Below are 56,709 nucleotides of genomic sequence, written 5' to 3'. Positions count from 1 at the left end.
CAACGGCCCCATCGGCGCCGCGCGCGTGGGCTACATCAACGGCGAATACGTGCTCAACCCGGGCCGTGCCCAGTTGGCCGACAGCAAGCTCGACCTGATCGTGGCCGGCACCGAAGCCGCCGTGCTGATGGTGGAATCCGAGGCCGACCAGCTGTCTGAAGAAATCATGCTGGGTGGCGTGGTCTTCGGCCACGACATGGGCAAGATCGCCATCAGCGCGATCAACGCGCTGGTGCGCGACGCCGGCAAGCCCGAGTGGCAATGGACGGCCCCGGCCAAGGACGAAGCCTTCATCGCCAAGGTCACCGAGCTGGCCGAGCCCAAGCTGCGCGCCGCCTACCAGATCCGCAGCAAGCAGGCCCGCACCCAGGCCTGCCGCGAAGCCACCAGCGAGACCCTGGCCGCCCTCAAGGCCGATGGCCAGGCCTTTGACAGCGTGGCCGTCGAAGGCCTGCTGTTCGAGATCGAGGCGCGCATCGTGCGCGGCCAGATCCTGGCCGGCGAGCCGCGCATCGACGGCCGCGACACGCGCACCGTGCGCCCGATCGAGATCCGCAACAGCGTGCTGCCGCGCACCCACGGCTCGGCGCTGTTCACCCGAGGCGAGACCCAGGCCCTGGTGATCGCCACGCTGGGCACCGAGCAGGACGCGCAGAAGATCGACGCGCTGGCCGGTGAGTACCAGGACCGCTTCCTGTTCCACTACAACATGCCCCCGTTCGCCACCGGCGAAACCGGCCGCGTGGGCAGCCCCAAGCGCCGCGAGATCGGCCACGGCCGTCTGGCCAAGCGCGCCCTGGTGCCGCTGCTGCCGCCCAAGGACGAGTTCCCGTACACGGTGCGCGTGGTCTCCGAGATCACCGAGTCCAACGGTTCTTCCAGCATGGCCTCGGTGTGCGGTGGCTGTCTGGCGCTGATGGACGCCGGCGTGCCGATGAAGGCCCACGTGGCCGGCATCGCCATGGGCCTGATCAAGGAAGGCAACCGCTTCGCGGTGCTGACCGACATCCTGGGCGATGAGGATCACCTCGGCGACATGGACTTCAAGGTGGCTGGCACCACCGCCGGCGTGACCGCCCTGCAGATGGACATCAAGATCCAGGGCATCACCAAGGAGATCATGCAGGTGGCGCTGGCCCAGGCCAAGGAAGCGCGCATGCACATCCTGGGCAAGATGCAGGAAGCCATGGGCGAGGCCAAGGCCGACGTGAGCCAGTTCGCGCCGCGCCTGTACACGATGAAGATCAACCCCGAGAAGATCCGTGACGTGATCGGCAAGGGCGGCGCCACCATCCGTGCGCTGACCGAAGAGACCGGCACCCAGATCGACATCGGCGAAGACGGCACCATCACCATCGCCAGCACCGACGCCGACAAGGCCGCGATCGCCAAGAAGCGCATCGAGGACATCACGGCCGAGGCCGAGGTGGGCGCCATCTACGAAGGCCCGGTCACCAAGATCCTGGACTTCGGCGCGCTGATCAACATCCTGCCCGGCAAGGACGGCCTGCTGCACATCAGCCAGATCGCCCACCAGCGCGTCGAGCGCGTGGAAGACTTCCTCAAGGAAGGCCAGGTCGTGAAGGTCAAGGTGCTCGAGACCGACGAGAAGGGCCGCATCAAGCTGAGCCTGAAGGCCCTGCTCGAGAAGCCCGAGGGCTACGAGGAAGAGCGCTTCGAGCGCCCGCGCCGCGAGTTCGGTGACCGCAACGACCGTGGCCCGCGTGGCGACCGTGGCGACCGTGGCCCGCGCCGCGAGCGCAGCGACCGTGGTGACCGCCCCGAGCGTGCCGAGCAGGCACCGCGCGAGGCCGGCGACAACGCCGCCGGCGGCGAAGGCGCACCGGCCGACGGCCAGGGCCGCGACCCGCACTCGCAGCAGCCCTGAGCCCGCTGCGCCGCCACCCGACTTGCTGACCCCTTGACGCAGGAGCCCAGACCATGCGCGCGATCGAGATCCGGGGCTTTGGTGCGCCCGACGTGCTGGTCGAGACCACCCGGCCCGATCCGGTGCCGGCGGCGGGTGAGCTGCTGGTGCAGGTCACGGCCTCGGGCATCAACCGGCCCGACGTGCTGCAGCGCAAGGGCGCCTATGCGCCCCCGCCCGGCGCGTCGGATCTGCCGGGTCTGGAGATCGCCGGCACCATCGTCGGGGGTGATGCGGCCGAGCTGGCGGCTGCCGGCTGGCGCCTGGGCGACCGCATCTGTGCCCTGGTGGCTGGCGGCGGTTATGCCCAGCGCTGCACCGCCCCGATCGCCCAGTGCCTGCCGGTGCCGGCCGGCCTGAGCGACATCGAGGCGGCGGCGCTGCCGGAGACCTTCTTCACCGTCTGGTCCAACGTGTTCGACCGTGGCGGCCTGCAGGCCGGCGAGACGCTGCTGGTGCAGGGCGGTTCGTCGGGCATCGGCGTCACGGCGATCGCGCTGGCCAAGGCCTTCGGCGCGAAGGTGCTGGTCACCGCCGGCAGTGACGACAAGGTGGCGGCCTGCGTGGCCCTGGGTGCCGATGTCGGCATCAACTACAAGACCCAGGACTTCGTGGCCGAGGTCAAGGCCGCCACCGCTGGCCGGGGTGCCGACGTGGTGCTCGACATGGTGGCCGGCGACTACGTGGCGCGTGAGGTGGCCTGTCTGGCCGACGACGGCCGCATCGTGATCATTGCGGTGCAGGGCGGCGTCCAGAGCGGCTTCAATGCCGGCGACCTGCTGCGCCGGCGGCTGACCATCACCGGCAGCACGCTGCGGCCGCGTCCGGTGGCGTTCAAGGGCGCCATCGCGGCGGCCCTGCGCGCCAGGGTGTGGCCGCTGATCGAGTCCGGCCAGGTCAGGCCGGTGATCCACACCGTGTTCCCGGCGGCCCAGGCAGCGGCCGCCCATGCATTGATGGAGTCCAGCAGGCACGTCGGCAAGATCGTGCTCGACTGGACCGTCTGAAGGAGTACATGACCATGCGACGCAAACTCGTGGCCGGCAACTGGAAGATGCACGGCAGCCATTCGGCCAATGCCGAGCTGCTGGCCGGCATTTCCGCGGCGCGGCCTTTCGGCTGCGATCTGGCGGTGTGCGTGCCGTTCCCGTACCTGTCGGAAACCGCCGTGGCGCTGGCCGGCAGCGATGTGCGCTGGGGCGCGCAAGACTGCTCCGCGCACGAGCAGGGCGCCTACACCGGCGAGGTGTCGGCGGCCATGCTGGCCGAGTTCGGCTGCCGCTATGCCATCGTGGGCCACAGCGAGCGCCGCCAGTACCACGCCGAGACCGATCAGCTGGTGGCCGACAAGGCCAAGGCCGCGCTGGGCCGCGGCATCACGCCCATCGTCTGCGTGGGCGAGACCCTGGCGCAGCGCGAGGCCGGCGAGACCGAGCTGGTGGTCAAGCGCCAGCTCTCGGCCGTGATCCACACGCTGGCGCACTGCGTTGGCGAGATGGTGGTGGCCTACGAGCCGGTGTGGGCCATCGGCACCGGCAAGGTGGCCACGCCCGAGCAGGCGCAGGCCGTGCACGCGCTGCTGCGCGCGCAACTGCGTGCCGCCACGCCGCAGGCCGACGCCATGAAGATCCTCTACGGCGGCAGCATGAAGCCCGACAACGCCGCCACGCTGATGGCCCAGCCCGACATCGACGGTGGCCTGATCGGTGGTGCCAGCCTCAAGTCGGCGGATTTCGTGGCCATCTGCCGCGCCGCCGGCTGACGCGCTCAAGCGCTTGTGGCCCGAGGCGCCAGGACGCCCGGGCGAGACCTTTGGAGAACCAAGAACATGACTATCTGGATCAACCTGGTGCAGGTGCTGCAACTCGTGGCGGCACTGGCCATGATCGGCCTGGTGCTGGTGCAGCACGGCAAGGGCGCCGACATGGGCGCCTCGTTCGGCAGCGGCGCCTCGGGCAGCCTGTTCGGTGCCACCGGCAGTGCCAACTTCCTGTCGCGCAGCACGGCGGTGTGCGCGACGGTGTTTTTCATCTGCACGCTGCTGCTGGCCCTTCTGTCCAACAGCGTCTCGGCCGGCCGTGTGAGCAGCGGCACCAGCGTGCTCGACCGTGCGGCGCCGGCCGCCAGTGCGGCGGCCGCAGCCTCGGCCGTGCCGGCCGCTGCGGCCTCGGCCGTGGGTGGCATTCCGGCCAAGTGATGGGCCAGGCAGGGCCGGCGCCGCAGGTGCCCGGGCTATGCCTTGCGACTGTTTGTCATCAAGCATTCGCGCAAACCCCAAGAAGCCAGCAATCTTCGATATAGAATCTGCGGCTGTTCAGCGAGCAATTCCTCACGCAAGCTGAACGGTCAAGCGGGGCAACGGGCCCCACGATGCCGTCGTGGTGAAATTGGTAGACACGCTATCTTGAGGGGGTAGTGGCGAAAGCTGTGCGAGTTCGAGTCTCGCCGACGGCACCATCGGATTTCTAGGCAGGCCAGGGCTTCATCCGGCCCCTGGTTTGCACGCACCGGCCGCTGTTGCCGGGTGCAGGCGCGGCGCGCTGTCGCGGGCGGTTCACCACTGCGGGCAGGCGCGCCTTTTTTGTGGCCGGATGATCTCTGTCGACCACTGCCGCCGCACACCATGGACCTGCAACAGTACCTCCCTGTCATCCTGTTCATCCTGGTCGGCACGCTTGTCGGCATTGCGCCGCAGGTGCTGGGTTTCCTGCTCGGCCCGCAGCGGCCCGATCCGCAGAAGAACTCGCCCTACGAGTGCGGCTTCGAGGCCTTTGAAGACGCGCGCATGAAGTTCGACGTGCGCTACTACCTCGTGGCCATCCTGTTCATCCTGTTCGACCTGGAAATCGCCTTTCTGTTTCCGTGGGCGGTTTCGCTGCGCGACATCGGTGCGTCAGGCTTCTGGGCGATGATGATCTTCCTGACCATCCTGGTGGTGGGCTTCGTCTACGAATGGAAGAAGGGCGCTCTCGACTGGGAGTGACCGGCCCCGGCCGCACACGCGCAACGTTGGGTACAAGACCAAAAGGACAATACGCATGGGCATCGAAGGCGTTCTGAAGGAAGGCTTCGTCACCACCTCGGTCGACAAGCTGATCAACTGGTCGAAGACCGGTTCGCTGTGGCCGATGACCTTTGGCCTGGCCTGCTGCGCGGTGGAGATGATCCACGCCGGCGCGGCGCGCTACGACATCGACCGCTTCGGCATGCTGTTTCGCCCCAGTCCGCGCCAGAGCGACCTGATGATCGTGGCCGGCACGCTGTGCAACAAGATGGGCCCGGCGCTGCGCAAGGTGTACGACCAGATGGCCGAGCCGCGCTGGGTGCTGAGCATGGGCTCGTGCGCCAATGGCGGCGGTTACTACCACTACAGCTACTCGGTGGTGCGCGGCTGCGACCGCATCGTGCCGGTGGATGTCTACGTGCCGGGCTGCCCGCCCACGGCCGAGGCGCTGCTCTACGGCATCCTGCAACTGCAGGCCAAGATCCGCCGCGAAAACACCATCGCGCGCGCCTGACGCATCCGGGTTCACGCATCCATGACGCAACGTCTCGACAAGCTGCAAGCCGCGCTGCAAGCCGCGCTCGGCGACAAGATCCAGGCCTTCAAGCGCGACCGTGGCGAGATCACGATCACCGTGGCGGCCGCCAACTACCTCAGCGTGTCGCGCCGCCTGCACGACGATCCGTCGCTCAAGTTCGAGCAGCTGATCGACCTGTGCGCGCTCGACTTCAGCAGCTGGAAAGACCAGCCCTGGGAAGGCCCGCGCTACTGCGTGGTGTCGCACCTGATGAGCGTGAGCCTGAACTGGCGCGTGCGCCTGAAGGTGTTTGCGCCCGATGACGAACTGCCGGTGGTGGCCTCGGTCACCGATGTCTGGAGCGGCGCCAACTGGTTCGAGCGCGAAGCCTTCGACATGGTGGGCGTGATTTTTGAAGGCCACATCGACCTGCGCCGCATCCTCACCGACTACGGCTTCATCGGCCACCCGCTGCGCAAGGATTTCCCGGTCTCGGGCCATGTCGAGATGCGCTACGACGCCGAGCAAAAGCGCGTGATCTACCAGCCGGTCACCATCGAGCCCCGCGAGATCACGCCGCGCATCATCCGCGAAGACAACTACGGCGGACTCCACTGACATGGCTGAGATCAAGAACTACACGCTGAACTTCGGCCCCCAGCACCCGGCTGCGCACGGCGTGCTGCGCCTGGTGCTCGAGCTCGATGGCGAAGTCATTCAGCGCGCCGACCCGCACATCGGCCTGCTGCACCGCGCCACCGAGAAGCTGGCCGAGAGCAAGACCTTCATCCAGTCGCTGCCCTACATGGACCGGCTGGACTACGTCTCGATGATGTGCAACGAGCACGCCTACTGCCTGGCCATCGAGAAGCTGATGGGCATCGACGTGCCGATCCGCGCGCAGTACATCCGCGTGATGTTCAGCGAGATCACGCGCCTGCTGAACCATCTGCTGTGGCTGGGCTGCCACGGGCTGGACTGCGGTGCGATGAACATCTGCATCTACTGCTTCCGCGAGCGGGAAGACCTGTTCGACATGTACGAGGCGGTGTCGGGTGCGCGCATGCACGCGGCCTACTTCCGCCCGGGTGGCGTGTACCGCGATCTGCCTGACAGCATGCCGCAGTACCAGGTCAGCAAGATCAAGAACGAGCGCGCGATCAAGGCCCTGAACGCCAACCGCTCGGGCTCGCTGCTGGACTTCATCGACGACTTCACGCAGCGCTTTCCGGCCTTGGTGGACGAGTACGAGACCCTGCTCACCGACAACCGCATCTGGAAGCAGCGCACCGTGGGCATCGGTGTGGTCACGCCCGAGCGTGCGCTGAACCTGGGCTTCACCGGCGCCATGCTGCGTGGATCGGGCATCGAGTGGGATCTGCGCAAGACGCAACCCTACGACGTCTATGACCGCATGGACTTCGACGTGCCGGTGGGCGTCAACGGCGACACCTACGACCGCTATCTGGTGCGCGTGGAAGAGATGCGCCAGTCCAACCGCATCATCAAGCAGTGCGTCGAATGGCTGCGTGCCAACCCGGGCCCGGTGATCACCGCCAACCACAAGGTGGCGCCGCCGTCGCGGGTCGACATGAAGAGCAACATGGAGGAGCTGATCCACCATTTCAAGCTCTTCACCGAAGGTTTCCGCGTGCCCGAAGGCGAGGCCTACGCCGCGGTGGAACACCCCAAGGGCGAGTTCGGCATCTACGTTGTCAGCGACGGTGCCAACAAACCTTACCGCCTGAAGATCCGTGCCCCGGGCTTTGCCCATCTGGCCGCGCTCGACGAGATGAGCCGCGGCCACATGATTGCCGACGCGGTGGCAATCATCGGCACCATGGACATCGTGTTCGGCGAGATCGATCGATGAGCAATCAAGCAGCCACCCCGGCCCAGGCCGTGACATACACGCTGTCGGACGCCACCCGTGCGCGCTTCGACAAGGAAGTCGCCAAGTACCCGGCCGCGCAGCGCCAGTCGGCCGTGATGGCCTGCCTGGCCATCGTGCAGCAGGAAGAAGGCTGGGTCAGCGGTGCGGCCGAGACGGCCATTGCCGTGTACCTGGGCATGGCGCCGATCGCCGTGCGCGAGGTCACCACCTTCTACAACATGTACAACCAGCGCCCGGTGGGGCGCTACAAGCTCAACGTCTGCACCAATCTGCCGTGCCAGCTGCGCGACGGCCAGCAGGCGCTCGAGCATGTGCTGAAGAAGCTGGGCATTGAAGACGGCGGCACAACGCCCGACGGCCTGTTCACCGTGGCCAAGTGCGAATGCCTGGGCGCCTGTGCCGACGCGCCGGTGGCCCTGGTCAATGACCGCCAGATGGTCAGCTTCATGAGCAATGACCGGCTCGACGCGCTGGTCGATCACCTGAAGGCCCAGGCCAAGTGAGCGCGCCCACCATGCTCGATCTCTCGATGTTCCAGGCCCAGGGCGTGGAGACCTGCTTCCACGACCGGCACATCAACCCGCAGATCTATGCCGGCCTGAACGGCGGCAACTGGCATCTGAAGGACTACGAGGCGCGTGGCGGCTACCAGGCGCTGCGCAAGATCCTGGCCGCTGAAGGCGGCATGACGCCCGACCAGGTGGTGGCCGAGGTCAAGGGTTCGGGCCTGCGCGGCCGTGGCGGTGCAGGCTTTCCCACCGGCCTGAAGTGGAGCTTCATGCCTCGCGCATTGCCGGTGCAGAAGTACCTGGTGTGCAACTCCGACGAGGGCGAGCCGGGCACCTGCAAAGACCGCGACATCCTGGTCTACAACCCGCACATCGTCATCGAGGGCATGATCATCGCGGCCTACGCGATGGGCATCTCGGTGGGCTACAACTACATCCACGGCGAGATCTTCGAGGTCTACGATCGCTTCGAGGCGGCTCTTGAAGAGGCGCGTGCCGCGGGCTACCTGGGTGACAACATCCTGGGCAGCCGGCACAGCTTCCAGCTGCACGCGCACCACGGCTTCGGCGCCTACATCTGCGGTGAAGAGACCGCGCTGCTCGAAAGCCTGGAAGGCAAGAAGGGCCAGCCGCGCTTCAAGCCGCCGTTCCCGGCCAGCTTCGGCCTGTACGGCAAGCCCACCACGATCAACAACACCGAAACCTTCGCGGCGGTGCCCTGGATCATCCGCAACGGCGGCCAGGCCTATCTCGAATGCGGCAAGCCGAACAACGGCGGCACCAAGATCTTCTCGATGGTGGGCGACGTGCAGCGCCCCGGCAATTACGAGATCCCGATGGGCACGCCCTTCGCCAAGCTGCTCGAGCTGGCCGGTGGCGTGAAGGGCGGCAAGAAGCTCAAGGCGGTGATTCCCGGTGGCTCGTCGTCGCCGGTGTTGCCCGCCAGCGTGATGATGGACTGCACGATGGACTATGACTCCATCAGCAAGGCCGGCTCGATGCTGGGCTCGGGTGCGGTGATCGTGATGGACGAGACGCGCTGCATGGTCAAGAGCCTGCTGCGCCTGAGCTACTTCTACATGCACGAGTCCTGCGGCCAGTGCACGCCTTGCCGCGAAGGCACCGGCTGGCTGTGGCGCCTGGTGAACCGCATCGAGCACGGCGAAGGCCGCGCCGACGATCTGGCCTTGCTGGACAACGTGGCCGAGAACATCATGGGCCGCACCATCTGTGCGCTGGGCGATGCCGCGGCCATGCCGGTGCGCGGCATGCTCAAGCACTTCCGCGACGAGTTCGTGCACCACCTCGAACACAAGAGCTGCACCGTCCCCGCTTATGTCTGAGGCCCCCACGCTCGGAGTCCCTCGCCGCCCCCTGAAGGGGCTGGCCTTTCTTGAGGTGGGCCGGCGGAAGGCCGTCTGAGCAGAGCAGAGCAACCAATGATCGAAATCGAACTCGACGGCCAGAAGGTCTCGGTGCCCGAAGGCAGCATGGTGATGCATGCCGCCGATGCGGCCGGCACCACCATTCCGCACTTCTGCTACCACCGCAAGCTGTCCATTGCGGCCAACTGCCGCATGTGCCTGGTGGATGTGGAAAAGGCGCCCAAGCCGATGCCGGCCTGCGCCACCCCGGTGACGCAGGGCATGATCGTGCGCACCAAGTCCGACAAGGCGCTCAAGGCCCAGCAGTCGGTGATGGAGTTCCTGCTCATCAACCACCCGCTGGACTGCCCCATCTGCGACCAGGGCGGCGAGTGCCAGCTGCAGGATCTGGCCGTGGGCTACGGCAAGAGCGCCTCGCGCTACCAGGAAGAAAAGCGGGTCGTGTTCCACAAGAACGTGGGCCCGTTGATCTCGATGGAAGAGATGAGCCGCTGCATCCACTGCACCCGCTGCGTGCGCTTCGGGCAGGAGATCTCGGGCGTGATGGAGCTCGGCATGGTGCACCGTGGCGAGCACTCCGAGATCACCACCATGACCGGTGGCACGGTCGACAGCGAGCTGTCGGGCAACATGATCGACATTTGCCCGGTCGGTGCGCTCACCAGCAAGCCCTTCCGCTACAGCGCCCGCACCTGGGAGCTGTCGCGCCGCAAGAGCGTGAGCCCGCATGACAGCACCGGCGCCAACCTGATCGTGCAGGTCAAGAACGGTCAGGTGCTGCGCGTGGTGCCGCTGGAGAACGAGGCCGTCAACGAATGTTGGATCGCCGACCGCGACCGCTTCAGCTACGAGGCCGTCAACAGCGCGCAACGCCTCACCCAGCCGCAGATCAAGCAAGGCGGCCAGTGGCAGACCGTCGACTGGACCACCGCGCTGAACTACGTGGCCGATGGCCTGAAGCGCGTGAAGGCTGAACATGGCGTGGGCGGCATCGGCGCGCTGGCCACGGCCCACCGCACCGTCGAAGAGCTGCACCTGCTGGCCAAGCTGATGCGCGGCTTTGGCAGCGAGAGCATCGACTTCCGCACCCGCCACGCCGATTTCAGCAACCAGGCACCGGCCGGTCAGGCCCAGTGGCTGGGCAGCCCGATCGCCGCGCTGTCCACGCTGGATTGCGCCTTCGTGATTGGCTCGTTCCTGCGCAAGGACCATCCGCTGTTCGCCCAGCGCATCCGCCAGGCCGCGCGCAAGGGCGCTGCGGTGCTGAGCCTGAACGCAGTGCACGACGACTGGGCCATGCCGGTGGCGGCCCAGCTCACCGCGGCGCCGAGCGCCTGGGCCCAGGCCCTGGCCGATGTGGCGGGCTACATTGCCAGCGCCAAGTCGGTGGCGGCCCCGGCGGTCGCGATGGTCAATGCCCAGGCCGAGGCCATCGCCCAGGCGCTGCTGAGCGGTGAACGCAAGGCTGTGCTGCTGGGCAATGCGGCGGCCCAGCATCCCCAGGCCGCCACGCTGCTGGCCCTGGCCCAGTGGATTGCCGAGCACACCGGTGCCAGCGTGGGCTACCTGGGTGCGGCGGCCAACAGCGTGGGCGCGCAGCTGGTCAAGGCGCTGCCCGGCGCCGGCGGCCTGAACGCCGGCCAGATGCTGAGCCAGCCGATGAAGGCACTGCTGCTGCTGGATGTGGAGCCGGTGCTCGACGCCGCCGACGCCGCCGCCGCCCGTGCCGCCATGGCCGGTGCCGGCCTGGTGGTGGCGCTTACCTCGTTCAAGGACGCGGCGGTCGACAACGCCGATGTGCTGCTGCCGATCGCGCCCTTCACCGAGACCGGTGGCGCCTTTGTCAATGCCGAGGGGCGGCTGCAGTCGTTCCACGGTGTCACCAAGCCGCTGGGCGATGCCCGCCCGGCCTGGAAGGTGCTGCGCGTGCTGGGCAACCTGCTCGGCCTCGAGGGCTTCAACCACGAAACCGTGGAAGAGGTTCGCGCCGAGGCCGTGGGGGATGTGGCCGCCATCGCGCAACGCCTGAACAACAGCGCGCCGGGCGCCATCGGCCTGAGCCCGCCGACCACCGGCCTTGAGCGCATTGCCGACGTGCCGATCTATGCCGCCGACGCACTGGTGCGCCGTGCCCCGGCCCTGCAGCACACCGCCGATGCGCAGGCGCCGGTGGTGGGCGTGCCAACCGCGCTGTGGGCCCAGCTGGGTCTGGGTGAGGGCAGCGCGCGGGTCAAGCTGAGCCAGGGCGCTGCCAGCGCGGTGCTGCCGGCGCGGGCGGACGCCACGCTGGCCGCCAATGTGCTGCGCGTGCCCGCCGGCCATGCACTGACGGCCACCCTCGGTGCCATGTTCGGCGCCATCGCGGTGGAGAAAGCCTGAACATGATCGACCAACTCAACCAGGCCGGGGCCTCGCTGATCGGCGCTACGCCGTGGCTCGTGGTCTGGAGCCTGATCAAGATCGTGGCGGTGCTGCTGCCGCTGCTGATCTCGGTGGCCTACCTCACGCTGTGGGAGCGCAAGGGCATCGGCTTCACCCAGCTGCGTCCGGGCCCCAATCGGGTTGGCCCGTTCGGCCTGCTGACCCCGATCGCCGATGCGGTGAAGCTGATCTTCAAGGAGATCATCCGCCCCACCGCCGCCAACAAGGGCCTGTTCTTCCTGGGCCCGGTGATGACCATCATGCCGGCGCTGGCGGCCTGGGCGGTGGTGCCCTTCGGCCCCGAGGTGGCACTGGCCAATGTCAACGCCGGCCTGCTGTTCCTGATGGCCATCACCTCGCTCGAGGTCTACGGCGTGATCATTGCCGGCTGGGCCTCGAACTCGAAGTACGCCTTCCTGGGCGCGCTGCGCGCATCGGCCCAGATGGTGAGCTACGAGATCGCGATGGGCTTCGCGCTGGTGGTGGTGCTGATGGTCACCGGCTCGATGAACATGAGCGAGATCGTCAGCAGCCAGGGGCAGGGCACGATGGCCTCGGCCGGCCTGGGCTTCCTCAGCTGGAACTGGCTGCCGCTGCTGCCGGTGTTCGTCGTGTACTTCATCTCCGGCCTGGCCGAGACCAACCGGCACCCGTTCGACGTGGTGGAAGGCGAGTCGGAGATCGTGGCCGGCCACATGATCGAGTACTCGGGCATGTCGTTCGCGATGTTCTTCCTGGCCGAATACGCCAACATGATCCTGGTCTCGACGCTGTGCGTGATCATGTTCCTGGGTGGCTGGCTGGCACCGGTTGCGTTCCTTGACTTCATCCCCGGCTGGATCTGGCTGGCGGCCAAGGTCTTCGTGGTGGTCACCATGTTCCTGTGGGTGCGGGCCTCGTTCCCGCGCTACCGCTACGACCAGATCATGCGTCTGGGCTGGAAGATCTTCATCCCGGTCACGCTGGTGTGGCTGGTGGTGGTGGGCCTGTGGATGCAGACCCCGTTCAACATCTGGAAGTAAGAGCACCATGGCTTCCCAGACGTCATTGAAAGACTTCGTCTCCAGCTTCATGCTGCTGGAGTTGTTCAAGGGCCTGAAGATCACCGGCAAGTACTTCTGGGCCAAGAAGATCACGGTGCAGTTCCCGGAAGAGAAGACGCCGCTGAGTCCGCGTTTTCGCGGCCTGCATGCGCTGCGCCGCTACGAGAACGGCGAAGAGCGCTGCATTGCCTGCAAGCTGTGCGAGGCGGTGTGCCCGGCGATGGCCATCACCATCGAGGCCGGCGTGCGCGAGGACGGCACGCGCCGCACCACGCGCTACGACATCGACCTGACCAAGTGCATCTTCTGCGGCTTCTGCGAAGAAAGCTGTCCGGTCGACTCGATCGTCGAGACGCACATCTTCGAATACCACGGTGAGAAGCGGGGCGACCTGTACTTCACCAAGGACATGCTGCTCGCAGTGGGCGACCGCTACGAGAAGGACATTGCCGCCAACAAGGAGGCCGACGCCAAGTACCGCTGAGCGCCGCGCTCCAGGCTGCTGCGCCGGCCGATCCTGCATTGGCGATGCGCGCCGTACGGATGTACGGCGTGGCGTCCCGACCCAGGCTCGATCGGCTGGCAAGGCCTGCTGCACGCTGCTCGGTCGCGAAATGAAGCGCACAAGACCATGACAACCACTGGCGCACTGTTCTACTTCTTCTCGGCCGTGCTGCTGTTCGCCTCGTTCCGTGTCATCACGGCGCGGAGCACGGTGCACGCAGCCCTGTTTCTGGTGCTGGCGTTCGCCAACGCCTCCGTCATCTGGATGCTGCTGAAAGCCGAGTTCCTGGCCATCACGCTGGTGCTGGTGTATGTGGGCGCGGTGATGGTGCTGTTCCTGTTCGTGGTGATGATGCTCGATCTGAACTCGGATGACTTCCGGGAGGGCTTCTGGAAGCACATGCCGCTGGCCGGCCTGATCGGCGCGGTGATCGCGCTCGAGATGGCCATGGTGCTGATGGGCGGCTTCCGGCTCACCGAGGCGCCGGCGCTCGACCCCGCGTTGGCCAAGCTGGGCAACACCCGCCTGCTGGGCATCGAGATCTACACCAAGTACCTGTACCCGGTGCAGCTGGCCGCGGTGCTGCTGCTGGTGGCCATCGTGGCCGCGGTGGCGCTCACGCTGCGCCGCCGCAAGGACAGCCGCTACCTGGACCCGGCCGAGCAGGTCAAGGCCCGCAAGGCCGACCGCGTGCGCATCGTCAAGATGCCGGCCGTGGTCGACGCACCGGCCGCCGCCGCAGCCGCCGCTGGCGAGGAGAAGAAGGCATGAGTCTCGGTTCCATCACGCTGGGCCACTACCTGTCGCTGGGTGGCCTGCTGTTCGCGCTGTCGGTGATCGGCATCTACATGAACCGGCGCAACCTGATCGTGCTGCTGATGGCCATCGAGCTGATGCTGCTGGCGGTCAACATGAACTTCGTGGCCTTCTCGCACTATCTGGGCGACATGGGCGGCCAGGTGTTCGTGTTCTTCATCCTCACGGTGGCGGCGGCCGAATCGGCCATCGGCCTGGCGATCCTGGTGGTGTTGTTCCGCAACCGCGCCACGATCAACGTCGCCGAACTCGACACGCTCAAGGGCTGAGGCGGGGCACGGTAGAACAACATGGCTGCACAACTGAACCCCACGCTGCTGCTGGCAGTGCCGCTGGCACCGCTGGTCGGCGCCACGCTCGCCGGCTTCTTCGGCAAGGCCATCGGCCGCGCCGGAGCGCACACCGTCACCATCCTGGGCGTGCTGGTCGCCCTGGTGATCTCGGTGATGACGCTCAACGATGTCATCCACGGCGCCCGCTACTCGGGCACCGTGTACGAATGGATGGTGCTTGGCGACTTCAAGATGGAAGTCGGCTTCCTGGTCGATGGTCTCACCGCGATGATGATGTGCGTGGTGACCTTCGTGTCGCTGATGGTGCACGTCTACACCATCGGCTACATGCACGAGGATCCGGGCTACCAGCGCTTCTTCGCCTACATCTCGCTGTTCACCTTCTCGATGCTCATGCTGGTGATGAGCAACAACTTCCTGCAGCTGTTCTTCGGCTGGGAAGCCGTGGGCCTGGTGTCGTACCTGCTGATCGGCTTCTGGTACACCAAGCCGACGGCCATCTTCGCCAACATGAAGGCCTTCCTGGTCAACCGGGTGGGCGACTTCGGCTTCATCCTGGGCATCGGCCTGCTGGCCGCCTACGCCGGCACGCTGAACTACGGCGAGACCTTCGCCAAGGCCAACGATCTGGCCAGGCTGCTGTTCCCGGGCACCGACTGGATGCTGATCACGGTGGCCTGCATCTGCCTGTTCATCGGCGCCATGGGCAAGAGCGCGCAGTTCCCGCTGCATGTGTGGCTGCCCGATTCGATGGAAGGTCCGACCCCGATCTCGGCGCTGATCCACGCCGCCACCATGGTGACGGCCGGCATCTTCATGGTGGCGCGCATGTCGCCGCTGTTCGAACTGAGCGACACGGCGCTGAACTTCGTGCTGGTGATCGGCGCGATCACCGCCTTGTTCATGGGCTTCCTGGGCATCATCCAGAACGACATCAAGCGCGTGGTGGCCTACTCCACGCTGTCGCAGCTGGGCTACATGACCGTGGCGCTGGGCGTCTCGGCCTACTCGGTGGCGGTGTTCCACCTGATGACCCACGCGTTCTTCAAGGCGCTGCTGTTCCTGGGCGCCGGCTCGGTGATCATGGGCATGCACCACGATCAGGACATCCGCAACATGGGTGGCCTGTGGAAGCACATGAAGATCACCTGGATCACCTCGCTGCTGGGCAGCCTGGCGCTGATCGGCACGCCGTTCTTCGCCGGCTTCTATTCGAAGGATTCGATCATCGAGGCGGTGCATGCCAGCCGTCTGCCGGCTGCGCACTGGGCCTACTACGCGGTGGTGGCCGGGGTGTTCGTCACCGCCTTCTACTCGTTCCGGATGTACTTCCTGGTCTTCCACGGCAAGGAGCACTTCCACCACAAGCCGTTCCCGCCGGAAGACGCGCACGACGATCACCACGACGACCACGGCCATGGCCACGACCACACGCCGCACGAGTCGCCCTGGGTGGTGACACTGCCACTGGTGCTGCTGGCCATCCCTTCGGTGGTGATCGGCTACCTGGCCATCCAGCCGATGCTGTACGGCGACTTCTTCAAGGACTCGATCTTTGTCGACCTGTCGCGCCATCCGGCCATGGCCGAGCTGGCCCAGCACTTCCATGGCGCTGCCGCCATGGCGGTGCACGGCGTGCAGACGCTGCCGTTCTGGTTGGCGCTGGGCGGGGTGGTCACGGCCTATGTGTTCTACATGGTCGCGCCGGCCATCCCGGCGATGTTTGCCCGCGTGCTGCGGCCGCTGATCGTGGTGCTCGAGAACAAGTACTTCTTCGACTGGTTCAACGAGCATGTGCTGTCGGCCGGGGCGCGCCTGCTGGGTCGCGGCCTGTGGAAGGGCGGCGACCAGGCGGTGATCGACGGCCTGCTGATCAACGGCTCGGCGCGCCTGGTGGGCGTGGTGGCCGGCCTCACCCGGCTGGTGCAGACCGGTCACCTCTATTGGTATGCCCTGGTGATGCTGCTGGGCGTGTTCGGCCTGCTGACCTGGCAATTGTGGCCGGCGCTGTCCGGCATGGCCGGCCACTGATCGGGCAGGGCGGAGAACAAGAATGGGCTTTGGTCTTCTGAGTGTTTCAATCTGGCTGCCGATCGCGTTCGGCATCCTGCTGCTGGCCATCGGCCGCGACGACAACGCGGTCACGGTGCGCCGGGTGGCGCTGCTGGGCGCGCTGATCAGCTTTCTGGTCACGCTGCCGCTGATCACGGGCTTCCAGCTCGACACCGCGGCGCTGCAGTTCCAGGAGAACCTGCCGTGGATCGAGCGCTTCAATGTGCGCTACCACCTGGGCGTGGACGGCATCTCGGTGTGGTTCGTGCTGCTCACCGCGTTCATCACGGTGATCGTGGTCATCGCCGCGTGGGAGGTCATCACCGACCGCGTGCACCAGTACATGGGCGCGTTCCTGATCCTGTCGGGCCTGATGGTGGGCGTGTTCAGCGCGGCCGACGGCCTGCTGTTCTACGTGTTCTTCGAGGCCACGCTGCTGCCGATGTACATCATCATCGGCATCTGGGGTGGCCCGCGCCGGGTGTATGCGGCGTTCAAGTTCTTCCTGTACACGCTGGCCGGCTCGCTGCTGATGCTGGTGGCGCTGATCTACCTGTACTACAAGTCGGGTGGCAGCTTCGACATCGCCACCTGGCACAAGCTGCCGCTGCCGCTGAACGTGCAGGCGCTGCTGTTCTTCGCCTTCTTCGCGGCCTTCTCGGTCAAGGTGCCGATGTGGCCGGTGCACACCTGGCTGCCCGATGCCCACGTCGAGGCGCCCACCGGCGGCTCGGTGGTGCTGGCGGCCATCATGCTGAAGCTGGGCGCCTACGGCTTTCTGCGCTTTTCGATGCCCATCGCGCCCGATGCCTCGCGTGAGTACGACTGGTTCATCATCGCCCTGAGCCTGATCGCGGTGATCTACATCGGCTTGGTGGCGTTGGTGCAGCAGGACATGAAGAAGCTGGTGGCCTATTCGTCCATCGCGCACATGGGCTTCGTGACACTGGGCTTCTTCGTCTTCAACGAGCTCGGCGTCTCGGGCGCCATCGTGCAGATGATCAGCCACGGCTTCGTCTCGGGTGCCATGTTCCTGGCCATCGGCGTGCTCTATGACCGGGTGCACAGCCGCGACATCGCCACCTACGGCGGGGTGGTCAACACCATGCCCAAGTTCGCGGCCTTCGCCCTGTTCTTCGCCATGGCCAACTGCGGCCTGCCGGCCACCGGCGGCTTTGTCGGCGAGTGGATGGTGATCCTGGGCACGGTGAAGGTGAACTTCTGGCTGGGTGCGCTGGCTGCCACCGCGCTGGTGTTCGGTGCCGCCTACACGCTGTGGATGTACAAGCGCGTGTACTTCGGCCCGATCACCAACGACGAGGTGCGCCAGCTCACCGACCTGAACGCCCGCGAGTTTTTGCTGATGGCGGTGCTGGCGATCGCCACGCTGTGGATGGGTGTGTATCCCAAGCCCTTCACCGACGTGATGCACACCTCGGTGACCGAGCTGCTCAAGCACGTGGCCGCCTCCAAGCTGCAATGAGTTCGGCCCAGCTTCAGCACCAGGACCCAAGAACATGAATGCAATGAACTGGCTCGTCGTCTACCCCGAGGCGCTGCTGCTGCTGGTGGCCTGCGCCGTGGCGATGCTCGACCTGTTCGTCACCGACGAGCAGCGCCGCCCCACCTTCTGGCTGGCCCAGCTGGGCCTGGCCGCCGTGGCCGCCATGCACCTGGCGTACTACAACGACGGCGCCACCGTGTACGGCATGCAGCGCATGATGGTCAGCGACCCGATGGGGCACCTGCTGGCCTTCTTCGCGGTGGTGGCCACGATGGTGTCGATCGCCTACGCGCAGCCCTACATCGCCGCACGCGACATGCTCAAGGGCGAGTTCTTCTCGCTGTCGCTGTTTGCGTTGCTGGGCATCGCGGTGATGGTCTCGGCCAACAACTTCCTGGTGGTCTACATCGGCCTCGAGCTGATGAGCCTGTCGCTGTATGCGCTGGTGGCGCTGCGCCGTGACCATGGCGTGTCCACCGAGGCGGCCATGAAGTACTTCGTGCTGGGCGCGCTGGCCTCGGGCTTCCTGCTCTACGGCCTGTCGATGATGTACGGCGCCACCCGGTCTCTCGAGATCAACGAGGTCTTCGCTGCCATCGGCACCGGCCGCATTAACGCCACGGTGCTGACCTTCGGCGTGGTCTTCGTGGTGGCCGGCCTGGCCTTCAAGCTGGGCGTGGTGCCGTTCCACATGTGGGTGCCTGATGTCTACCAGGGCGCGCCCACGGCGGTCACGCTGATGATCGGCGGCGCGCCCAAGCTGGCGGCTTTTGCCATCACCATCCGCCTGCTGGTGGAGGGCATGCTGGGCCTGGCGGTCGACTGGCAGCAGATGATGGTGGTGCTGGCGGTGTGCTCGCTGGTGGTGGGCAACCTGGCGGCCATTGCGCAGACCAATCTGAAGCGCATGCTGGCCTACTCCACCATCTCGCAGATGGGCTTCATGCTGCTGGGCATGACCGCCGGCGTGGTCAACAACAACACGCTGTCGGCCGGCAACGCCTACTCGTCGGCGATGTTCTATGCCGTGACCTACGTGATCACCACGCTGGGCACCTTCGGCCTGATCATGTTCCTCAGCCGCCAGGGTTTCGAGGCCGAGGAGATCTCCGATCTGTCCGGCCTCAACAAGCGCTCGCCGTGGCTGGCCGGCATGATGTCGATCTTCATGTTCTCGCTGGCCGGCCTGCCGCCGATGGTGGGCTTCTACGCCAAGTTGGCCATCCTGCAGGCGCTGATCACCACCAACCTGCCGTTCTACATCGGCCTGGCCGTGGCGGCGGTGCTGCTGAGCCTGATCGGCGCCTTCTACTACCTGCGGGTGGTGAAGGTGATGTACTTCGATGCCCCCACCGATGCCTCGCGCCCGGTGCGCGGCAGCGGCATCAGCGCGCTGCTGGCACTCAATGGTGCGGCCGTGCTGGGCTTCGGCCTGCTGCCGGGTGGTCTGATGGGCATGTGCCGCGACGCCATCCTGCGCGCGCTGGCGACTTGATCCCCGCCCGCCACGCCTTCGGCGCCACACCTGCAGCGGGCCGGCGCCGGCGCGCCGCCCGGGCCGGTATCGCGGCGGCTGTCCGGCGGGTGTTGGCGCTTGCAGGGGCTCGGCCATGAACAGCACCCTGGCCGTCTGGCTGCTGCTGTTGCTGGGCTTTGTCACCGCCAACCTGCCGTTCTTCAGCGAGCGTGTGCTGCTGCTGGGCCCGCTGCGGCCGAAGAAGGCGCTGGGCTGGCGCCTGCTCGAGCTGCTGCTGCTCACCGGCCTGACCGTTGGCGTGGGCATGCTGATCGAGGCCCGCATCGGCCAGCGCAGCCCGCAAGGCTGGCCGTTCTACGCCGTGGCGCTGTGCCTGATGCTGACCTTCGCCTTTCCCGGCTTCACCTGGCGCTATCTGCGCCGTGGCCGCGATGACTGAGCGCGGCGCGCCGCCGCCGCAGCCAGGCTGCGAGCCGCACCTGGTGGAGCATTTCAGCCAGGGCGAGCGCGTGTTTGACGGCCGCCTGCTGCAGGTGCGCCGCGACACGATCACGCTGTCCACCGGCGAGCCCGCCACGCGCGAGTACATCGTGCACCCTGGCGCGGTGATGGTGGTGCCGCTGCTCGACGATGGCCGCCTGGTGATGGAGCGGCAGTTTCGCTACCCGCTCGGCCGGGTGCTGATCGAGTTTCCGGCCGGCAAGCTCGACCCCGGTGAAAGCGTCTTGGCCTGCGCCCAGCGCGAGCTGGCCGAAGAAACCGGCTACCGCGCCGCCGAATGGGCGCGGGCCGGGCTGATCCACAACGCCTGCGCCTACTCCACCGAAGGCATCGAGCTGTGGTTTGCGCGCGGCCTCAGCCTGGGCGAGCGCCAGCTCGACCACGGCGAGCACATCGACCTGCTGCTGCTCGGCGTGGCCGAGCTCGACGCGCTGGCCGCCCGCGGCGAGATCACCGACGCCAAGACCCTGATCGGCCTGCAATGGCTGCAGCGCTGGCAGGCCGGCGCCTGGCAACTCGCCTGGCAAGCCACGGCCTGAAACGGCCGGGCCGATAATGGCACCACGATGAAGGTGCTTGACCTCTGCTGTGCCCATGGCCATGGCTTCGAAGGCTGGTTCGCCTCGGAAGACGACTTCCAGGCCCAGCTGTCGGGCGGCCTGCTCGAATGCCCGCTGTGCGCCGACCGGCTGATCTCGCGCCGCCCGAGCGCGCCGCGGCTGAATCTTTCGGGTGCACGCGAACCGGCCGCGGCCGGCACCACGGCTGCCGCGCCACCCGCGCCGGCTGCCGGTGCGGCCGCCGCAGCGGCCGGCCACCAGCCCCCCGCCGCGCTGCAGGCGCTGTGGCTGCAGGCCGTGAAGCATGTGCTCGACAGCACGGTGGACGTGGGCGAACGGTTCCCTGAAGAAGTTCGGCGCATCCACTACGGCGAAACCGAGCACCGCGGCATCCGCGGCCAGGCCACGCCCGAGCAGCGCGCCGAGCTGGCCGACGAGGGCATCGAGGTGATGGCCCTGCCCATGCCCGCCGGGCTGAAGGGGCCGGTGCAGTGACCCGCCGGTGCGCGCAGCGCCGGCAGCCGCTGGGCCCGCGCGGCGCCGGCTGAGCCGCACCGCCCGCCGGCGCCCACCCACCCGCCCACCCACCCACCATGCCCCAGCCGATGGCCTTGCTGATCGAGGCCGGCCTGCGCGGTGGCTTTGTGGCCTGATGGGTCTGCTGGCTTGGCGGCTGGCCCATGTGCCGGGCCAGACCGCCACCCGCCTGGGCCTGGCCATGTGCATCGGCGCGGCAGCCTATGCGCTGCAGGCACCGCAGGCCGCGCTGGCCGCGCAGGGCCAGCTGCTGCCCTGGCAATGGCCGCTGCAGGCCTTGATGAACGGCAACCCGGTGGTGATGTGGCTGCTGGCCTGCGCGCTGTTCGACGACGCCTTTCGCCTGCGCCCCTGGCATGGCCTGCTGTGGCTGGCCTGGGTGCTGATGAGCGTGGGCAACTGCGTGTTCTGGCGGCAGCCGGCGCTGGGCTGGCTGGCCGCGTCGGGCCCGATCGTGTTCTCGCTGGCGGCCCTGTGGCCGATGCTGCGCAGCTGGCGCGGCGATCTGGTGGAGCAGCGCATGCACTGGCGGCTGCGCATCCTGGTGGTGACGCTGGGCTACAGCGTGCTGGCCGCGCTGGCCGGCATACCGGCCAGCACCGTGCCGCTGTCGGCCGGGGTGGGGCTGCTGGATGCGGCTGCGTTGTTGGGCGTGGGTGGGGTGGTTGCGGCGGCCGTGCTGGATCTGCGCGCCGGCTTCTGGATCGTGCCCGAGGTGTCGACGGCCCGGGCCGGCATGCCGCAATCGCCAGGGTCCGGCATGCCGCAACCGCCAGGGGGCGGAGGGGCCGCTGCGCCGGTGGCGACGGCCATGACCCGCGGCGTGGTGATGCCCGGCGCATCCGATGCCGTGGTGGGTCTGGCCGCGCCGGCGCCGGCGCAGTCCTTGGCGCCTGACGCCACTGCCGCCGTGGTGGCCACTGCCGTGGGCGCCACCACTGCCGTGGGCGCCGCCACCGCCACCGCCACCGCCGCCGCCGCCATCGCGTCCATGGCCAACCCGGCCGACAGGGCCGTGCCCGGTGCCGATGGATCGGCCCTTGCACCCGCCACCGTGGCCGACCCCGGCGCCCTGGCGCGGCTGTTGCGCGCCATGCAGCAGGAGCAGATCTACCGCCGCGAGGGCCTCACCATCGGCGGGCTGGCTGCGCACCTGGGCCTGCCCGAGTACCGGTTGCGCCGGGTGATCAACGGCCAGCTTGGCCACCGCAACTTCAACGCCTACCTGAACGGCCACCGCATTGCCTGGGCCCGCGCGGCCTTGGCCGATCCGGCCCGCGCGGCCACGCCGGTGCTCACGCTGGCGCTGGAGGCCGGGTTTCAGTCGCTCGGCCCGTTCAATCGCGCGTTCAAGGCCGACACCGGACTCACGCCCACCGAGTTTCGGGCCCAGGCGCTGGCTGGCGAGGGTGGCGCGTGTGAGCCTGGGTGAGGGCGTGCGCGTGCGCGTGCGCGTAGGCGCGGGCCCGGGAGCGGCGGGCGAGGGCGAGGGCGAGGGCGAGGGCGAGGGCGAGGGCGAGGGCGAGGGCGCGCGGGGCTGAGCGGTGCTGCAACCCGCCCGGCGGTGGCCAGCGGCAGCGATCCGCGGCGCGTGCTGGCGCCGCCGCTGAGCTGCCACTCGCCGATGCCAACAAGGCTGGCTGATTTTGACAATCGGCGCGTCGCACGCCAGGCATCGGCCAGCGGGAGCCGCCCGGTGCGGGCAGGCTGCGGCCCATCGTCACCAACCCATTGCGCCGGGCCATGAACCATGCCCTGAACCGAGCCGAGACCCTTGCCCAACACCTTGCCGGCTGCGGGAGGGCCGCCCGACCACCGCGCGGCCGCCGGCGCACGCTGTCGGCCCTGCGGTCCATGCCGTCCATGCCGGCCCTGCTGGGGCTGCTGGCACTGCTGAGCCTGGCGGGCTGCGCCGGCTCTGGCCCGTACCAGGCCTTGCAGGTGGCCTCGGGGCTCAGCAGCCAGCTGGTCTGCATCGACACGCTGCAAAGCGGCCTGCCGCTGGCCCGCTCGCTGCAACAGCGCGTGCTGTCGCCGGGCGCCATGCACCTGGTGGGGCCGGTGCTCGATGTGCAGGTGGATGTGGCGCAGCGCCGTGTGCGCAGCAGCTTGGCCGGCCTGCTGGTGAGCCAGGCCACGCTGCGCGACGGCATGGGCTGCCTGCTGCAGTGGCCCGGCGATCCGGCGCCGCACACGCCCGGCCTGCCACCGCTGGCCGACGGGCAGCTGCCCGATCTGCCGTCGATTGCCGGGCCGGCCGTGGTGGCACCGGCCACGCCGGCGCTGCGCCAGGCGTTGGCCAGGGGCTTTGACGAGGGCGGTGCCCGGCCACCGGCCTTGAACACGCTGGCGGTGGTGGTGCTGCAGCATGGCCGCGTGCTGGGCGAGCAGTACGCACCGGGTGTGGGGCCGGCCACGCCCTTGCTGGGCTTCTCGATGTCGAAGTCGCTCACCCATGCGCTGGCCGGCATGCTGGTGCAGCAAGGGCGGCTGCAGCCCGATGCCGCGCTGCCGTTCAAGGCCTGGCAGACGCCGGGCGATGCGCGCGCATCGATCACGCTGGCCCAGCTGATGCGCCAGACCTCGGGCCTGGCGCTGCGGCAGGACAACAGCGGCACCGATCCCAACAGCCGCATGCTGTTCATCGAACACGACAAGGCCGGCTGGGCCCTGCAGCAACCGCTGCACAAGCCGCCGGGCCAGGCCTGGGCCTACACCGATGGCCACTTCGTGCTGGCCGGTCGGCTGCTGCGTGATGCCGCAGGCGACAGCCCCCAGGCCTTGCGCGACCTGGCCCAGCGTGCGCTGCTGGGCCCGCTGGGCATGCAGGGCACCACGCTGACCCTGGACGCGACCGGCACGCCGCAGGCGGCCTCGATGTTCGTGGCCCCGGCCCGCGACTGGGCGCGCCTGGGCCAGCTCTACCTCAACGACGGCCTGGCCGGCGGCCGGCGCCTGCTGCCCGCCGGCTGGGCGCACCGCGCGGCCACGCCCACGCTGGACACCGGCTATGGCGAGGGCTGGTGGACCAATGCCCGCGGCGGCGAGCGCATGGCCGCCTGGGACCTGCCATGGGGCCTGGCCAGTGCGCCGCGCGATGCCTTTTTTGCCCGCGGCTTCATGGGCCAGTACACCGTGGTGGTGCCCTCGCGCGGCGTGGTCATCGTGCGCATGGGCATCTCCAGCCTGCGCGGCGACGCCATCGAGGCGGTCAACCAGCTGGTGGGCGAGGTTTTGGCGGCGCTGCCGGAGTAGTTAGAGCACCCGGCCCCGCGGGTACGCGGTGCCACCCGCCGGCCCCGCTGTGGCGTCAAACCACCCGGCCGGGGTTCAGCAGGCCTTGGGGATCGAGGGCCTGCTTGATGGCCCGCATCATGCTCAGCGCCACCGGCGACTTTCGCTGTGCCAGTTCGTCGCGCTTGAGTGCGCCGATGCCGTGCTCGGCCGAGAAGCTGCCGCCGTACTGCGATACGGCGTCAAACACCAGGGTGTTGATCGCGTGCTCGTGGCGGGCCAGAAACTCGCCGGCCGAGGCGCCCTCGGGGCCTTGCACGTTGTAGTGCAGATTGCCGTCGCCCAGGTGGCCGAAGTTGACCAGCCGGATGCCCGGAAAGGCCGCCGCCAGCGCCGCATCGGTGCGCGCGCAGAACTCGGCGATGGCCGAGACGGGCAGGGCGATGTCGTGCTTGACGTTGAGGCCTTCTTCGCTTTGCGCCAGCGGGATCGATTCGCGCAGGTGCCACAGCGCGGCCGATTGCGCCAGGCTCTCGGCCACCGCGGCATCGTCGATCAGGCCCTGCTCGAGCGCATCGCCCAGCAGGCTTTCGAAGCGCTGGCGCGCGCTGGCCTCGCCGTCGGCATCGGCGTACTCGAGCAGCACCGTCCAGTCGGCCGCGGGCAGGGGCTGCTGCAGCTGCGCGAAGTGGCGGGCCACCAGGGCCAGCGAGAAGCGGTTCATGACCTCGAAGCCGGTCAGGCCGGCGCCCAGCCGGCGCTGCGCCAGGCCCAACAGCGCCTGGCATTGCGCCAGCGTGCCGGTGCTGGCCAGCGCGGTGAGGCTGGCCGCCGGCTTGGGAAACAGCTTCAGCGTGGCCGCGGTGATGATGCCCAGCGTGCCCTCGCTGCCCACGAACAGGTCGCGCAGGTCGTAGCCGGTGTTGTCCTTGCGCAAGCCGGTGAGCCCGCTCCAGACCTCGCCGCGTGCGTTCACCACCTCCAGGCCCAGGCACAGCTCGCGCGCATTGCCATAGCGCAGCACCTGGGTGCCGCCGGCATTGGTGGCCAGGTTGCCGCCGATGGTGGCGCTGCCCTCGGCCGCCAGGCTCAGCGGAAAGAGCAGGCCCGCCTCATCGGCCGCGGCCTGCACGCTCTGCAGCACGCAGCCGGCCTCGACCGTGATGGTGAGGTTGGCGGTGTCGATGGCGCGCAGCTTGTTCAGGCGCTGGGTCGACAGCAGCAGCTGGGTGCCGCTGGCGTCGGGCACGCCGCCGCCCACCAGGCCGGTGTTGCCGCCCTGCGGCACCACGCTCACACCATGCGCGGCGGCCAGCTGCAGCGCGGCCGCCACCTCGTCGGTGCTGCCCGGGCGCAGCACGGCCAGGGCCTTGCCGCGCCAGCGCTTGCGCCAGTCGAGCTCCCAGGCTGAAAGATCGCCATCGGTGAGCACCTGGGCCGCGCCCAGGCGTGCGCGCAGTGCGCTGATCAGGGACTCATGCATGGTGTGGGGCGCAAAGGACGAGAGAGGTGGAACGTGACGCGCGGCGCGGGCCGTTGCGCCGCCGCTGCCGCTCAGCCGGGTGCTGACGGGGCGGGTGCGGCCGAGGCGGTGGTGGCCGCCTTGCCGGCCTTCAGGCGCAGCCGCACATAGACCACGCAGCAGACGAACAGCAGCGCGCACAGCGCCACCTGGCCCCAGGCCAGGCCCGTGGACCAGCCGCTGTCCAGGCCGTTGGCGCGCACCAGGCCTTCGGTGACGTACAGCCACAGCATCAGGCTCAGCCAGCGGTAGGTGTAGAGCCGGTGGCGCAGCAGGCCGGCCAGCGGCAGCAGCAGCGGCAGCACCTTGATCACCAGGGTCTTGTTGCCGGTGGGCGCCAGCCACAGCTCCCAGGCCAGGCCCAGTGCCATCAGGGCCAGCAGCAGCAGCACCGAGACGGCACGCAGCGCCTGCACGGGGCCTGCGGCCAGCGCGGGCGCCAGAGGCTCGGGGGCGGGCCCGGGCGGGGTTTGCGCCGGGGGCACGGGGGAAAAATCGGTCACGGCTGGCATCATAGTCGGATGACCTCCATCCCACGCCCGGCCGCGGCCGGACGTCAGCGCCTGGCGCAGCTGGCGCATGCGCTGCGCCACTGGCCCTGGTTCGACACCCTGCGCACGCTGCGCCTGCGCTTTCGCGACGACCGCCTGGGCCTCACCGCCGGCAGCCTGACCTTCACCACGCTGATCGGCCTGGTGCCGCTGATGACCGTGATGCTGGCGGTGTTCTCGGCATTCCCGATGTTCGGCCGCTTCCAGACCGCGCTGCAGCAGTACTTTCTGCAAAGCCTGGTGCCCGATGGCATTGCGCGGCCGGTGCTGCAGGCGCTGACCCAGTTTGCCGCCAAGGCCAGCAAGGTGGGCTCGCTGGGCCTGCTGCTGTTCGGGCTGACGGCGCTGCTGCTGGTGTTCACCATCGACCGCACGCTCAATGCCATCTGGCGGGTGCGCAAGCCGCGGCCGCTGGCGCAGCGCGTGCTGGTGTACTGGGCGGTGCTGACGCTCGGCCCCTTGGTGCTGGGCGCCAGCCTGTCGCTCACCTCGTATGCCATTTCGGCCTCGCGCGGGGTGGTTAATGCGCTGCCCGGCGGGCTCGAGCTGCTGCTCGACGCCTTGCAGTTCACGCTGCTGGCCGCCGGCATGTGCGGGCTGTTCCGCTTTGTGCCCAATGTGTCGGTGCGCTGGGGCCATGCGCTGGCCGGCGGCCTGTTCGTGGCGGTGGGCATCGAGCTGGCCAAGGCGGTGCTGGCCTGGTATGTGACCCGCGTGGCCACCTTCTCGGCGGTGTACGGGGCCTTTGCCACGGTGCCCATCCTGCTGCTGTGGATCTACCTGGGCTGGGTGATCGTGCTGCTGGGCGCGGTGATCGCGGCCTACGCGCCCACGCTCACCATCCATGCGCCGCGCCGGCCCGAGCGGCCGGGCGAGCCCTTTGCGCTGGCGATTGCACTGCTGCGGCGCCTGGCCCTGGCCCAGCGCGAAGGCGCTGCGGGCTTGCGCGGGCTGGCGCTGGCGGCCCAGGTGCGCACCGATCCGCTGCAGGTCAACCAGGTGCTCGAAACCCTGCGCAGCCTGGATTGGTGCGGCCTGCTCGAAGAGGAGGGCGATCCGCGCTGGGTGCTGCTGGTGACGCCCGAGCGCACGCCGGCCCTGCCGCTGGTGGATGCGCTGCTGCTGGGCGAGGCCGACGACAGCCTGGCCTTCCGCCAGCAGGCCGGGCTGGCGCAGCTGCGGCTGGGCGAGCTGCTGCGCTGATCCAGGGGGTGGGCCGCGCCGGTCGGGACCGAGGTCCAGCGCTAGGCCCCTGGGGCGATGTGGGCGTGGGCCAGGTCTCCGGCGAGCGGGACAGCTGCCTTAGCGCCGGGCCGCAGTGCAGCCCACAGTGCAGGACGCCGCACCACCCGGTGCGTCGCCAACCGGCCCGCCGCCTGCGCGGCGGCCGCCCGTCGGCCTGACCGGCACGCGCCGGCAGCTCGCCCGGAGTCCGCGGGTAACCCGCCGGCAACTGGCCGGTAACTCGCCGGGCGGGCACCGGCGCCGGCGGCTCGGCGCCCGGGCGCCCGGCACGGCGATAATCCGCGCCCTGTGACTTCGCCCGCCGACACCCCTCCGGCGGCGCGGCCCCCGCGGCCGCCACGTCGCCCCGAATCTGCCGGCCCTGGTGCCGAACGTCGGGGCCCGCGGCCGGTGCGCGAGGCCACGCCGGTTCCACCGATCACCTACCCTGAAGCGCTGCCGGTCTCGGCCCGGCGCGACGAGATCGCGCGCGCGCTGCGCGAGCACCAGGTGGTGATCGTCTGTGGCGAGACCGGCTCGGGCAAGACCACCCAGCTGCCCAAGATCGCGCTCGAGCTGGGCCGCGGCTGGGGTGCCGGCGGCAAGGGCATGATCGGCCACACCCAGCCGCGGCGCATTGCCGCCAGCAGCGTGGCCAAGCGCATTGCCGAGGAGCTGAACTCGCCGCTGGGCGAGGTGGTGGGCTTCAAGGTGCGCTTCAACGACCGGCTGCAGCCCGGCGCCAGCGTCAAGCTGATGACCGACGGCATCCTGCTGGCCGAGACCCAGGGCGACCCCGACCTGCGCGCCTACGACACGCTGATCATCGACGAGGCGCACGAGCGCAGCCTCAACATCGACTTCCTGCTCGGCTACCTGCGCCAGCTGCTGCCACGCCGGCCCGACCTGAAGGTGGTGGTGACCTCGGCCACCATCGACGCCGAGCGCTTTGCCAACCACTTTGCGTCGCGCCACGGGCCTGCACCGGTCATTCAAGTGTCGGGACGGTTGTTTCCGGTCGAGCAACGTTGGCGCCCGTTCGAGGACAGCCGCGAATACGGCATGGACGAGGCCATCGCCGACGCGGTGGACGAGCTGTGGCGCGACGGCCCCGGCGACATCCTGGTGTTCCTGCCCGGCGAGCGCGAGATCCGCGACGCCACCGACCACCTGCACAAGCATCTGGCGCGGCAGCACAAGGGGGGGCCCGCGCCCGAGATCCTGCCGCTGTTTGCGCGGCTGAGCCAGGCCGAGCAGGACCGCGTGTTCAACCCCGGCAACGGCCGGCGCATCGTGCTGGCCACCAACGTGGCCGAGACCTCGCTCACCGTGCCGGGCATCCGCTACGTGATCGACAGCGGCCAGGCGCGGGTCAAGCGCTACAGCTTTCGCAACAAGGTCGAGCAGCTGCAGGTCGAGGCCATCAGCCAGGCCGCGGCCAACCAGCGCGCCGGCCGCTGCGGCCGGGTGAGCAATGGCGTGTGCATCCGCCTGTACGACGAGAAGGGCTTTGCCGAGCGCCCGCGCTTCACCGACCCCGAGATCCTGCGCAGCAGCCTGGCCGGCGTGATCCTGCGCATGAAGAGCCTGCGCCTGGGCGTGGTGGACGAGTTTCCGTTCATCGAGCCGCCCAGGCCCAAGGCCATTGCCGACGGCTATGCGCTGCTGGGCGAGCTGGGCGCGGTGGACGACGACAACGAGCTCACCGCCATCGGCCACAGCCTGAGCCGCCTGCCGCTCGACCCGCGCGTGGGCCGCATGATCCTCGAGGCCAAGGAGCGCGAGGCGCTGCACGAGGTGCTGATCATCGCCAGTGCCCTGAGCGTGCAGGACGCGCGCGACCGCCCGCTCGACAAGCAGCAGGCTGCCGACGAGAAGCACAAGCTGTTCGACGACGAGAAGAGCGAGTTCGTCGGCACGCTGCGGCTGTGGGACTGGATCGAGCAGGGCCGCGGCGTGCACGGCCATCCCGGCAGCGCCCAGCAAAAGACCGACAGCCACAAGCTCAGCAACCGACAGCAGGAGCAGCGCCTGCGCGAGCAGTTCATCAACCCGCGCCGCGTGCGCGAGTGGCGCGACACCTACGCCCAGCTGCACACCGTGGTGGCCGAGCAGGGCTGGCGCTTCAACGGCAGCCCGGCCACCTACGAGCAGATCCACCTGTCGATGCTGGCCGGCCTGCTGGGCAACGTGGGCTGCAAGTCGGACGACGACGAGTGGTACCTGGGGGCGCGCGGCATCAAGTTCTGGCGCCATCCGGGCGCCAACCTGAGCAAGAAGCCGGGCCGCTGGCTGATCGTGGCCGAGCTGGTGGAAACCACGCGGCTGTACGGCCGTGGCCTGGCCGCCATCGAGCCGCAGTGGATTGCGGCCATTGCCGGCCACCTGCTCAAGCGCCAGCTGCTCGATCCGCACTGGGAGAAGAAGGCCGCCGAGGTGGTGGCCTACGAGCGTGCCACGCTGTACGGCATCGTCGTCTACAGCGGCAAGCGGGTGAACTACGGACGTATCGATCTGCCTGCGGCGCGCGAGATCTTCATTCGCAGCGCGCTGCTCGAGGGCGACTGGGACTCGAACCTGCCCTTCATCGCCCACAACAAGCGCCTGCTGGCCCAGGTGGAAGAGCTCGAGCACAAGAGCCGCCGGCAGGATGTGCTGGTGGACGACGAGCTGATCTACGCCTTCTATGACCAGCAGCTGCCGGCCGACGTGTGCTCGGGCCACAGCCTCGAGCGCTGGTGGCGCGAGGCCAGCAAGACCCGGCCGAAGCTGCTGCAGCTGACGCGCGACGAGCTGATGCGCCACGAGGCCGCCGGCATCACCGGCAACGCCTTTCCCAAGACCCTGCGCCTGGGCGGGGTGGACTGCACCGCCGCCTACCTGCACGAGCCGGGCGACGCCAAGGACGGCGTCACCGTCACCGTGCCGATCTACGCGCTCAACCAGGTCAGCGACGAGCGCTGCGACTGGCTGGTGCCCGGCATGCTGGCGGCCAAGCTGACCGCGCTGTGCAAGAGCCTGCACCAGCGCCCGCGCACCCGCCTGCAGCCGCTGGCCGAGTTCATCGACGAGTTCGTCGCGCTGCATGCCTTCGGTCAGGGCAACCTGGTCGATCAGCTGCTGGCCGCCGTGAAAGAGCGTGCCCAGGTGGCCGTGCAGCGCAACGACTTCAAGCTCGAGCAGCTGGCGCCGCACCTGTTCATGAACTTCCGCGTGGTGGACGAGCATGGCCGCCAGCTCGGCATGGGCCGCCACCTGGCCACGCTGAAGGCCGAGCTGGGCGGCCAGGCGCGCTCGGCCTTCCAGGCCCTGGCGGCCTTGAAGCTGGGCGGCGCGGCGCCGCCCGTGGCGGCCGCTGCGCCATCACCCGCGAGCGCGGCGTCGCACCCGCCTGCCGGCACGCCGCGGCGTGTGGAAAAGGCCGCTGCGCCGGCGTCGGCGCCGACCGCGCCCGCAGCGCCCGCGCAGTACACCGCCTGGACCTTTGGCGAACTCCCCGAGCTGATGGAAATCCACAAGGCCGGGCAGACGCTGATCGGCTTTCCGGCCCTGATCGACAAGGGCACGGCGGTCGAGATCGAAGTCTTCGACGAGCCGGCCGCCGCCGTGGCCCGCCACCGCGCCGGCCTGCGCCGCCTGGTGGCCTTGCAGATCAAGGAGCCGCTGAAGTACCTGGAGAAGAACATCCCCGACTTCACGCGCCTGGCCGCGGCCTACATGGCGCTCGGCACGGCCGATGAGCTCAAGGCCATGATCGTCGACCTGGCCGTCGACCGTGCCTTTCTGGCCGATCCGCTGCCCACCGATGCGGCCCGCTTCGAGGCGCGCATCGCCGAAGGCCGCAGCCGGCTCAACCTGATTGCCCAGGAGGTGGCGCGCCTGACCGGCACCGTGCTCACCGAGCTGCAGGCCGCCCAGCGCAAGCTCAAGGACAGCCGCACCGTGCCCAAGGACCTGGCCGATGACATCGCCGCGCAGTTGCAACGGCTGTGCAACAAACGCTTCCTGCTGACCACGCCCTGGGCCGCGTTGCAGCACTGCCCGCGCTACCTCAAGGCCGTGGTGCTGCGCCTGGACAAGTGGCGCGCCGACCCGGCCCGCGATGCCCAGCGCCTGGCCGAGCTGCGGCCGCTGGAGCAGCGCTACACCCGCCGCCTGGCCGACCAGAAGGGCGTGGCCGACACCCGGCTCGACGAGTACCGCTGGCTGCTCGAGGAGTTACGGGTGAGTTTCTTCGCGCAAGAGCTGCGCACACCGCAGCCGGTGAGCGTGAAGCGGCTCGACAAGGCCTGGCAGCAGCTCTCGAGCTGAGCCAGGGCGCACAGCCACGGTGCCCGCGATGCGGCACTGTTCCTGCATTGAGCCTGGGTTGGGCGGCTGCGGCGGCACCCCCCCAAGGCAGGCAGTGCTGAGGTGCTGCCCCCTTGACCGTGGCGCCGGCCTCCTTACCATCGCGCGACCGCGCTCGCAGCCAACACGCTGCTGACGCGGCCAGTCAGGGAGAGCCCGCCAAGAACGGGATCGTGAGGAGTGGTTTTTGTGATCAGGTTTGTTTCGCGCGGGCCTTTGTGGGCCGCTGCATGGATGCTGTGCACGGCCTGCCCGGTGCTGGTGCATGCGCAAGGCAGCTCGGTGAGCATCACCATTGGCGCCCCCGACGATTCGGTGGCCGAGCGCATGCAACGCGCCGAGCGGGCGGCCAGCAACCCGCTGCGCCGCATCCAGGAGGCGGCACGCATGGGCGGCGGGCCCGGCAAGGCCAATGCGCCGGCCGCTGCCCCGGCAGCGCCGGCCACGCCCCCCCCGGCGCAGCCCGGCCCGGCCACAGCGGCCACAGGGTCAAATGCCTCTGGCAATGCCGCCGCCGCGGCCGCGGCCAGCAATGCCGCCGCAGCGGTGCTGGCCGCCAATGCACGCAAGGCCGCTGCTGCCGCGGCCGCGGCCTCGGCCGTGGGCACGGCCAGCAACCCGGTGGCGGCCAACGCGCCGCTGCGCAGCGGGCCCGCGGCGGTGTCTGGCGCGGCGGCCGGCGTGCCTGCGGCTGCCAACACAGCGGCTGCCGCTGCCACCAGTGCAGTCACCACCAACGTGGTTACCACCAGCGCGGCGGCCACCAATGTTGGCTCCACCAGCGCTGCCACCACCAGCGCGGTCACCACCAGCGCGGTCACCACCAGCGCCAACCCCACCGTCACACCCAGCGCAGCACCCGCCACGCCGCCGGCTGCCGTGGGCGCCACCATGGCCAGCACCGCGGTGCCGGTGGCCAGCGCCGTGCCCACCGCCACGACCGCCCCAGTGGCCGACGCCCCGCGTGCCCTGGCGGCGGCACCGGCGCAACTGGTGGCCGCTGCAGCGCCCACCGCCCGAGCGCTGCCGGCTCCGGCTCCGGCTCCGGCTCAGGCCGCAGCGCAGCCGACTGTGGTGACCGACGCGCCCGGCGTGCCGGCGCTGCTCGAGATGGTGGAGCCCGACTTCTCGGGCCGCATGGCACTCAACGCCGACACCCTGCGGCTGACGCTGCGCTTTTCCATCACCGCCGATGGCACGGTGCGCGATGTGGTGGTGCAGGGCACCTCCGACCGCGCAGTGCAGCGCAATGTGCGTGATGCCGTGCAGCGCTGGCGTTATGCGCCGCCGGCGCGGCCGATGCCGCACACGGTGGAGCTGGTGGTGCGCTTCGCCGGCTGACGGCGCCGCCGGGGCACCCAGCCGCGCCGCTCAGCCAGCGCGACGGGCCTGCTGGGCGCGCGGGCCGCGGGCGTGTCGCGCCTTCTCGCCCAGAAAGCGGCGCACCAGCGCGATCAGGTCGTCCCCCCCGGTGGGCTTGATCAGCCAGGCGGTGGCGCCGGCAGCCTTGCCCTCGTCGCGCAGGGAGCGCTGACCCTGGGTGGTGAGCGCCACGATGGGCGTGAAGCGCAACAGCTTGCGCGCCTCGCGGATCAGGCCGAGGCCGTCCACGCCGGGCATCACGATGTCGGTCAGCACCAGGTCGGGACGCAGACCCTCGGCCAGCAGCCTGAGCGCCGTGTCGCCGTTCTCGGCGATCACCACCCGGTAGCCCGACAGCCTGAGCGACATCTCGACGCTCATGCGCATGGTGGCCGAGTCGTCGACCACCAGGATGGTGCTGACCGGCTGCTCAGAAGAACTCGATGCGGGGTCCATAAGCGGTCGCCAGGGTGAGGTTCTTGGAAGACGGCTCGTCGGTGGGCAAGGGGGCCGGCTCGGCCGCGCCCACGGCGCGCGCATGGGCCACGCGCTGCGAGTGCATCACGTAGTTCTCGGTCCAGCGCGACAGCAGCTCTTCCAGCAGCACCGGCGGCGGTGGCGCCTGGCCATCGATCAGCTGGTAGATCTGCGAGAAGTGTTCCGACAGGCTGGCCAGCGCGCTGTTGATCTGCTCGAGCAGCTGGCGGTTGATGTCCTGGAACTGCATGTCGCCCAGCGTGTTGACGATGTCTTCGGTGACCACGGCCATGCCCGAATCCATGCGCGTCGACAGGCTGCCGAGGTAGGGCACCACGTCGCCAAGGGTCTCGCTCATGGTCTGGATGTGCGCGGCGATCTCGCCCAGCTGGGCGGCGGCGCTGTCGCCTTCCATCGACCGGGCGCCGGTCATCTCGGCATCGATGGCGCTGGCGGCCAGCGCGATGCCCTCGGTGATCTGGCGCGCGGCCTCGCTGGTCTGCGTGGACAGGCGCCGCACCTCGGCGGCCACCACCTTGAAGCCGGCGCCTTCGCGGCCGGCGCGGGCGGCCTCGATCGAGGCATTGATGGCCAGCAGGTTGGTCTGGCGCGAGATCTCGCCGATCAGCGTGGCCACCGGCGTGAGCTGGCGCACCTGCTCGGCCACGGCGCGCACGCGTGCCTGGTTCTGCGCGCGCTGCGCCTCGTACTTGTGCTCGTGCTCGGCCAGCGAGGCCACCGCCTGGCCATGCTGGCCGGCGCGGCCCAGCGAGTCGGCCGACAGCGACTCGGATCGCCGCACCGCCTCGAGGATGCTTTCGCGCAGCGCCTGGGCATTGGCATGTACCCGGTTCATGCGCTCCATCATCGACATCACCGCCTCTTCGCTGGACTGGATGGTGGCGTCGACCTGCTGCTTGAGCACCGCGAAGGCCTGGCGCAGGGTCTGGATGTCCTGCGTCACCACTGCAGTGGTGCGCTCGTTGGTGCCCAGCTGCAGCGGCCGGGCGCGCGCGCCCAGCCACATGCCCACCAGGGTGCCGGTGGCCAGCCAGGCCAGCGAGGCCCAGGACACCGAGTCGGACCACAGCGCATGCGCGCCAAGTGCCAGCGTCAGCACCACGGCCAGGCCGATGTCGCGCACGGTGATGCGGCGCAGCCAGCGCTGCGGCAGGCTGGTGCGTGGGGTGTCGGGGTCGCTGTCCATGTCAGGCTCCGGGGATGACCTGCTTGATGACCTTCACCAGATCGGCGCCGCCCACCGGCTTGACCAGCCAGCCGGTGGCACCGATGCGCTTGGCCTCGTCGCGCTTGCCCTGCTGGCTTTCGGTGGTGAGCGCCAGGATCGGCGTGAAGCGCAGCAGCTTGCGCGCCTCGCGGATCAGGCCGATGCCGTCGAGCTTGGGCATGTTGATGTCGGTGATGATCAGGTCGGGGCGCAGGCCGGCCTTGAGCTTGTGCAGCGCGGCTTCGCCATCGGGCGCCGTGTCGACCTTGAAGCCGCTGATCTCCAGCGTGCCCTTCAGGCTCATCAGCATGGTGGCCGAGTCGTCGACCAGGAAGACGCTTTTCATGTGGACGCACCCTCTTGATTTGGCGTGGTGAAGTGGACAGGCACGCAAGACGGCCGTGCGGGTGATCGCGCCGCGCGGGCAGACGAGCCCTGAACCGGATGTCGGCAGCGATGGCCGTCGGCTTGAGGCCTGGCGGGCGCGGCGGCTGCATCGCGGTGGCATGAGCCCGCGCATGTTGTGAGTTTGCACACGCGCATGCCGCCGTCCTGCCTCAGGCGCCGGCCAGGCCGGCGCCGTGCAGCGTGGCTGCCAGGTGGGCGTCGGCCGGCGCCGCTGCCAGGCGCGGCTTGAGCGCCATCAGCACCTGCAGCACCGCACCGTGCACCTGCGCGCACTGGCCCAGGTGCACGGCCCGGCCCGAGCCGTCGCGCAGCCAGTTCGACAGCGCCTCGGCATCCTCCACGGTGACAAAGCCGTCCAGCATGGCCTGCTTCTTGTTGAAACGGATCGGCATCAGCTCAGCTCCTTGGGGTTGAGGATCATCAGCACGCTGCCGTCGCCCATCAGCGCCGTGCCGGCGAAGCCGGTGATGCCGGTGAGCACGCCTTCCAGCGGCTTGAGGATGATGTCGCTGGTGCCGTGGAAGTCGTCGACCAGCAGGCCCAGGTTCTCGGAGCCCAGGCGCACCACCAGCACCGCGTGCTCGCCATCACCGTTCTGGCGCGGCGGCATGTCGAGGGCCAGCAGCTCGTTGAGCGCGCGCAGCGGCACGATGCGCCCGCGCAGCACCACCGTCTGGGCGCTCTTGAAGTGGTGGATGTCCTCGGCCGGCACGCGCACCGTCTCGACGATCAGGTCCATCGGCACGCCGAAGCGGCGGCCGGCGGTCTCGATCATCATCACATTGGTCACCGCCATGCTCAGCGGCAGCGCCAGCCGGATCTGCGTGCCCTTGCCGCGGGTGCTGGCCAGCTCCACGCTGCCGTTGATGCGCTCGACCGCCGAGCGCACCACGTCCATGCCGACGCCGCGGCCCGAGAGATCGCTGATGGCCTCGGCGGTGGAGAAGCCGGGCAGGAACACCAGCTGCACCGCCTCGTGCTCGCTGAGCAGGCAGGCCCGGTCGGCCGGGATCAGGCCACGCTCCACCGCCTTGGCGCGCACGCGGTCGGTGTCGATGCCGGCGCCGTCGTCGGTGATGTCGAGGATCACGCGGTCGCCTTCCTGGCGCGCCGCCACCCGCAGCGTGCCGGCCGCGGGCTTGCCGGCGGCCATACGTGCGGCCGGCAGCTCGATGCCGTGGTCCAGGCTGTTGCGCAGGATGTGGATCAGCGGATCGGCCAGGCTCTCGATGACGTTCTTGTCGGCCTCGGTGTCCTCGCCCTCGATGACCAGGTTGACCTCCTTGCCCAGCTTCTTGGAGATGTCGCGCACCAGGCGGCCGAAACGCTGGAACACCGTGCCCACCGGCAGCATGCGCACCTGCATGATGGCGTGCTGCATGTCCTCGGCGATGCGGTTGATCACCGAGTACTGGGTCTTGATCTCGCGCGCCAGCTCGCGCTGGTTGAACACCGTCTCGGCACGGTTGGCCAGGTAGGGCAGGGCGTTCTTGGCCACCACCATCTCGCCGATCAGGTCCATCAGGCGGTCGATCTTGTCCTGCGCCACCTTCAGCACCTTCTGGCCGCCGCCGCTCGCGCTGTCGTCGCCCGCGCCGCCGCTGCTGCCGCGGCGCGGCTCCAGCGGAGCCACCAGGGCGCTGGCGCCCGGTGCGGCTGCGGTGGGGGCGCCGCCGCCGGCGGCGGTGGTGTCACAGGCGGCCGCGGCGCCGGGGCGGTGCTGCAGCGCCCACTGGGCCAGCGGCGCGGCGCCGGCAGGCAGGGCCTCGAGCGTGGCGCGCAGGCTGGCGGCCAGCGCGGCGTCGTCCCAGCCGTCGATCAGCGCGGCCAGCGTGCGCCGAGTGGCGGCCACGGTGCCCGCGGCAATGCCGGGGCGGGCCAGCAGGGCGCGCTGGTCGTCCCAGATGCGGGCGATGCGCGCACGCAGCAGTTCGCGCAGCGGGTCGCCATCGGCGGCAGTGTCGGGGCCTGGCGCTGCGGGGTCGGCAGCGCCGGTGCTGGCGCTGTCGGGTGCGGCCGCGGTGGCGGTGGCGGTGGCGGCGGCTTCGAGCGCATGCCAGCTCAGCTGATCGGGCACGTAGCGGTAGTGCTCCTCGATGTAGGCGCGCGGCGCGTCGCTCACCACCACCAGCTCGAGGTTGCAGCGGTAACAGTCGAAGTCAGCGACGCTGCCCCAGTCGCCGGCGGCACGCACCTGCAGGTGCTGCAGGCCCGGCGTGCTGCGCGCCAGGTGCCAGGGGTCTTCGCCCTTGAAGAAGCAGTCGGCATCGGGCAGGTAGCGCAGGGCGGTGTGCCCGGCCACGCAGGCCGTGGCCGGCAGCGCCGCCAGCCAGTCGGGCAGGGCCGGCGCGGCCGCTGGCGCCGTGGCGGGGGCCGCTGCGGTGCCTGGCGAGGCGGCCGCTGCCGGCGCGGTGCCCGGCGAGGCGGCCGCTGCTGGCGCCGGCCCGGCCAGGTGGCGGCGCAGGGCGGTGGCCAGCTCCTGCGCGCGGCCTTCGGTGGTGGCTGGCAGGCTGCCTTCGGTGGCGATCAGGTCGACCAGCTCGGCGGTGTAGTCCATGGCCGCCAGCAGCGCATCGGCGATGTCGCCGCTGTAGGCCAGGCTGCCGTTGCGCACGCGGTCGAGCAGGTCTTCGCCGGCATGCACCACGCGCTCGAGCGGCTTGAAGTCGAACAGGCCGCAGTTGCCCTTGAGCGTGTGCACCTGGCGGAACAGGTCGTTCAGCAGCTCGCGGTCGCCGGGGTTCTTCTCCACGTCGAGCAGGCGCTGGCCGATCTGCTCGAGGCACTCGCGCGCCTCGAGGATGAACTGGTCGAGGAGTTCGGTCGAGCTCATGCCGTGCCTCCTGCGGCGCGGTGGGCGGCGCCGGCCTGGCGAGCGGCCGGCAGATCACCCAGCAGCAGCGCGGCGGTGAGCACCAGCTCGGCCGGCTTGGCGGGCTTGACGAGGTAGCAGTTGGCGCCGGCGTCCTGCGCGGCGGTGGCGTCCTGGGCCTGGGCCTCGGTGGACACCATCATCACCGGCACCTGGCGCACATGGCCCAGGCGGCGCAGCTCGCGCACGAAGCTGTAGCCGTCCATCTTGGGCATGTTGATGTCCACCACGTACAGGTCGAAGGGCCGGTCCCTGGGCTGGTTGGCCACCTTCTCCAGGGCCTCTACGCCATTGATCGCCTCTTCGATCTGCCAGCCGGCGTCGCCCAGCATCTTGCGGTGGTACATGCGCACGGTGGCGGCGTCGTCGACGACGAGGATGTTCGCGCTCATGGGCGCTCTCCTTGCAGCGGTTTCTGGTAGACCATGGCATCGCGGAACTTGCGCACCTCGAACAGCGAGGTGATGCGGCTCATCGACTCGGAGTGGCCCAGGCAGATGAAGCCGCCCGGGGTCATGGCGTCGTAGAAGGCCTCGGCGGCCACGCGGCGCGAGAGGTCGTCGAAATAGATCAGCAGGTTGCGGCAGAACACCAGGTCGATGTCGCGAAAGCGCCGCGTGTCGGCGGGCTCGCTGAGGTTGACCCGGCTGAACTCCACCGCGTCGACCAGGTCGCGCGAGATCTCGTACTCGTTGTCCTTGCGCCGGGTGAAGTACTTCTCGAGGTAGGGCTTGGGCAGCTGGGCCACCGAGCGCGACGAGTAGATGCCGCGCTGGGCCATCTGCAGCACATGGGTGTCGATGTCCGACGAGAGGATCTCGACCTCGTAGTCGTTGATCAGCTTCCAGCGCTCGAGCAGGTAGATGGCGATCGAGTAGGGCTCCTCGCCGGTGGACGAGGGGATCGACCAGATGCGGATGCGGCTGCCCGGCTTCTTGCGCCGCACCAGCTCGCCCAGCATGTCGTTGACCATGCAGTCGAACTGGTAGGCCTCGCGGAAGAAGTAGGTCTCGTTGACCGTCATCGCGTTGACCAGGTGCTGCAGCTCCTCGCCGCGCGACTCGAAGCGCAGTGCGATGAACCAGCTGCGGAAGTCTTCCGCGCCGGTGGCCTCGATGCGCTCGACCAGGCGCTTGTCGACGAAGTAGCGCTTGCTGTCGTCGAAGTGGATGCCGGTCTTGCGGTAGAAGAAGTCGCGGAACTTCAGGAAGTCGGCATCGGTGATCTCGAAACCGCGTGAGACGGCAGCGGCTCTCATGGCAGGCTCCAGCGGCACCGGCGGGTCGGCGTGGGGATGTGCGGGCTCATGCGGCCTCGATGCGTTCGATGGCCATCCGGGCGGCAAAGCCGATGAAGGGGTCGGCGTCAAAGCGCCGGCTGCTGGCCTGCAGCGCCGGGATGTCGGCCGGCGAGCCCACCTCGGCCAGCACCTCGATGGCCGCCGCCACCACATTGACCTGGCCCTCGTCCTGCAGCACCTGCTCCAGCCACGGCACCACGCGCTCGTGACGCAGGTCGCCGAGCATGTTGACGGTGAAGATGCGCACGTCGGGGTCGTTGTCGCGCAGCAGCGCATCCACCCGCGGTGCCACGGCCTGCGGCATCGACGACAAGGCCTCGATGGCGCCATTGCGCATCTGCGCGTCCTCGCTGCGCAGCAGCGGCAGCAGGGCGCTCACGGCGCCGTCGCTGGCAAAGGCGGTCAGCGTGGTGAACAGGGTCTCGCGCACGCTGGCGTCCTGTTCGCCGAGCAGCTGCTCGCCCAGCGCGGCGGCGGCCGGCGCATGGGCGGCAAGGTCGCGGGCGGCCCAGCGGCGCTGCTCGGCATTGCCGCTGCGCAGTTGCTGCAGCAGGCCGGGCAGGTCACGGGCGTGCTCGCGATCGACCACCTCGCGAAGGGGTTCGATGGCGGCGGGCTTGCGAAGTCCCATGGCGCTTGTCCTCTCTACCGGATTACCGGATCCAGTGACACAGTTGGCGGGTCACGTCGCCGCAGGGCAGCACCACGCTGGCCCCGCCGCGCTCGATCAGTTCCTGGGGCATGCCGAACACCACCGCCGTGTCCTTGCTCTCGGCGATGGTGCGGCCACCCTGCTTCTTCAGGTCGGCCATGGCGCGGGCGCCGTCGTCGCCCATGCCGGTGAGCTGCACGCCGACGATGCGTTCGGCCGGCAGCAGCGCCATGGCGCTTTGCACCAGCACATCCACCGACGGATGCCAGGGATGGCCCGGCGTTTCGGGCCGTGGCTGCACGGCCAGCCGGCCCAGGCGGTTGACCACCACCATGTCGGTGCCGCCGGCGCCGATGTAGATGTGGCCCGGCTCGATGGGCATGGTGGCGGCGCACTCGCGCACGCGCAGGCGGCACAGGCCGTCCATGCGATTGGCAAAGGCGCCGGTGAAGTTGGGCGGCATGTGCTGGGCCACCAGCACCGGCCACGGAAACTGCGCCGGCAGCGCCGGCAGGATGTCTTCCAGCGTGCGCGGCCCGCCGGTGGACACGCCCACGATCACCAGGCCGTCGATCTGCCCGGCCTTGGGCCGGGCACCGGCGCTCAAGCGCTGCGCCGCCGCGGCCTCGCGCGTGGCCAGGCTGCCGGCCGGCCGCGGCGATGGCGCCGGCTGGGCCACCGGCCGGGCCGCCGGGCCGCCGCGCATGCGGGCCCGGGCCGCGGCCTTGACCTTGGCCACCAGCTGCTGCGAGATGTCGTCCACCGACAGCGAGATGGTGCCGCCCGGCTTGGCGATGAAGTCCACCGCGCCCAGCGCCAGCGCCTCGAAGGTGGCCACCGCGCCCTTCTCGGTGAGCGAGCTCACCATCACCACCGGCGTGGGCCGCGCCTGCATCATCAGCGAGAGGGCGGTCAGGCCGTCCATCTCGGGCATGTTGATGTCCAGCGTCACCACGTCGGGCTCGCAGTCGGTGAGCTGCTGCACACCCTCTGCGCCATTGCGCGCAACGATGACCTCGAAGCCCGCATCGCTGAGCACGCCGGACAGCAGCCGGCGCATCAGCGCGGAGTCGTCGACAACTAGCACCTTGGCAGGCATGGCCTGGGTTCTCCGTTCTCGTGGGTTGGCCGGGTGGATGGCTCGGGCGCCAGGCCGTCAGGCGGCGCGTGCCAGTGGCAGCTCGCGCGGGCCGGCGTCGGCATCGAGCAGGCCTTCCATGGCGCTGCGCTCGCGCGCACCGAGCAGTTGGCTGGGATCGATCAGCATCACCAGGCGCTTGTCGCTGTCGAGCTTGGCCACCTCGGTGATCAGGCGGCCCTGCTCGTCGCTCAGCGCGGGTGCCGGCTCGATGTGGCCGCGGCCGATGCGCAGCACCTCGGCCACGCTGTCGACGATGAAGCCGGTGCGCAGGCCGCCGAGGGTGTAGACCATGATGCGCTGGCGGTCGTTGCGCTCGATGGCGTCCATGCCCAGGCGGGTGCGCTGGTCGATCACCGGCAGCACCGTGCCGCGCAGGTTGATCACGCCCTCGACGAAGCGCGGCGTCTTGGGCACCCGGGTCAGCACCTCGGGCACGCGCACGATCTCCTGCACGCTCATGATCGGCACGCCGAACTCCTCGGCGCCCAGGCGGAAGATCACCACCTGCATGTCGTCGTCGCCACCGTTCTGGCGCTGCTGCTGGGTGCTCATGTCGGCGTCCTGTTTGCGGGCGTTGATGGATGCGGCGTCGCCGGCGGCGCTCACCGCATCGCGGATGGCCTGCATGCCCAGCAGGCGCTCGGTGGCGATGATCGAGACCAGGCGCTTGCCGTTGTCGAGCCGGCAGATCGACTCGAACTCCTGCAGCGCGCCGTCGCGCGACAAGGCGCCGGGCATGGCGTCGGCCTGGGCGCGCGGCACGCTGAGCACTTCCTTGACCGAGTCGGTGACCAGGCCCACCTGGCCGCCGCCGGGCACCGACACCACCACGATGCGGTGGTGCTCGTCCATGTCGGCACGGGCCAGGCCGAACAGGCTGCGCAGGCTCACCAGCGGCAGCAGGCGCTGGCGCAGCGAGATCAGGCCCAGCACATGGCGCGGCGTGTTGGGCACGGCGGTGATCTGCGAGGGCAGCTGCACGATCTCCTGCACGTCGGCGATGTCGATCGCGTACTCCTGCTCGCACACGGTGAAGCTGACCAGGCGCAGCTCGTCGGCGGCGGCGGCATCGGCCGGGGCCTCGCCGCGGGTCTCCTGGGCCAGGCTGCCGCTGCCCACCGCGCCGCCGCCGGCCATGCCGGCGAACTGGTCATCCACCAGCCGCTGGAAGTCGAGCACCAGCATCAGCTGGTGCTCACCGGCGCTGCCGCGGCGGTTGATCACGCCGGTCAGGTACTCGGCCTGCACGATGCTCTGGATGGCCTGCGCGGTCTCGATCTCGCCAGGCTCGACGCTCAGCACGCTGGCCACGCGGTCGACCACAAAGCCCAGCGGCTGGCCCAGGTTGATCACCAGCGCCCGGGTGGCGTCGTCGTGGGCCAGCTCCTCGGTGTTGAACAGCCGGCGCAGGTTCATGATCGGCAGCACCCGGCCACGCAGGTTGGCCAGGCCGTCCAGCGCCGGCGGGGCCAGCGGCAGGCGGGCCACATCGGGCACGCGGATGATTTCCTGCACCGGCGCCATCGGCACCGCGAACATCTCGCCCGCGACGCAGAAGGTCACGAACTGCTTGTCCTGCGCGGCGTTGGCAGCGGCGTCGGCCGCCGCCTGGCGCTCAGGCGCTTCTAGGGTGTCGCTCACGGCACACCTCCTTCACAGGGTAGAGGGCAGGGCGGGTGAGCGGCTCAGTTGCTTTGCAGCTCGTCGGCCAGCGAGGCGATCTCCTCGATAGCGGCGCTCAGCTCCTCCGAGCCCTGGGCCTGCTGCTTGGCGGCGGCGGCGGCCTGCTCGGCGGCCTTCTCGGCCTGCTGCGCGGCGGCGCTGACCTGGTCGACGCCCACCTTGACCTGGCCGATCGCGGTGACGATCTCCTGCGAGGCGTTCACCGCCTCGACGTTGCCCTTCTCGACCGACTCGATGTCGGCCTCCATGCTCAGCAGGTTGGCGGTGATGGTCTTGGCCTTTTCCACCTCGCCCAGCGCCGCGCCCATGATCTCGCCCAGGTCGCGGCCCACGGCGCCGATCTGGTCCTGGATGCCCTTGACCAGATCCTTGATGCGGTCGGCGTTCTCGGCCGAGTCGTGGGCCAGGTTGCGGATGTCGGTGGCCACCACCACGAAGCCCTTGCCGTATTCGCCGGCGCGGGCGGCCTCGATGCTGCCGTTGACGGCCAGCATGTTGGTCTGGATGCTGACCTGGGTGATGGCGTCGACGATCTTGTCGATGCGCCGGCTCACCAGCTCGAGCTCCTTGATCTGCTGCGCGCTGCCGCGGGTGGATTCCACGCCGCCGGAGATGCTGGCCACCAGGCTGTCGATGTGGGCCTTGTTCTCGGCCATCAGCTGCTTGATCGAGCGGGCCTTGTCGCGGCCGGTGCTGGCGCGCTGCTCGGCAATCTGAGCACCCTTCTCGATCTGGGCCACGGCGGCGGCCGATTCGGTGGCCGCGGCCGCCTGCTGCTGCGAGCCGCGGCGGATCTGCTCCAGCGCGGTCATGATCTGCGCGGCCGAGCGGTTGATCTCGTTGACGGCGCTGCTCAGCTCCTCGGCCGACGAGGCCACTTCCTCGGCGCTCTTGCCGATGTCGCTGCTGTTCTTCAGGTCATCGGCCAGGTCGGACAGGGTCTGCGCGGTCTGCTCGCATTCGGCCAGCGCGGTGCTTTGCTCCTGCACGGTCTTGGCGGCCTCCTCGGCGGCCGAGCTCTGCTCCTGCGCGGCGGCGGCGATCTGCTCGCTGCCCTTGAGCGCCTGCTGCGCGGCCACCTGGCTTTGCTGCGCGGCGGCGGCAATCTCGCCGGCGCCGGCCACGATCTCGGCCGCATCGGTGCGGATCTGCACCAGTTGGCGCAGGATGACGTCGCTCTTCTCGACCTCGGTCTGGATCGCCTCGGCGGCGTCGTTGATGCCGCTGGCGATGCCCTTGACCTCGCCCTGGATCTGGCCCACCAGGTCCTGGATCTGCTTGGCGCTCTTCTCGCTGGTCTCGGCCAGGGTGCGCACCTCGTCGGCCACCACCGCAAAGCCCTTGCCGTGCTGGCCGGCGCGGGCGGCCTCGATGGCGGCATTGAGGGCCAGCAGGTTGGTCTGGTCGGCGATGCGGGCCACGGCCTTGACGATGTCGCCGATGCTGGCGGCCTGGCGCTCGAGTTCGGCCACCATCTTCACGCTCTCGGCCTGGCGCTTGGCGGCCACGCCGACATTGCTGACCGTGGTCTGCACCTCGTGGTTGATGCGGCCGGCCAGGCTCTGCATGCCCTCGGCCTTGGTCTGGGCGGCGGTGGCCGAGTTGAGCTGGCGGGTGATGGCGCCCGACACCTGGGTGACGGCGGCCAGGCTCTCCTGCGCCGCCCCCGAGGCTTCTTCGGCGCCGCTGGCGATCTGGTCGGAGGCGCGCTTGAGCTCCTCGGCGGCCGAGGCGGCCTCGTTGATGCCGGCCGACAGCTCGGTGGACGCGGCGGCCACACGCTCGGCGGCCTGCTGCTGCTTGGCCAGGGTGCGCGCGCGCTTGCGGTTGGCTTCGGCGTCGCGGGTCATGGTCTTGGTCAGACCCTTGGCGACCACGGGAGCGGCTTGTTCAGCGGCCGGGCCGCGGTTCTTCATCACCAAAGACATGAAAGTACCTCCTCGGGGCGACGAGCGCATGGGGGCTCAGATGTCGCGCGCATCCGGGACGTCCGGATTGCCGACTCTCGAGGGGGTACTGCACGTGCCGCTGGCGCACTGCTGGGGGCCGGGAGTCGTTCCATACCGCTGGAGACATCACCGGCGCGCTGCTCGCCTTGGCGTCGAGAGCGGAACGAATTTGACGACCGATGGCGATTTGCCGATGCGTCAAATTCCGCATCTCAGCGCCACCAAATCCGGCCTAAATGATAAAACCGAATTGGCGTCTGCCAAATTTCACGGATGCCTGGCGTGCGGCCCCCAGCCTCGGGGATGGACGGGTGGACCGCCGGCGTCGGACGGGCCGGCTCAGGCGCCGAACAGCGCCAGCGCGCGGTCCATGCCGCCGGCCTCGATCGACACCATGGCCTGCTCGCGCACGGCGGGCTTGCCGTGGAAGCCGATCGACAACCCGGCTGCGCCCATCATCGGCAGGTCGTTTGCGCCATCGCCCACGGCGATGGCCTGGCGGCTGTCGATGCCCATCAGCTCGCACACCTCGAGCAGCACGCGGCGCTTTTCGGCGCCGTCGCAGATGTCGCCCCAGGGCCGGTCTTGCAAGGTGCCGGTGAGCCGGCCGTTGTAGACGCCCAGCGTGTTGGCGCGGGCAAAGTCGAGGCCCAGGCGCTCGCGCACGCGCTCGCTGAAGAAGGTGAAGCCGCCCGAGACCAGCAGGGTCTTGAGCCCGGCCGCCTGGCAGGCGCGCACAAAGGTCTCGACCCCGGGGTTGAGCTGCAGGCGCTCGTCCACCACCTGCTGCAGCGCGCTCACCGGCACGCCGGCCAACAGCGCCACGCGGCGGCGCAGGCTGTCCTTGTAGTCGGTGATCTCGCCGCGCATCGCGGCTTCGGTGATCTCGGCCACCTCGTCGCGGCGGCCGGCGGCAGCGGCGATCTCGTCCACGCACTCGATGTTGATCAGCGTGGAATCCATGTCGAAGGCCACCAGCCGGTAATCGGCCAGGCGCAGCGGCGGCGTCAGGCCGCGCACGAACAGACCGGGGGCGAACTCGTGCGCCGCAGGCGGCGTGGCGGGGGCGGCGGGCGTGGCGGGGGCGTGGTCAGGCATGGCGGCGCGCATGTTACCCGCGGCGCTGCCGCGCCAGCGGCGCCCGCCGCATGGTCACTCAGGCCAGCAGCAGGCCCTTGCGCTCGATGAAGTCCACCACCTCGGCCAGGCCGGCCTGGGTGCGCAGGTTGCTCATCACATAGGGCTTGTTGGGGCGCATGCGTTTCGTGTCGGCCTCCATCACCGACAGGTCGGCGCCGACATAGGGCGCCAGGTCGGTCTTGTTGATCACGAACAGGTCGCTCTTGGTGATGCCGGGGCCGCCCTTGCGCGGAATCTTCTCGCCGGCCGCCACGTCGATCACGTAGATGGTGAGGTCGCTCAGCTCGGGGCTGAAGGTGGCGGCCAGGTTGTCGCCGCCGCTCTCGATGAACACGATGTCGGCCTCGGGAAACCTGGCCAGCATGCGGTCGACCGCCTCGAGGTTGATCGACGCGTCTTCGCGGATGGCAGTGTGCGGGCAGCCGCCGGTCTCCACGCCCATGATGCGTTCGGGGTCGAGTGCGCCGGCCACGGTGAGCAGGCGCTGGTCTTCCTTGGTGTAGATGTCGTTGGTGACGACCACCAGGTCCCAGCGCTGGCGCATGGTCTTGCACAGCATCTCCAGCAGGGTGGTCTTGCCCGAGCCCACCGGCCCGCCCACGCCCACGCGCAGCGGCGGCAGTTTCTTGGTGCGACGGGGGATGGCGTGCAAGGCGGTCATGGCAGGGTGCTTGAAAACGGTGCACATGCACCAGCAACGATCGTGCCGCCGTTCGAGCCAGGCTGGAAGAAGTTGCGCACCCCGGACATGGCGTTCCTGCAAGAGACAGGAGGGAGGAGGGAGGAGGCCCAGGCAGAAGCCGCCAAAACCGGGGGAGGACGGCCCCGGGGTGCGCGAGATGGATCTTCGGCGCCCCCGGTTGCTGGCAGCTTGCGCAATGTTGCCGCCGTGTACCCGGCGTGCTGGCTCAGGAGCGGAACAGCCGCGAGTACTGCGCCTCGTGCCGCGCCGACAGGATGGCCAGCATGGGCGTGAAGCCAAAGCGCCCGGCATCGCCCAGGCGGGCGGTGGCGATGGCCTGGTCCACCGTGCCGGGTAGGGTCTGGGCCAGGTGGCCCAGCAGGCGCTGGCCGGCACTCTGGCCCAGCGGCACGGCCTTGATCGCGGCCTGCACCATGTTTTCGCACCAGCCAAAGCCGAAGGCCAGCAGCGCCTCGCGCAGCGGCGCGCCGGTGGCGGCCGCGGCCAGCGCAAAGGCCAGCGGCCAGGTGGGGGCGGGGGCCAGCGCGGCCAGCGTGGCCACGCGGGCATCGCCGGGGTGGCGCTGGCGCAGCCAGTCGGTGAGCGAGCGGCCCATCTGCTCGGCCTGCTGGCGCAGCTCGCTGCTTTCGCGCGTGCGCACGAACCAGTCGTTGAGCTCGCCGATGCGCGCGGCATCGTGGCGCTGCCAGGCGCGCCAGGCCGAGGCCAGCAATGGCCCGTCGGCGCGGCCCAGCACCAGCGCCAGCTGGTCGTGCAGCCAGCGGCCGGCATCGGCCTCGTTGGCCACATGGCCCTGGTCGACCGCGGTCTCCAGGCCTTCCGAATAACTGAAGCCGCCCACCGGCAGGGCCGGCGAGGCCAGCCACATCAGCTGCAGCAGGGCCGCCGCGGGCAGCGGCGCGGCCGCGGGGCGGTGGCGCATCGGCGGCAGTGGCTCAGTGCCCGTGCTGGCAGCCGGGGCCGTGGACATGACCGTGGCCGTGGTCGTGGCCCTGCCCATGGTCGTGGCCCTGCCCATGGTCGTGGCCATGGTCGTGCCCGCAGCCCGGGCCGTGCACATGCGGCACCGGCGCGGCGCTCACGGCAATGGCCGCCAGCGCCGCGCGGCCCTGGGGCGGCGTGGCCGGGGCCGCCTGCGGCTGGGCGTGGGCATGGTCGTGATCGTGATCGTGGCCATGGCCGTGCCCATGCCCGTGGCCGCCGCCATAGGCGCCGGCTTCGGGCTCGAAGGCCTCGTTCGACGCGCTGACGATCAGGTGCTGCTGGCGCAGCATGTCGGCCAGCACATGGTCGGGTTCGAGTTTCAGGTGGTCGGGCCGCAGCTCGAGCGCAACGTGGCGGTTGCCCAGGTGGTAGGCGGCGCGCAGCAGGTCGAAGGGCGTGCCGTGCTCGGCGCAGTGGCGCACCACCAGCACCGGCTGCGCAGCAGCCTTCACCAGCACCAGCGAGCCGTCGTCGGCCAGCAGCATGTCGCCACCGCGCACCACGGTGCCGCGCGGCAGAAACACGCCGAGCTGGCGGCCCTGGCTGTCGGTGGCCTCGAAGCGGCTTTTCTGCCGCAGATCCCAATCCAGTTCAACACTGGCGGCGCGCTTGACCAGCACGCTGGCCAGGCCGCGGCCCTGGGCGATGAGTTTGTTGACGGTGAGCATGGCGCCATTGTCGCGGCTGCGGCGCGGCGCCGCTGCCGCTGGGGTCTCAGAACAGGAAGTAGCGCTGCGCCAGCGGCAGCACGGTGGCGGGCTCGCAGGTGAGCAACTGGCCGTCGGCGCGCACCTCGTAGGTCTGGGCGTCGATCTCCATCTTCGGCATGGCGCTGTTGAGCAGCATGTCGGTCTTTTTCACCGTGCGGCAGTCGCGCACGGCCGCGAGATGGCGGCTCAGGCCGTAGCTCCCGGCCACGCCGCTGGCCAGCGCCGAGCGGCTGACGAAGCTGATCGAGCCGGTGCCCACGGCCTTGCCGAAGCTGCCGAACATCGGCCGGTAGTGCACTGGCTGCGGTGTGGGAATGCTGGCGTTGGGATCGCCCATGGCCGCCGCGGCGATGAAGCCGCCCTTGACGATGATGCTGGGCTTGACGCCGAAGAAGGCCGGACGCCACAGCACCAGGTCGGCCCACTTGCCCGAGCGGATCGAGCCGACCTCGTGCGCGATGCCGTTGGCCAGCGCCGGGTTGATCGTGTACTTGGCGATGTAGCGCTTGATGCGGAAGTTGTCGTGGCGCTCGCTGGCCACGCCATCGGGCCCGGCCAGTGCGCCGCGCTGGGCCTTCATCTTGTGCGCCGTCTGCCAAGTGCGGATGATGACCTCGCCCACACGGCCCATGGCCTGGCTGTCGCTGCTCATCATGCTGATGGCGCCCAGGTCGTGCAGCACGTCCTCGGCGGCGATGGTCTCGCGGCGGATGCGGCTTTCAGCGAAGGCCAGGTCCTCGGCGATGCCGGCATCGAGGTGGTGGCAGACCATCAGCATGTCGAGGTGCTCGTCCACCGTGTTGGCGGTGTAGGGCATCGTCGGGTTGGTGCTGCTAGGCAGGAAGTTGGCCTCGCCCACCACGCGCAGGATGTCGGGTGCATGGCCGCCGCCCGCGCCCTCGGTGTGAAAGGCGCACAACGTGCGGCCTTTGGTGGCGGCCACGGTGTCTTCGACGAAGCCGCTCTCGTTGAGCGTATCGGAGTGGATCGATACCTGGGTATCGGTGGTCTCGGCCACGCCCAGGCAGCTGTCGATGGCGCTCGGCGTGGTGCCCCAGTCTTCATGCAGCTTCAGGCCGATGGCGCCGGCCTCGATCTGCTGCAGCAGGGCCTCGGGCCGGCTGGCGTTGCCCTTGCCCAGGAAGCCCAGGTTCATCGGAAAGGCCTCGGCTGCCAGCAGCATGCGGCGGATGTTCTCGGGCCCCGGCGTGCAGGTGGTGGCAAAGGTGCCGGTGGCCGGCCCGGTGCCGCCGCCCAGCATGGTGGTCACGCCCGACATCAGCGCCTCTTCGATCTGCTGCGGGCAGATGAAGTGGATGTGGCTGTCGATGCCGCCGGCGGTGACGATCATGCCTTCGGCCGAGAGAATTTCGGTGCCGGGGCCGATCACCAGGTCGATGCCCGGCTGCACATCGGGGTTGCCGGCCTTGCCGATGCCGACGATGCGCGAGCCCTTGATGCCGATGTCGGCCTTGACGATGCCCCAATGGTCAACGATCACGGCATTGGTGATGACCAGGTCGCAGGCCTCGCGCGAACCCGGGCCGTTGGGCACCTGGCTCTGGCCCATGCCGTCGCGGATGGTCTTGCCGCCGCCGAACTTGACCTCTTCGCCATAGCCGCCGGCGCGCAGGGTCAGGTCATCCTCGATCTCGAGCACCAGGCCGGTGTCGGCCAGGCGCAGGCGGTCGCCCACGGTGGGGCCGAACATCTCGGCATAGGCCCGGCGGGGAATCGTTGCCATCAGAGTTTTCCTTGCACCAGGCCGCGAAAGCCGTAGACCGTGCGGTTGCCCGAGTAGTCCACGAGTTCCACGGTGCGCTGCTGGCCGGGCTCGAAGCGCACGGCCGTGCCGCTGGCGATGTTCAGGCGCATGCCGCGGGTGGGCTCGCGGTCAAACTGCAGCGCGGCATTGGTTTCGGCAAAGTGGTAGTGGCTGCCCACCTGGATGGGCCGGTCGCCGCTGTTTTGCACCGTCACGGTGAGGGTGCGGCGGCCGGGGTTGAGTTCAAGCTCGCCGGCGTCGGTGAGCAGTTCGCCAGGAATCATGCGCAGCAGCTCCAGGTGGTCATTCAGCGGCGGCGGCTGCCCATGTACAGCGCGGCGGCCACGGCCACGCCGGCCAGCCACAGCAGGGCGTCGTCCGCGTGCCAGTGGCTGATGGCGGTTTGGCCATGGCCTTCATGGGCCCAGGCGGCCATCGTGGTGCAGACCAGCAGACTGGCGGCGGAATAATGCTTCAGCATGGTGCAGCTCGCTGACTTGTCAAGCAATGGGTTGGTGCACGGTCACCAGTTTGGTGCCGTCGGGGAAGGTGGCTTCGACCTGGATCTCGGGCACCATCTCGGCCACCCCCTCCATCACGTCGCTGCGGCCGAGCACGGTCTTGCCCTCGCTCATCAGCTGCGCCACGGTCTTGCCGTCGCGGGCGCCTTCCATGATGGCGGCGGTGATCAGCGCCACGGCCTCCGGATGGTTGAGCTTCAGGCCCCGGGCCTTGCGCCGCTCGGCCAGCAAGGCGGCGGTGAAGATCAACAGCTTGTCTTTCTCGCGCGGGGTCAGGTCCATGGTGGCGTGCTCTGCATGTTCGGTGCCATGTGATTCTTGCCGGCTTTGGGTATTGGGCTTGGCTGGTTTGCTTTGCTGGCGTGGTTGGCCCGGGTGCTTGCCTGGTGTGGTGGGGGCTTGCGGGTGGCTTTCGGATCGCTTTCGGATCGCTTTCGGGTGGCTTGCGGGGATCGAGCGGCCTCGGGGCGGCCGGGCCTGCGGTGGGGCTCAACTGCTGGGCCCACCGCTGCGCGGCGGGCTTCCCTGCGCTGCTCAGCCAGGCGGCTTGTGCGGCGCAACTCCCTTCGCTCGCTCACGCTCGCTAGCGAGCGTGAGCGAGCGAAGGGAGTTGCGCCGCACAAGCCGCCTGGCTGAGCAGCGCAGGGAAGCCCGCCGCGCAGCGGTGGGCCCAGCAGTTGAGCCCCACCGCAGGCCCGGCCGCCCCGAGGCAGACACAGTGCGCGGTGCGAGGAGCGCAGGCACAGGCAGCGGGCTGTTGCGGGGCAGTTGAGGCAATTGGGGCAGTCAGTCAGTCGGTGAGCCCGTGAGGCGGTGAAGCGGTGAAGCGGTGAAGCGGTGGGGCAGCAGGGCAGCGAGGCGTGGTGACGGCACTGCCGCACCTGTGCTTGGCCGCGGTGCTGCGTGTCGCGGCTTCAGCGCGGGCGGCAATGCATCGGGCCAAGGGCGCCGGGTGGCCGGCTGGCGCAGGGAAAGGAGGAGCCGTGCGGCGCGAGCCGCAGGGCGGGGGACACGGAGCCAGCCGGCCACCCGGCGCCCTTGGCCACGCGCCAGCCCTCGCCAGCGCGATCCACCCCGACTTAACCCAACCGCAACCCCGATCCCCAGGAAGCATCCCCGCGCAGCGTTCCCCTCGCAGCAAGCGCCATGCACCACGCCAATGCACAAAGTCGATAAGGCACCAAACAAGCACATCAACAATCCCAAAGCGGTGCGTCAATCGCAAAAGGCACCTCCCCAGTGCGGGTGCGAATCTTGATGGGGCAAGGGCATGCATCCAGCCCCGCCCGTCGCGCCACCCCAGCAGGTGGTCACCTTTCGACGTGACTACAACCGCTGGGTGGCCAGCGAGACGCTGGAGGACTATGCGTTGCGATTCACGCCGCGGGCCTTTCGCAAGTGGAGCGAGTGGCGGGTGGCCAATACCGCCTTTGGCGCGGCCTCGTTCCTGATCCTCGAGGCCGTGGGGGCCACCCTGCTGGTGCAGCACGGGTTCCTGAATGCGGTGCTGGCGATTTTGGCCACCGGGCTGATCATCTTCATGGCCGGCCTGCCGATCAGCGTGTACGCCGCGCGCTACGGGGTCGACATGGATCTGCTCACCCGCGGGGCCGGGTTTGGCTACCTGGGCAGCACCATCACCAGCCTGATCTACGCCAGCTTCACCTTCATCTTCTTTGCCCTCGAGGCCGCGGTGATGGCCTATGCGCTGGAGCTGGCCTTCGACATCCCGCCGGCCTGGGGCTACGGCTTGTGCGCGCTGGTGGTCATTCCGCTGGTCACCCATGGCGTCACGGTGATCAGCCGGCTGCAGGTGTGGACCCAGCCGCTGTGGCTGCTGCTGCTGGTGCTGCCCTTTGCGGTGCTGGTGCTGCGCCCGCCGCCCGAGCTGGCGGGGCTCACCCAGTCGGCCGGGGTCAGTGGCGAGGCGGGCTTTGCCTGGCTCGACTTTGGCGCCGCGCTGACCGTGGGCATTGCGTTGATCACGCAGATGGGCGAGCAGGCCGACTACCTGCGCTTCATGCCCGAGAAGAAGCCCGGCCGTGCCTGGCGCTGGTGGGCCGGCACGCTGCTGGGCGGGCCGGGCTGGGTGATCGTGGGCGTGGCCAAGATGCTGGCCGGCGTGGTGCTGGCCTGGCTGGCGCTGCAGCACATGGTGCCGGCCGAGCGTGCGGTTGATCCCAACCAGATGTACCTGGCGGCCTGGGAGTACGTGTTTCCGAACTACAGCTGGGCAGTGGCGGCCACCGCGCTGTTCGTGCTGGTGTCGCAGCTCAAGATCAACGTCACCAATGCCTATGCCGGCAGCCTGGCCTGGAGCAACTTCTTCTCGCGCGTGACCCACAGCCACCCGGGCCGCGTGGTGTGGGTGGTGTTCAACACCGCCATCGCGCTGGTGCTGATGGAGATGAACGTGTTCCAGGCGCTCAGCCATGTGCTGGGCCTGTTCAGCAACATCGCCATCGCCTGGATCATGGCCGTGGTGGCTGATCTGGTGATCAACAAGCCGCTGGGCCTGTCGCCGCCGGGCATCGAGTTTCGGCGCGCCCACCTGCACGACATCAACCCGGTGGGCGTGGGCGCGATGCTGATCGCCTCGCTGGCCAGCGTGGCGGCGCACCTGGGCGCGTTCGGGCCGCTGGCGCAGGCCTTCTCGGCGATGGTGGCCCTGGTGGTGGCGATGCTGAGCTCGCCGCTGATCGCCTGGGCCACCGGCGGGCGCTTCTACATCGCGCGGCGCACCCGCGCCGCCCGTGCACTGGCCGTGGCCGAGGACGCCGCCAACGCTGCCGCGGCCGAGGGCGCCGCCACCGCCGCCGCGGCCCCTGGCAGCTACCTGGGCAGCGTGGCGCAGCGCCGCTGCGTGGTGTGCGAGCGCGACTACGAGCCCGAGGACATGGCCGCCTGCCCGGCCTATGGCGGCCTGATCTGCAGCCTGTGCTGCACGCTCGATGCGCGCTGCGACGACCTGTGCAAACCCCAGGGCCGCCTGGCCTGGCAATGGGGGCGGCTGCTCGAGCGCCTGCTGCCCGCGGCGGCCGTGCCCATGCTGCGCCGTGGCCTGGCCGACTACCTGCTGCTGCTGGCCCTGGTGCTGCCGGTGCTGAGCCTGATGTTCGGCCTGCTGTATGCGCTGGGCCAGCGCTCGCTGGCCGGCAACGCGGCGCTGGACGGCGAGGCCGTGGCGCCGCTGCTGCAGCTGCTGCGCGGCGGCCTGCTGCAGGTGTTCTTCGTGGTGGCGCTGATGGCCGGCATGGCCTGCTGGTGGCTGGTGCTGGCGCACCGCAGCCGCGAGGCGGCGCAGCAGGAAAGCCGGCGCCAGACCCAGGCCCTGCACCGCCAGGCCATTACGCTGCGCCACGAGATCGAATCGCACCGCCGCACCGACGCGCAGCTGCAGCAGGCCAAGGCCAGCGCCGACGCGGCCAACCAGGCCAAGAGCCGCTACATCACCACCATCAGCCACGAGCTGCGCACGCCGCTCAACGGCATCCTGGGCTATGCCCAGCTGCTGGAGGACGACCCCGCCATCCCCAGCCACCGGCGTGATGCGGTGAAGGTCATCCGCCGCGGTGGCGACCACCTGCTGAGCCTGATCGAGGGCACGCTGGACATCGCCCGCATCGAGAGCGGCCGCCTGGCGCTCGAGGTGGCGCCGATGCGCTTTGCCGAAGGCCTGGACGAGCTGGCCCACCTGATCGAGCCGCAGGCCGTGGCGCGCGGCCTGCGCTTCGTGCACACCCGCAGCGGCACGCTGCCGGCGCTGGTGCGCGCCGATGAAAAACGGCTGCGCCAGATCCTCATCAACCTGCTGGGCAACGCGGTGAAGTTCACCCGCGCCGGCGAAGTGCGCTTTCGCGTCGACTACGGGCGCGAGATGGCGCGCTTCGAGATCGCCGACACCGGCCCCGGCATGGGCGCCGACGAGCTGCAGCGCGTGTTCGAGCCCTTCCAGCGCGGCAGCGCGGCCGGTGGAAATGCCGCCGGCGGCACTGGCCTGGGCCTGACCATCGCCCGCATGCTCACCGAGCTGATGGGCGGCGAGATGACGGTGGACAGCACGCCGGGGCAGGGCACCCGCTTCACCGTGCGCCTGTACCTGCCCGAGTTGCGCAGCGATGCCGCCGCCGAGGCCGCCGGCGCACTGGCCCACAGCCGCCGCCCGGTGGGCTACCGCGGCCCGCGCCGCCACCTGCTGGTGGTCGACAACGAGGAGGCCGACCGCCGCCTGGTGGCCGACCGCCTGGCGCCGCTGGGCTTCACGCTGCGCCAGGCGGCTTCGGGCGAGGAGGCGCTGGCCCTGCTGGCGCGCGAGCCGGTGCAGGCCATCTTCCTGGATCTGGCCATGCCCGGCATCGACGGCTGGGCCACGCTGCGCCGGCTGCGCGAGCAGGCCTTGAGCGACGCGCCGGTGGCCATCGTCTCGGCCAACGCCTTCGACAAAGGGCTCGAGAACGATCTGGGCATCACGCCGCAGGACTTTCTGGTCAAGCCGGTGCGCATGCCCGAGCTGCTGCACTGGCTGCAGCGCCGGCTGGGCATCGACTGGGTCAGCGCGCCCGAGACCGCGGGCGAGCCGGGCGTTGAATCCACCGCCGCCGCGCTGCTGGTGCCACCGCCGGCCGAGGCCTTGCGCGCGCTCGACGACCTGGTGCGCCTGGGCTACCTTCGCGGCATCCAGAAGAAGCTCGATGCCATCGAGGCCGCGCACCCGGCCAGCGCCGGCTTCGTGGCCCAGCTGCGTGCGCTGGCCGGGCGCTTCCAGTTCGACAGCGTGCAGCAGATCGTGCATGCGGCGCTGGCGCGCGCGGCATGACGACAATGGCGGCCGCATGAACCCGCAGGACCCCGAATTTTTTGCCAGCGCCGGCGTGGTCACGCCCGAGGGCGACGTGGTGCTGATCGTCGACGACCAGCCCGACAACCTGGCCGTGCTGCACGACGCACTGGACGAGGCCGGCTACACCGTGCTGGTGGCCACCGACGGGGCCAGTGCGCTGCAGCGCGCCGGCCAGGCCCAGCCCGACATCGTGCTGCTCGACGCGATGATGCCGGGCATGGATGGCTTCGAGGTGGCGCGGCGGCTGAAGGCCGAGCCCGAGACGGCGGCGATCCCGATCGTCTTCATGACCGCGCTCACCGAGACCGAGCATGTGGTGGCGGCCTTCGGCGCCGGTGGCGCCGACTACGTGACCAAGCCGATCCAGCCACGCGAGGTGCTGGCGCGCATTGCCGCGCACCTGCAGACCGCCAAGGCCCAGCGCCAGGCGCGCAATGCGCTGGATGCCTTTGGCCATGCCACCCTGGTGCTGCGCGCCGACGATGGCCGCCTGGTGTGGCAGACGCCGCTGGCCCGCCGCCTGCTGCGCGACCACTTCGGCAGCGACGGGCCCTATGCGCCCACGCCGATGATCGACTGGCTGCGCCGCAGCGTGGCCGCGCTGCCCGGCCCGGGGGCGGCGGCCGTGGCCGGCGCCGAGCCGGTGCTGCCGCTGGTGAGTGCGCGCGCCGGCCGGCGCCTGACGCTCAGGCTGCATGCCATGGGCGAGCCGGCCGAAGGCGCCGCCGAGGCCGCGCCCGACAGCACCGGCACGGCCGACGGCGAATGGCTGATCGTGGCCAGCGAGAGCAACGACGCCGCGCTGATCGACGCCATGGTGCAGGCCTTTCGCGTGACCGCACGCGAGGCCGAGGTGCTCTACTGGGTGGCCAAGGGCAAGACCAACCGCGACATCGGCGACATCCTGGGCACCAGCCCGCGCACCATCACCAAGCACATGGAGCACATCCTGCCGAAGCTGGGCGTTGAAACGAGAACAGCCGCTGCAGGCATGGTGCTGCAGCGGCTGGGTAGATTGCTCGGCTAGCGGCAAAGCGCCCACCGAACCAAGCAGCCGCCAAGGATCCGGCTCCGCCGGTCCAAGGCGGCGCCCCCCCCCCCCGGGGGGAGGCGCCGCAGGCGCTTCGGGGGGGGTTACTTCTTCAGCG

At 69.6% G+C, this 56,709-nt stretch carries 50 protein-coding genes and 1 tRNA gene (1 of these 51 only partly in view); 30 read left to right on the top strand and 21 right to left on the bottom strand.

From position 1 onward, the window contains the following. The 25 genes from pnp to N4G63_RS12345 form a co-directional block, all read left to right on the top strand. Positions 1-1,888 carry the 3' portion of a polyribonucleotide nucleotidyltransferase gene (gene pnp, locus N4G63_RS12465; RefSeq protein ID WP_260785806.1) on the top strand. The gene continues 440 nt to the left of window position 1, outside the view, so the window shows 1,888 of its 2,328 coding nt (coding positions 441-2,328); its start codon lies off the left edge, out of view; it ends in the stop codon at positions 1,886-1,888. A gap of 53 nt (positions 1,889-1,941) precedes the next feature. Next, positions 1,942-2,934 carry an NAD(P)H-quinone oxidoreductase gene (locus N4G63_RS12460; protein ID WP_260785805.1) on the top strand — a complete coding sequence of 331 codons (993 nt, stop codon included), beginning with the start codon at positions 1,942-1,944 and terminating at the stop codon, positions 2,932-2,934. Between the two features lie 14 nt (positions 2,935-2,948). Further along, a complete protein-coding gene (gene tpiA, locus N4G63_RS12455) occupies positions 2,949-3,689 on the top strand; it encodes a triose-phosphate isomerase (RefSeq protein ID WP_260785804.1) in 741 nt (246 codons plus the stop codon). Between the two features lie 66 nt (positions 3,690-3,755). After that, a complete protein-coding gene (secG, locus tag N4G63_RS12450; RefSeq protein WP_260785803.1) occupies positions 3,756-4,124 on the top strand; it encodes a preprotein translocase subunit SecG in 369 nt (122 codons plus the stop codon). A 175-nt stretch (positions 4,125-4,299) separates the two neighbouring features. Further along, positions 4,300-4,384: transfer RNA gene (locus N4G63_RS12445), tRNA-Leu, on the top strand. Positions 4,385-4,550: 166 nt separating this feature from the next. After that, the gene (locus tag N4G63_RS12440; protein ID WP_314599751.1) at positions 4,551-4,910 is read left to right on the top strand and encodes an NADH-quinone oxidoreductase subunit A; all 360 of its coding nucleotides are present in this window, start codon (positions 4,551-4,553) and stop codon (positions 4,908-4,910) included. Between the two features lie 55 nt (positions 4,911-4,965). Further along, the gene (locus tag N4G63_RS12435) at positions 4,966-5,445 is read left to right on the top strand and encodes a NuoB/complex I 20 kDa subunit family protein (RefSeq protein WP_260785801.1); all 480 of its coding nucleotides are present in this window, start codon (positions 4,966-4,968) and stop codon (positions 5,443-5,445) included. 21 nt (positions 5,446-5,466) lie between these two features. Beyond that, positions 5,467-6,066 carry an NADH-quinone oxidoreductase subunit C gene (locus N4G63_RS12430; protein WP_260785800.1) on the top strand — a complete coding sequence of 200 codons (600 nt, stop codon included), beginning with the start codon at positions 5,467-5,469 and terminating at the stop codon, positions 6,064-6,066. A 1-nt stretch (position 6,067) separates the two neighbouring features. After that, the gene (locus N4G63_RS12425) at positions 6,068-7,321 is read left to right on the top strand and encodes an NADH-quinone oxidoreductase subunit D (RefSeq protein WP_260785799.1); all 1,254 of its coding nucleotides are present in this window, start codon (positions 6,068-6,070) and stop codon (positions 7,319-7,321) included. Beyond that, the gene (locus tag N4G63_RS12420; RefSeq protein ID WP_260785798.1) at positions 7,318-7,845 is read left to right on the top strand and encodes an NADH-quinone oxidoreductase subunit NuoE family protein; all 528 of its coding nucleotides are present in this window, start codon (positions 7,318-7,320) and stop codon (positions 7,843-7,845) included. Before N4G63_RS12425 ends, N4G63_RS12420 begins: the two co-directional genes overlap by 4 nt. 11 nt (positions 7,846-7,856) lie before the next feature. Further along, positions 7,857-9,194: an NADH-quinone oxidoreductase subunit NuoF gene (gene nuoF, locus N4G63_RS12415; protein WP_260786684.1), complete on the top strand. Its 1,338-nt coding sequence runs from the start codon at positions 7,857-7,859 to the stop codon at positions 9,192-9,194. 96 nt (positions 9,195-9,290) lie between these two features. Continuing rightward, on the top strand, positions 9,291-11,615 hold the full coding sequence (nuoG, locus tag N4G63_RS12410) for an NADH-quinone oxidoreductase subunit NuoG (RefSeq protein ID WP_260785797.1): 2,325 nt from the start codon (positions 9,291-9,293) through the stop codon (positions 11,613-11,615). A 2-nt stretch (positions 11,616-11,617) separates the two neighbouring features. Continuing rightward, positions 11,618-12,679, top strand: a complete 1,062-nt coding sequence (nuoH, locus tag N4G63_RS12405; protein WP_260785796.1) for an NADH-quinone oxidoreductase subunit NuoH — start codon at positions 11,618-11,620, stop codon at positions 12,677-12,679. A gap of 7 nt (positions 12,680-12,686) precedes the next feature. Then, entirely contained in the window at positions 12,687-13,184 is a 498-nt protein-coding gene (nuoI, locus tag N4G63_RS12400; protein WP_260785795.1) for an NADH-quinone oxidoreductase subunit NuoI, read from the top strand. Positions 13,185-13,331: 147 nt separating this feature from the next. Further along, complete coding sequence (locus tag N4G63_RS12395) at positions 13,332-13,976, top strand: NADH-quinone oxidoreductase subunit J (RefSeq protein WP_260785794.1); 645 nt, start codon at positions 13,332-13,334, stop codon at positions 13,974-13,976. Beyond that, a complete protein-coding gene (nuoK, locus tag N4G63_RS12390) occupies positions 13,973-14,290 on the top strand; it encodes an NADH-quinone oxidoreductase subunit NuoK (RefSeq protein ID WP_260785793.1) in 318 nt (105 codons plus the stop codon). The genes N4G63_RS12395 and nuoK overlap by 4 nt, the downstream gene beginning before the upstream one ends. Positions 14,291-14,311: 21 nt before the next feature. After that, positions 14,312-16,345: an NADH-quinone oxidoreductase subunit L gene (gene nuoL, locus N4G63_RS12385; RefSeq protein WP_260785792.1), complete on the top strand. Its 2,034-nt coding sequence runs from the start codon at positions 14,312-14,314 to the stop codon at positions 16,343-16,345. A 22-nt stretch (positions 16,346-16,367) separates the two neighbouring features. After that, positions 16,368-17,849: an NADH-quinone oxidoreductase subunit M gene (locus N4G63_RS12380; RefSeq protein ID WP_260785791.1), complete on the top strand. Its 1,482-nt coding sequence runs from the start codon at positions 16,368-16,370 to the stop codon at positions 17,847-17,849. 34 nt (positions 17,850-17,883) lie between these two features. Continuing rightward, complete coding sequence (gene nuoN / locus N4G63_RS12375) at positions 17,884-19,365, top strand: NADH-quinone oxidoreductase subunit NuoN (RefSeq protein ID WP_260785790.1); 1,482 nt, start codon at positions 17,884-17,886, stop codon at positions 19,363-19,365. Between the two features lie 115 nt (positions 19,366-19,480). Beyond that, the gene (locus tag N4G63_RS12370; RefSeq protein ID WP_260785789.1) at positions 19,481-19,786 is read left to right on the top strand and encodes a DUF2818 family protein; all 306 of its coding nucleotides are present in this window, start codon (positions 19,481-19,483) and stop codon (positions 19,784-19,786) included. After that, the gene (locus N4G63_RS12365; protein ID WP_260786683.1) at positions 19,779-20,387 is read left to right on the top strand and encodes an NUDIX domain-containing protein; all 609 of its coding nucleotides are present in this window, start codon (positions 19,779-19,781) and stop codon (positions 20,385-20,387) included. The genes N4G63_RS12370 and N4G63_RS12365 overlap by 8 nt, the downstream gene beginning before the upstream one ends. 27 nt (positions 20,388-20,414) lie before the next feature. Continuing rightward, positions 20,415-20,903 (top strand): DUF1178 family protein, encoded by a 489-nt coding sequence (locus N4G63_RS12360; RefSeq protein ID WP_260785788.1) that lies wholly within the window; start codon positions 20,415-20,417, stop codon positions 20,901-20,903. Positions 20,904-21,060: 157 nt separating this feature from the next. Beyond that, entirely contained in the window at positions 21,061-22,377 is a 1,317-nt protein-coding gene (locus N4G63_RS12355; RefSeq protein ID WP_314599750.1) for a helix-turn-helix domain-containing protein, read from the top strand. Further along, on the top strand, positions 22,364-22,486 hold the full coding sequence (locus N4G63_RS12350) for a hypothetical protein (RefSeq protein ID WP_260785786.1): 123 nt from the start codon (positions 22,364-22,366) through the stop codon (positions 22,484-22,486). The genes N4G63_RS12355 and N4G63_RS12350 overlap by 14 nt, the downstream gene beginning before the upstream one ends. 313 nt (positions 22,487-22,799) lie before the next feature. Next, positions 22,800-24,200, top strand: a complete 1,401-nt coding sequence (locus tag N4G63_RS12345; RefSeq protein WP_314599749.1) for a serine hydrolase domain-containing protein — start codon at positions 22,800-22,802, stop codon at positions 24,198-24,200. Between the two features lie 55 nt (positions 24,201-24,255). Here the strand turns inward: N4G63_RS12345 and N4G63_RS12340 are convergent, their stop codons facing one another. After that, positions 24,256-25,662 carry an FAD-binding oxidoreductase gene (locus N4G63_RS12340; protein ID WP_260785784.1) on the bottom strand — a complete coding sequence of 469 codons (1,407 nt, stop codon included), beginning with the start codon at positions 25,660-25,662 and terminating at the stop codon, positions 24,256-24,258. 71 nt (positions 25,663-25,733) lie between these two features. Further along, positions 25,734-26,213: a DUF2069 domain-containing protein gene (locus tag N4G63_RS12335; RefSeq protein WP_443112050.1), complete on the bottom strand. Its 480-nt coding sequence runs from the start codon at positions 26,211-26,213 to the stop codon at positions 25,734-25,736. 9 nt (positions 26,214-26,222) lie between these two features. Between N4G63_RS12335 and N4G63_RS12330 the strand changes: the two genes are divergently transcribed. From N4G63_RS12330 to N4G63_RS12320, 3 genes are all read left to right on the top strand, one after another. After that, complete coding sequence (locus N4G63_RS12330) at positions 26,223-27,455, top strand: YihY family inner membrane protein (protein ID WP_260785782.1); 1,233 nt, start codon at positions 26,223-26,225, stop codon at positions 27,453-27,455. A gap of 330 nt (positions 27,456-27,785) precedes the next feature. Then, positions 27,786-31,787, top strand: a complete 4,002-nt coding sequence (hrpA, locus tag N4G63_RS12325) for an ATP-dependent RNA helicase HrpA (protein ID WP_443112049.1) — start codon at positions 27,786-27,788, stop codon at positions 31,785-31,787. Between the two features lie 273 nt (positions 31,788-32,060). Continuing rightward, positions 32,061-33,167: an energy transducer TonB family protein gene (locus N4G63_RS12320; RefSeq protein WP_314599746.1), complete on the top strand. Its 1,107-nt coding sequence runs from the start codon at positions 32,061-32,063 to the stop codon at positions 33,165-33,167. A gap of 30 nt (positions 33,168-33,197) precedes the next feature. On the opposite strand, the gene N4G63_RS12315 is transcribed toward N4G63_RS12320, so the two are convergent. The 19 genes from N4G63_RS12315 to N4G63_RS12225 all read right to left on the bottom strand — a co-directional run bounded on the left by N4G63_RS12315 (position 33,198) and on the right by N4G63_RS12225 (position 51,003). Continuing rightward, entirely contained in the window at positions 33,198-33,644 is a 447-nt protein-coding gene (locus tag N4G63_RS12315) for a response regulator (protein ID WP_314599745.1), read from the bottom strand. After that, on the bottom strand, positions 33,619-34,872 hold the full coding sequence (locus N4G63_RS12310; protein WP_314599744.1) for a methyl-accepting chemotaxis protein: 1,254 nt from the start codon (positions 34,870-34,872) through the stop codon (positions 33,619-33,621). Before N4G63_RS12310 ends, N4G63_RS12315 begins: the two co-directional genes overlap by 26 nt. Position 34,873: 1 nt before the next feature. Beyond that, positions 34,874-35,239, bottom strand: a complete 366-nt coding sequence (locus N4G63_RS12305; RefSeq protein WP_260785779.1) for a response regulator — start codon at positions 35,237-35,239, stop codon at positions 34,874-34,876. Positions 35,240-35,450: 211 nt separating this feature from the next. Then, entirely contained in the window at positions 35,451-35,693 is a 243-nt protein-coding gene (locus N4G63_RS12300; RefSeq protein WP_260785778.1) for a hypothetical protein, read from the bottom strand. Then, complete coding sequence (locus N4G63_RS12295; protein WP_314599743.1) at positions 35,693-38,134, bottom strand: chemotaxis protein CheA; 2,442 nt, start codon at positions 38,132-38,134, stop codon at positions 35,693-35,695. The genes N4G63_RS12300 and N4G63_RS12295 overlap by 1 nt, the downstream gene beginning before the upstream one ends. Further along, positions 38,131-38,565 (bottom strand): response regulator, encoded by a 435-nt coding sequence (locus N4G63_RS12290; protein ID WP_314599742.1) that lies wholly within the window; start codon positions 38,563-38,565, stop codon positions 38,131-38,133. The genes N4G63_RS12295 and N4G63_RS12290 overlap by 4 nt, the downstream gene beginning before the upstream one ends. Next, positions 38,562-39,431, bottom strand: a complete 870-nt coding sequence (locus tag N4G63_RS12285) for a CheR family methyltransferase (RefSeq protein ID WP_260785774.1) — start codon at positions 39,429-39,431, stop codon at positions 38,562-38,564. The genes N4G63_RS12290 and N4G63_RS12285 overlap by 4 nt, the downstream gene beginning before the upstream one ends. A gap of 46 nt (positions 39,432-39,477) precedes the next feature. Continuing rightward, positions 39,478-40,104 (bottom strand): HEAT repeat domain-containing protein, encoded by a 627-nt coding sequence (locus N4G63_RS12280; RefSeq protein ID WP_260785773.1) that lies wholly within the window; start codon positions 40,102-40,104, stop codon positions 39,478-39,480. Between the two features lie 22 nt (positions 40,105-40,126). Then, complete coding sequence (cheB, locus tag N4G63_RS12275) at positions 40,127-41,224, bottom strand: chemotaxis-specific protein-glutamate methyltransferase CheB (protein WP_260785772.1); 1,098 nt, start codon at positions 41,222-41,224, stop codon at positions 40,127-40,129. A 57-nt stretch (positions 41,225-41,281) separates the two neighbouring features. Further along, positions 41,282-42,907: a chemotaxis protein CheW gene (locus N4G63_RS12270; RefSeq protein WP_260785771.1), complete on the bottom strand. Its 1,626-nt coding sequence runs from the start codon at positions 42,905-42,907 to the stop codon at positions 41,282-41,284. Between the two features lie 44 nt (positions 42,908-42,951). Continuing rightward, a complete protein-coding gene (locus N4G63_RS12265; RefSeq protein ID WP_260785770.1) occupies positions 42,952-44,877 on the bottom strand; it encodes a methyl-accepting chemotaxis protein in 1,926 nt (641 codons plus the stop codon). A 360-nt stretch (positions 44,878-45,237) separates the two neighbouring features. Beyond that, positions 45,238-45,996 (bottom strand): phosphoserine phosphatase SerB, encoded by a 759-nt coding sequence (gene serB, locus N4G63_RS12260; protein ID WP_314599741.1) that lies wholly within the window; start codon positions 45,994-45,996, stop codon positions 45,238-45,240. Between the two features lie 58 nt (positions 45,997-46,054). Further along, positions 46,055-46,699, bottom strand: coding sequence for an urease accessory protein UreG (ureG, locus tag N4G63_RS12255; protein ID WP_260785768.1), 645 nt, complete (start codon positions 46,697-46,699; stop codon positions 46,055-46,057). A 247-nt stretch (positions 46,700-46,946) separates the two neighbouring features. After that, positions 46,947-47,663, bottom strand: coding sequence for an urease accessory protein UreF (locus tag N4G63_RS12250; protein ID WP_314599740.1), 717 nt, complete (start codon positions 47,661-47,663; stop codon positions 46,947-46,949). 13 nt (positions 47,664-47,676) lie between these two features. Next, positions 47,677-48,393, bottom strand: coding sequence for an urease accessory protein UreE (gene ureE, locus N4G63_RS12245; RefSeq protein ID WP_260785766.1), 717 nt, complete (start codon positions 48,391-48,393; stop codon positions 47,677-47,679). A 46-nt stretch (positions 48,394-48,439) separates the two neighbouring features. Then, a complete protein-coding gene (gene ureC, locus N4G63_RS12240; RefSeq protein WP_260785765.1) occupies positions 48,440-50,179 on the bottom strand; it encodes an urease subunit alpha in 1,740 nt (579 codons plus the stop codon). Beyond that, positions 50,179-50,484: an urease subunit beta gene (locus N4G63_RS12235; protein WP_260785764.1), complete on the bottom strand. Its 306-nt coding sequence runs from the start codon at positions 50,482-50,484 to the stop codon at positions 50,179-50,181. Before N4G63_RS12235 ends, ureC begins: the two co-directional genes overlap by 1 nt. 23 nt (positions 50,485-50,507) lie before the next feature. Continuing rightward, on the bottom strand, positions 50,508-50,681 hold the full coding sequence (locus tag N4G63_RS12230; RefSeq protein WP_260785763.1) for a hypothetical protein: 174 nt from the start codon (positions 50,679-50,681) through the stop codon (positions 50,508-50,510). Between the two features lie 19 nt (positions 50,682-50,700). Next, positions 50,701-51,003, bottom strand: coding sequence for an urease subunit gamma (locus N4G63_RS12225; protein ID WP_314599739.1), 303 nt, complete (start codon positions 51,001-51,003; stop codon positions 50,701-50,703). Positions 51,004-51,991: 988 nt separating this feature from the next. On the opposite strand from N4G63_RS12225, the gene N4G63_RS12220 reads away from it, so the two are divergent. After that, positions 51,992-55,537, top strand: coding sequence for an ATP-binding protein (locus N4G63_RS12220; protein WP_260785761.1), 3,546 nt, complete (start codon positions 51,992-51,994; stop codon positions 55,535-55,537). A gap of 16 nt (positions 55,538-55,553) precedes the next feature. After that, complete coding sequence (locus N4G63_RS12215) at positions 55,554-56,588, top strand: response regulator (protein WP_314599738.1); 1,035 nt, start codon at positions 55,554-55,556, stop codon at positions 56,586-56,588. The last annotated feature ends 121 nt before the right edge of the window (positions 56,589-56,709 follow it).

The sequence above is a fragment of the Aquabacterium sp. OR-4 genome (assembly GCF_025290835.2).
In the GTDB taxonomy this organism is placed as follows: domain Bacteria; phylum Pseudomonadota; class Gammaproteobacteria; order Burkholderiales; family Burkholderiaceae_C; genus Pseudaquabacterium.
This window is presented reverse-complemented; position numbering and strand designations above follow the sequence as displayed.

What these genes read in the sequence shown, in the direction of transcription:
- N4G63_RS12460 (WP_260785805.1), top strand. Translation starts at nt 1,942, where the DNA reads ATGCGCGCGATCGAGATCCGGGGCTTTGGTGCGCCCGACGTGCTGGTC.
- tpiA (WP_260785804.1), top strand. Translation starts at nt 2,949, where the DNA reads ATGCGACGCAAACTCGTGGCCGGCAACTGGAAGATGCACGGCAGCCAT.
- secG (WP_260785803.1), top strand. Translation starts at nt 3,756, where the DNA reads ATGACTATCTGGATCAACCTGGTGCAGGTGCTGCAACTCGTGGCGGCA.
- N4G63_RS12440 (WP_314599751.1), top strand. Translation starts at nt 4,551, where the DNA reads ATGGACCTGCAACAGTACCTCCCTGTCATCCTGTTCATCCTGGTCGGC.
- N4G63_RS12435 (WP_260785801.1), top strand. Translation starts at nt 4,966, where the DNA reads ATGGGCATCGAAGGCGTTCTGAAGGAAGGCTTCGTCACCACCTCGGTC.
- N4G63_RS12430 (WP_260785800.1), top strand. Translation starts at nt 5,467, where the DNA reads ATGACGCAACGTCTCGACAAGCTGCAAGCCGCGCTGCAAGCCGCGCTC.
- N4G63_RS12425 (WP_260785799.1), top strand. Translation starts at nt 6,068, where the DNA reads ATGGCTGAGATCAAGAACTACACGCTGAACTTCGGCCCCCAGCACCCG.
- N4G63_RS12420 (WP_260785798.1), top strand. Translation starts at nt 7,318, where the DNA reads ATGAGCAATCAAGCAGCCACCCCGGCCCAGGCCGTGACATACACGCTG.
- nuoF (WP_260786684.1), top strand. Translation starts at nt 7,857, where the DNA reads ATGCTCGATCTCTCGATGTTCCAGGCCCAGGGCGTGGAGACCTGCTTC.
- nuoG (WP_260785797.1), top strand. Translation starts at nt 9,291, where the DNA reads ATGATCGAAATCGAACTCGACGGCCAGAAGGTCTCGGTGCCCGAAGGC.
- nuoH (WP_260785796.1), top strand. Translation starts at nt 11,618, where the DNA reads ATGATCGACCAACTCAACCAGGCCGGGGCCTCGCTGATCGGCGCTACG.
- nuoI (WP_260785795.1), top strand. Translation starts at nt 12,687, where the DNA reads ATGGCTTCCCAGACGTCATTGAAAGACTTCGTCTCCAGCTTCATGCTG.
- N4G63_RS12395 (WP_260785794.1), top strand. Translation starts at nt 13,332, where the DNA reads ATGACAACCACTGGCGCACTGTTCTACTTCTTCTCGGCCGTGCTGCTG.
- nuoK (WP_260785793.1), top strand. Translation starts at nt 13,973, where the DNA reads ATGAGTCTCGGTTCCATCACGCTGGGCCACTACCTGTCGCTGGGTGGC.
- nuoL (WP_260785792.1), top strand. Translation starts at nt 14,312, where the DNA reads ATGGCTGCACAACTGAACCCCACGCTGCTGCTGGCAGTGCCGCTGGCA.
- N4G63_RS12380 (WP_260785791.1), top strand. Translation starts at nt 16,368, where the DNA reads ATGGGCTTTGGTCTTCTGAGTGTTTCAATCTGGCTGCCGATCGCGTTC.
- nuoN (WP_260785790.1), top strand. Translation starts at nt 17,884, where the DNA reads ATGAATGCAATGAACTGGCTCGTCGTCTACCCCGAGGCGCTGCTGCTG.
- N4G63_RS12370 (WP_260785789.1), top strand. Translation starts at nt 19,481, where the DNA reads ATGAACAGCACCCTGGCCGTCTGGCTGCTGCTGTTGCTGGGCTTTGTC.
- N4G63_RS12365 (WP_260786683.1), top strand. Translation starts at nt 19,779, where the DNA reads ATGACTGAGCGCGGCGCGCCGCCGCCGCAGCCAGGCTGCGAGCCGCAC.
- N4G63_RS12360 (WP_260785788.1), top strand. Translation starts at nt 20,415, where the DNA reads ATGAAGGTGCTTGACCTCTGCTGTGCCCATGGCCATGGCTTCGAAGGC.
- N4G63_RS12355 (WP_314599750.1), top strand. Translation starts at nt 21,061, where the DNA reads ATGGGTCTGCTGGCTTGGCGGCTGGCCCATGTGCCGGGCCAGACCGCC.
- N4G63_RS12345 (WP_314599749.1), top strand. Translation starts at nt 22,800, where the DNA reads ATGCCGTCCATGCCGGCCCTGCTGGGGCTGCTGGCACTGCTGAGCCTG.
- N4G63_RS12340 (WP_260785784.1), bottom strand. Translation starts at nt 25,662, where the DNA reads ATGCATGAGTCCCTGATCAGCGCACTGCGCGCACGCCTGGGCGCGGCC.
- N4G63_RS12335 (WP_443112050.1), bottom strand. Translation starts at nt 26,213, where the DNA reads ATGCCAGCCGTGACCGATTTTTCCCCCGTGCCCCCGGCGCAAACCCCG.
- N4G63_RS12330 (WP_260785782.1), top strand. Translation starts at nt 26,223, where the DNA reads ATGACCTCCATCCCACGCCCGGCCGCGGCCGGACGTCAGCGCCTGGCG.
- N4G63_RS12320 (WP_314599746.1), top strand. Translation starts at nt 32,061, where the DNA reads ATGCTGTGCACGGCCTGCCCGGTGCTGGTGCATGCGCAAGGCAGCTCG.
- N4G63_RS12315 (WP_314599745.1), bottom strand. Translation starts at nt 33,644, where the DNA reads ATGGACCCCGCATCGAGTTCTTCTGAGCAGCCGGTCAGCACCATCCTG.
- N4G63_RS12310 (WP_314599744.1), bottom strand. Translation starts at nt 34,872, where the DNA reads ATGGACAGCGACCCCGACACCCCACGCACCAGCCTGCCGCAGCGCTGG.
- N4G63_RS12305 (WP_260785779.1), bottom strand. Translation starts at nt 35,239, where the DNA reads ATGAAAAGCGTCTTCCTGGTCGACGACTCGGCCACCATGCTGATGAGC.
- N4G63_RS12300 (WP_260785778.1), bottom strand. Translation starts at nt 35,693, where the DNA reads ATGCCGATCCGTTTCAACAAGAAGCAGGCCATGCTGGACGGCTTTGTC.
- N4G63_RS12295 (WP_314599743.1), bottom strand. Translation starts at nt 38,134, where the DNA reads ATGAGCTCGACCGAACTCCTCGACCAGTTCATCCTCGAGGCGCGCGAG.
- N4G63_RS12290 (WP_314599742.1), bottom strand. Translation starts at nt 38,565, where the DNA reads ATGAGCGCGAACATCCTCGTCGTCGACGACGCCGCCACCGTGCGCATG.
- N4G63_RS12285 (WP_260785774.1), bottom strand. Translation starts at nt 39,431, where the DNA reads ATGAGAGCCGCTGCCGTCTCACGCGGTTTCGAGATCACCGATGCCGAC.
- N4G63_RS12280 (WP_260785773.1), bottom strand. Translation starts at nt 40,104, where the DNA reads ATGGGACTTCGCAAGCCCGCCGCCATCGAACCCCTTCGCGAGGTGGTC.
- cheB (WP_260785772.1), bottom strand. Translation starts at nt 41,224, where the DNA reads ATGCCTGCCAAGGTGCTAGTTGTCGACGACTCCGCGCTGATGCGCCGG.
- N4G63_RS12265 (WP_260785770.1), bottom strand. Translation starts at nt 44,877, where the DNA reads ATGTCTTTGGTGATGAAGAACCGCGGCCCGGCCGCTGAACAAGCCGCT.
- serB (WP_314599741.1), bottom strand. Translation starts at nt 45,996, where the DNA reads ATGCCTGACCACGCCCCCGCCACGCCCGCCGCCCCCGCCACGCCGCCT.
- ureG (WP_260785768.1), bottom strand. Translation starts at nt 46,699, where the DNA reads ATGACCGCCTTGCACGCCATCCCCCGTCGCACCAAGAAACTGCCGCCG.
- N4G63_RS12250 (WP_314599740.1), bottom strand. Translation starts at nt 47,663, where the DNA reads ATGCGCCACCGCCCCGCGGCCGCGCCGCTGCCCGCGGCGGCCCTGCTG.
- ureE (WP_260785766.1), bottom strand. Translation starts at nt 48,393, where the DNA reads ATGCTCACCGTCAACAAACTCATCGCCCAGGGCCGCGGCCTGGCCAGC.
- ureC (WP_260785765.1), bottom strand. Translation starts at nt 50,179, where the DNA reads ATGGCAACGATTCCCCGCCGGGCCTATGCCGAGATGTTCGGCCCCACC.
- N4G63_RS12235 (WP_260785764.1), bottom strand. Translation starts at nt 50,484, where the DNA reads ATGATTCCTGGCGAACTGCTCACCGACGCCGGCGAGCTTGAACTCAAC.
- N4G63_RS12230 (WP_260785763.1), bottom strand. Translation starts at nt 50,681, where the DNA reads ATGCTGAAGCATTATTCCGCCGCCAGTCTGCTGGTCTGCACCACGATG.
- N4G63_RS12225 (WP_314599739.1), bottom strand. Translation starts at nt 51,003, where the DNA reads ATGGACCTGACCCCGCGCGAGAAAGACAAGCTGTTGATCTTCACCGCC.
- N4G63_RS12220 (WP_260785761.1), top strand. Translation starts at nt 51,992, where the DNA reads ATGCATCCAGCCCCGCCCGTCGCGCCACCCCAGCAGGTGGTCACCTTT.
- N4G63_RS12215 (WP_314599738.1), top strand. Translation starts at nt 55,554, where the DNA reads ATGAACCCGCAGGACCCCGAATTTTTTGCCAGCGCCGGCGTGGTCACG.